Source organism: Marinactinospora thermotolerans DSM 45154, assembly GCF_900167435.1.
GTDB classification, from domain to species: domain Bacteria; phylum Actinomycetota; class Actinomycetes; order Streptosporangiales; family Streptosporangiaceae; genus Marinactinospora; species Marinactinospora thermotolerans.
Genome location: NZ_FUWS01000007.1, coordinates 158,352 through 212,407, shown reverse-complemented (window position 1 = coordinate 212,407; position 54,056 = coordinate 158,352). Strand labels below are relative to the sequence as shown.

Annotated in this window: 56 protein-coding genes and 2 tRNA genes (1 of these 58 only partly in view); 34 read left to right on the top strand and 24 right to left on the bottom strand. The window is 71.2% G+C overall.

Translation table 11 applies throughout. The features are described from left to right. The first annotated feature begins 13 nt into the window (after nucleotides 1-13). From B5D66_RS14440 to B5D66_RS14420, 5 genes are all read left to right on the top strand, one after another. Nucleotides 14-1,669, top strand: a complete 1,656-nt coding sequence (locus B5D66_RS14440; protein ID WP_144390129.1) for an AfsR/SARP family transcriptional regulator — start codon at nucleotides 14-16, stop codon at nucleotides 1,667-1,669. 315 nt (nucleotides 1,670-1,984) lie between these two features. Further along, a complete protein-coding gene (locus B5D66_RS14435) occupies nucleotides 1,985-2,920 on the top strand; it encodes an N-acetylglucosamine kinase (protein WP_078762248.1) in 936 nt (311 codons plus the stop codon). 171 nt (nucleotides 2,921-3,091) lie between these two features. Beyond that, a complete protein-coding gene (locus B5D66_RS14430; RefSeq protein ID WP_078762247.1) occupies nucleotides 3,092-3,280 on the top strand; it encodes a hypothetical protein in 189 nt (62 codons plus the stop codon). 153 nt (nucleotides 3,281-3,433) lie between these two features. Next, a tRNA-Lys gene (locus tag B5D66_RS14425) sits at nucleotides 3,434-3,506 on the top strand. A 166-nt stretch (nucleotides 3,507-3,672) separates the two neighbouring features. Continuing rightward, nucleotides 3,673-3,745, top strand: a tRNA-Lys gene (locus B5D66_RS14420). Nucleotides 3,746-4,319: 574 nt separating this feature from the next. Here B5D66_RS14420 and B5D66_RS14415 read toward each other — a convergent pair. Then, the gene (locus B5D66_RS14415) at nucleotides 4,320-5,171 is read right to left on the bottom strand and encodes a helix-turn-helix transcriptional regulator (RefSeq protein WP_078762246.1); all 852 of its coding nucleotides are present in this window, start codon (nucleotides 5,169-5,171) and stop codon (nucleotides 4,320-4,322) included. Nucleotides 5,172-5,257: 86 nt separating this feature from the next. Between B5D66_RS14415 and B5D66_RS14410 the strand changes: the two genes are divergently transcribed. The 3 genes from B5D66_RS14410 (at nucleotide 5,258) to B5D66_RS14405 (ending at nucleotide 7,825) form a co-directional block, all read left to right on the top strand. Continuing rightward, nucleotides 5,258-6,040: an SDR family NAD(P)-dependent oxidoreductase gene (locus tag B5D66_RS14410; RefSeq protein ID WP_078762245.1), complete on the top strand. Its 783-nt coding sequence runs from the start codon at nucleotides 5,258-5,260 to the stop codon at nucleotides 6,038-6,040. 692 nt (nucleotides 6,041-6,732) lie between these two features. Further along, nucleotides 6,733-6,909: a hypothetical protein gene (locus tag B5D66_RS25500; protein ID WP_159457272.1), complete on the top strand. Its 177-nt coding sequence runs from the start codon at nucleotides 6,733-6,735 to the stop codon at nucleotides 6,907-6,909. Between the two features lie 166 nt (nucleotides 6,910-7,075). Next, the gene (locus tag B5D66_RS14405; RefSeq protein WP_078762244.1) at nucleotides 7,076-7,825 is read left to right on the top strand and encodes a DsbA family protein; all 750 of its coding nucleotides are present in this window, start codon (nucleotides 7,076-7,078) and stop codon (nucleotides 7,823-7,825) included. A 41-nt stretch (nucleotides 7,826-7,866) separates the two neighbouring features. On the opposite strand, the gene B5D66_RS14400 is transcribed toward B5D66_RS14405, so the two are convergent. After that, nucleotides 7,867-8,316 carry an MFS transporter gene (locus tag B5D66_RS14400; RefSeq protein ID WP_200813650.1) on the bottom strand — a complete coding sequence of 150 codons (450 nt, stop codon included), beginning with the start codon at nucleotides 8,314-8,316 and terminating at the stop codon, nucleotides 7,867-7,869. 34 nt (nucleotides 8,317-8,350) lie between these two features. On the opposite strand from B5D66_RS14400, the gene B5D66_RS26130 reads away from it, so the two are divergent. After that, nucleotides 8,351-8,521, top strand: coding sequence for a type 2 periplasmic-binding domain-containing protein (locus tag B5D66_RS26130; protein ID WP_235001000.1), 171 nt, complete (start codon nucleotides 8,351-8,353; stop codon nucleotides 8,519-8,521). Between the two features lie 405 nt (nucleotides 8,522-8,926). Here the strand turns inward: B5D66_RS26130 and B5D66_RS14395 are convergent, their stop codons facing one another. Together B5D66_RS14395 and B5D66_RS14390 are read right to left on the bottom strand one after the other, a co-directional pair. After that, nucleotides 8,927-9,769, bottom strand: a complete 843-nt coding sequence (locus tag B5D66_RS14395) for a glycosyltransferase family 2 protein (protein ID WP_078762242.1) — start codon at nucleotides 9,767-9,769, stop codon at nucleotides 8,927-8,929. Nucleotides 9,770-10,250: 481 nt separating this feature from the next. Then, nucleotides 10,251-11,339, bottom strand: a complete 1,089-nt coding sequence (locus tag B5D66_RS14390) for a serine/threonine-protein kinase (protein WP_078762241.1) — start codon at nucleotides 11,337-11,339, stop codon at nucleotides 10,251-10,253. A gap of 215 nt (nucleotides 11,340-11,554) precedes the next feature. On the opposite strand from B5D66_RS14390, the gene B5D66_RS14385 reads away from it, so the two are divergent. Both B5D66_RS14385 and B5D66_RS14380 read left to right on the top strand, forming a co-directional pair. Then, on the top strand, nucleotides 11,555-11,926 hold the full coding sequence (locus B5D66_RS14385) for an ArsR/SmtB family transcription factor (protein WP_200813649.1): 372 nt from the start codon (nucleotides 11,555-11,557) through the stop codon (nucleotides 11,924-11,926). Beyond that, nucleotides 11,923-12,552, top strand: coding sequence for an SRPBCC family protein (locus B5D66_RS14380; RefSeq protein ID WP_078762239.1), 630 nt, complete (start codon nucleotides 11,923-11,925; stop codon nucleotides 12,550-12,552). The genes B5D66_RS14385 and B5D66_RS14380 overlap by 4 nt, the downstream gene beginning before the upstream one ends. Before the next feature lie 42 nt (nucleotides 12,553-12,594). On the opposite strand, the gene B5D66_RS14375 is transcribed toward B5D66_RS14380, so the two are convergent. The 3 genes from B5D66_RS14375 to B5D66_RS14365 form a co-directional block, all read right to left on the bottom strand. Then, a complete protein-coding gene (locus B5D66_RS14375; RefSeq protein WP_078762238.1) occupies nucleotides 12,595-13,554 on the bottom strand; it encodes an MSMEG_6728 family protein in 960 nt (319 codons plus the stop codon). Nucleotides 13,555-13,614: 60 nt separating this feature from the next. Beyond that, nucleotides 13,615-13,980 carry a DUF3140 domain-containing protein gene (locus tag B5D66_RS25755; protein WP_235000999.1) on the bottom strand — a complete coding sequence of 122 codons (366 nt, stop codon included), beginning with the start codon at nucleotides 13,978-13,980 and terminating at the stop codon, nucleotides 13,615-13,617. Between the two features lie 372 nt (nucleotides 13,981-14,352). Further along, nucleotides 14,353-14,673: a hypothetical protein gene (locus B5D66_RS14365; RefSeq protein WP_078762236.1), complete on the bottom strand. Its 321-nt coding sequence runs from the start codon at nucleotides 14,671-14,673 to the stop codon at nucleotides 14,353-14,355. Between the two features lie 375 nt (nucleotides 14,674-15,048). Between B5D66_RS14365 and B5D66_RS14360 the strand changes: the two genes are divergently transcribed. Continuing rightward, nucleotides 15,049-15,963, top strand: coding sequence for a tetratricopeptide repeat protein (locus B5D66_RS14360; protein WP_078762235.1), 915 nt, complete (start codon nucleotides 15,049-15,051; stop codon nucleotides 15,961-15,963). A 249-nt stretch (nucleotides 15,964-16,212) separates the two neighbouring features. Here the strand turns inward: B5D66_RS14360 and B5D66_RS14355 are convergent, their stop codons facing one another. Beyond that, on the bottom strand, nucleotides 16,213-16,410 hold the full coding sequence (locus B5D66_RS14355) for a DUF397 domain-containing protein (RefSeq protein ID WP_078762234.1): 198 nt from the start codon (nucleotides 16,408-16,410) through the stop codon (nucleotides 16,213-16,215). A 22-nt stretch (nucleotides 16,411-16,432) separates the two neighbouring features. After that, nucleotides 16,433-17,290 (bottom strand): DUF5753 domain-containing protein, encoded by an 858-nt coding sequence (locus B5D66_RS14350; protein ID WP_078762233.1) that lies wholly within the window; start codon nucleotides 17,288-17,290, stop codon nucleotides 16,433-16,435. Between the two features lie 161 nt (nucleotides 17,291-17,451). On the opposite strand from B5D66_RS14350, the gene B5D66_RS25495 reads away from it, so the two are divergent. The 3 genes from B5D66_RS25495 (at nucleotide 17,452) to hrpA (ending at nucleotide 22,384) form a co-directional block, all read left to right on the top strand. After that, entirely contained in the window at nucleotides 17,452-17,808 is a 357-nt protein-coding gene (locus B5D66_RS25495) for a hypothetical protein (RefSeq protein ID WP_159457271.1), read from the top strand. Beyond that, nucleotides 17,805-18,308, top strand: coding sequence for an ATP-binding protein (locus tag B5D66_RS14345; protein ID WP_235000997.1), 504 nt, complete (start codon nucleotides 17,805-17,807; stop codon nucleotides 18,306-18,308). The genes B5D66_RS25495 and B5D66_RS14345 overlap by 4 nt, the downstream gene beginning before the upstream one ends. A 140-nt stretch (nucleotides 18,309-18,448) precedes the next feature. After that, complete coding sequence (gene hrpA, locus B5D66_RS14340; protein WP_078762231.1) at nucleotides 18,449-22,384, top strand: ATP-dependent RNA helicase HrpA; 3,936 nt, start codon at nucleotides 18,449-18,451, stop codon at nucleotides 22,382-22,384. Nucleotides 22,385-22,441: 57 nt separating this feature from the next. On the opposite strand, the gene B5D66_RS14335 is transcribed toward hrpA, so the two are convergent. From B5D66_RS14335 to B5D66_RS14320, 4 genes are all read right to left on the bottom strand, one after another. Further along, the gene (locus B5D66_RS14335) at nucleotides 22,442-22,705 is read right to left on the bottom strand and encodes a DUF2795 domain-containing protein (RefSeq protein WP_078762230.1); all 264 of its coding nucleotides are present in this window, start codon (nucleotides 22,703-22,705) and stop codon (nucleotides 22,442-22,444) included. Between the two features lie 31 nt (nucleotides 22,706-22,736). Continuing rightward, the gene (locus B5D66_RS14330) at nucleotides 22,737-25,256 is read right to left on the bottom strand and encodes an ATP-dependent Clp protease ATP-binding subunit (RefSeq protein ID WP_078762229.1); all 2,520 of its coding nucleotides are present in this window, start codon (nucleotides 25,254-25,256) and stop codon (nucleotides 22,737-22,739) included. 178 nt (nucleotides 25,257-25,434) lie between these two features. Further along, complete coding sequence (locus B5D66_RS14325; RefSeq protein WP_078762357.1) at nucleotides 25,435-25,920, bottom strand: C40 family peptidase; 486 nt, start codon at nucleotides 25,918-25,920, stop codon at nucleotides 25,435-25,437. Between the two features lie 364 nt (nucleotides 25,921-26,284). Further along, nucleotides 26,285-27,055, bottom strand: a complete 771-nt coding sequence (locus B5D66_RS14320; protein WP_078762228.1) for a TetR/AcrR family transcriptional regulator — start codon at nucleotides 27,053-27,055, stop codon at nucleotides 26,285-26,287. A 100-nt stretch (nucleotides 27,056-27,155) separates the two neighbouring features. Between B5D66_RS14320 and B5D66_RS14315 the strand changes: the two genes are divergently transcribed. The 3 genes from B5D66_RS14315 to B5D66_RS14305 all read left to right on the top strand — a co-directional run bounded on the left by B5D66_RS14315 (nucleotide 27,156) and on the right by B5D66_RS14305 (nucleotide 29,765). Then, a complete protein-coding gene (locus B5D66_RS14315) occupies nucleotides 27,156-28,112 on the top strand; it encodes an ATP-binding cassette domain-containing protein (protein ID WP_144390128.1) in 957 nt (318 codons plus the stop codon). Next, complete coding sequence (locus B5D66_RS14310; protein ID WP_078762227.1) at nucleotides 28,109-28,906, top strand: ABC transporter permease; 798 nt, start codon at nucleotides 28,109-28,111, stop codon at nucleotides 28,904-28,906. Before B5D66_RS14315 ends, B5D66_RS14310 begins: the two co-directional genes overlap by 4 nt. 364 nt (nucleotides 28,907-29,270) lie before the next feature. Continuing rightward, nucleotides 29,271-29,765, top strand: a complete 495-nt coding sequence (locus tag B5D66_RS14305) for a metallophosphoesterase family protein (RefSeq protein ID WP_078762226.1) — start codon at nucleotides 29,271-29,273, stop codon at nucleotides 29,763-29,765. 12 nt (nucleotides 29,766-29,777) lie between these two features. On the opposite strand, the gene B5D66_RS14300 is transcribed toward B5D66_RS14305, so the two are convergent. Continuing rightward, nucleotides 29,778-30,623 carry an SDR family oxidoreductase gene (locus tag B5D66_RS14300; RefSeq protein WP_235000996.1) on the bottom strand — a complete coding sequence of 282 codons (846 nt, stop codon included), beginning with the start codon at nucleotides 30,621-30,623 and terminating at the stop codon, nucleotides 29,778-29,780. 131 nt (nucleotides 30,624-30,754) lie between these two features. Between B5D66_RS14300 and B5D66_RS14295 the strand changes: the two genes are divergently transcribed. From B5D66_RS14295 to B5D66_RS14250, 10 genes are all read left to right on the top strand, one after another. Then, the gene (locus B5D66_RS14295; protein ID WP_078762224.1) at nucleotides 30,755-31,216 is read left to right on the top strand and encodes a DUF6098 family protein; all 462 of its coding nucleotides are present in this window, start codon (nucleotides 30,755-30,757) and stop codon (nucleotides 31,214-31,216) included. Nucleotides 31,217-32,021: 805 nt separating this feature from the next. After that, nucleotides 32,022-33,251: a sensor histidine kinase gene (locus B5D66_RS14290; RefSeq protein ID WP_078762223.1), complete on the top strand. Its 1,230-nt coding sequence runs from the start codon at nucleotides 32,022-32,024 to the stop codon at nucleotides 33,249-33,251. A 115-nt stretch (nucleotides 33,252-33,366) separates the two neighbouring features. Next, nucleotides 33,367-33,792, top strand: a complete 426-nt coding sequence (locus tag B5D66_RS14285) for a roadblock/LC7 domain-containing protein (protein WP_078762355.1) — start codon at nucleotides 33,367-33,369, stop codon at nucleotides 33,790-33,792. Between the two features lie 53 nt (nucleotides 33,793-33,845). Then, nucleotides 33,846-34,208 carry a DUF742 domain-containing protein gene (locus B5D66_RS14280; protein WP_078762222.1) on the top strand — a complete coding sequence of 121 codons (363 nt, stop codon included), beginning with the start codon at nucleotides 33,846-33,848 and terminating at the stop codon, nucleotides 34,206-34,208. Nucleotides 34,209-34,221: 13 nt separating this feature from the next. Next, nucleotides 34,222-34,782 carry a GTP-binding protein gene (locus B5D66_RS14275; RefSeq protein ID WP_078762221.1) on the top strand — a complete coding sequence of 187 codons (561 nt, stop codon included), beginning with the start codon at nucleotides 34,222-34,224 and terminating at the stop codon, nucleotides 34,780-34,782. Nucleotides 34,783-34,988: 206 nt separating this feature from the next. Continuing rightward, nucleotides 34,989-35,723 carry a thioesterase II family protein gene (locus tag B5D66_RS14270; protein WP_078762220.1) on the top strand — a complete coding sequence of 245 codons (735 nt, stop codon included), beginning with the start codon at nucleotides 34,989-34,991 and terminating at the stop codon, nucleotides 35,721-35,723. Between the two features lie 126 nt (nucleotides 35,724-35,849). Further along, nucleotides 35,850-36,911 (top strand): lactonase family protein, encoded by a 1,062-nt coding sequence (locus tag B5D66_RS14265; protein ID WP_078762219.1) that lies wholly within the window; start codon nucleotides 35,850-35,852, stop codon nucleotides 36,909-36,911. Nucleotides 36,912-37,065: 154 nt separating this feature from the next. Continuing rightward, the gene (locus B5D66_RS14260; RefSeq protein WP_235000995.1) at nucleotides 37,066-37,680 is read left to right on the top strand and encodes a biotin transporter BioY; all 615 of its coding nucleotides are present in this window, start codon (nucleotides 37,066-37,068) and stop codon (nucleotides 37,678-37,680) included. 61 nt (nucleotides 37,681-37,741) lie between these two features. Next, on the top strand, nucleotides 37,742-38,425 hold the full coding sequence (locus B5D66_RS14255) for an energy-coupling factor ABC transporter ATP-binding protein (RefSeq protein WP_078762218.1): 684 nt from the start codon (nucleotides 37,742-37,744) through the stop codon (nucleotides 38,423-38,425). Continuing rightward, a complete protein-coding gene (locus B5D66_RS14250) occupies nucleotides 38,422-39,018 on the top strand; it encodes a CbiQ family ECF transporter T component (protein WP_078762217.1) in 597 nt (198 codons plus the stop codon). Before B5D66_RS14255 ends, B5D66_RS14250 begins: the two co-directional genes overlap by 4 nt. A 14-nt stretch (nucleotides 39,019-39,032) precedes the next feature. Here the strand turns inward: B5D66_RS14250 and B5D66_RS14245 are convergent, their stop codons facing one another. Genes B5D66_RS14245 through B5D66_RS14230 form a run of 4 tightly spaced genes read right to left on the bottom strand, consistent with a single transcriptional unit; the run spans nucleotide 39,033 to nucleotide 43,412 of the window. Continuing rightward, nucleotides 39,033-40,364, bottom strand: a complete 1,332-nt coding sequence (locus tag B5D66_RS14245) for a Gfo/Idh/MocA family protein (RefSeq protein ID WP_078762216.1) — start codon at nucleotides 40,362-40,364, stop codon at nucleotides 39,033-39,035. A gap of 41 nt (nucleotides 40,365-40,405) precedes the next feature. Beyond that, on the bottom strand, nucleotides 40,406-41,269 hold the full coding sequence (locus tag B5D66_RS14240; RefSeq protein ID WP_078762215.1) for a carbohydrate ABC transporter permease: 864 nt from the start codon (nucleotides 41,267-41,269) through the stop codon (nucleotides 40,406-40,408). Next, on the bottom strand, nucleotides 41,266-42,156 hold the full coding sequence (locus B5D66_RS14235) for a carbohydrate ABC transporter permease (protein ID WP_078762214.1): 891 nt from the start codon (nucleotides 42,154-42,156) through the stop codon (nucleotides 41,266-41,268). Before B5D66_RS14235 ends, B5D66_RS14240 begins: the two co-directional genes overlap by 4 nt. Then, complete coding sequence (locus B5D66_RS14230) at nucleotides 42,153-43,412, bottom strand: ABC transporter substrate-binding protein (RefSeq protein ID WP_078762213.1); 1,260 nt, start codon at nucleotides 43,410-43,412, stop codon at nucleotides 42,153-42,155. Before B5D66_RS14230 ends, B5D66_RS14235 begins: the two co-directional genes overlap by 4 nt. Nucleotides 43,413-43,742: 330 nt before the next feature. Here B5D66_RS14230 and B5D66_RS14225 point away from each other — a divergent pair, with 330 nt between their 5' ends. Together B5D66_RS14225 and B5D66_RS14220 are read left to right on the top strand one after the other, a co-directional pair. Continuing rightward, nucleotides 43,743-44,756, top strand: coding sequence for a serine hydrolase (locus B5D66_RS14225; RefSeq protein ID WP_078762212.1), 1,014 nt, complete (start codon nucleotides 43,743-43,745; stop codon nucleotides 44,754-44,756). Nucleotides 44,757-44,807: 51 nt separating this feature from the next. Then, nucleotides 44,808-45,821, top strand: a complete 1,014-nt coding sequence (locus B5D66_RS14220; protein WP_078762211.1) for a threonine aldolase family protein — start codon at nucleotides 44,808-44,810, stop codon at nucleotides 45,819-45,821. Between the two features lie 64 nt (nucleotides 45,822-45,885). On the opposite strand, the gene B5D66_RS14215 is transcribed toward B5D66_RS14220, so the two are convergent. From B5D66_RS14215 to fabG, 3 genes are all read right to left on the bottom strand, one after another. Beyond that, a complete protein-coding gene (locus tag B5D66_RS14215; RefSeq protein ID WP_078762210.1) occupies nucleotides 45,886-47,010 on the bottom strand; it encodes an acyl-CoA dehydrogenase family protein in 1,125 nt (374 codons plus the stop codon). Continuing rightward, nucleotides 47,007-48,212 carry an acyl-CoA dehydrogenase family protein gene (locus tag B5D66_RS14210; RefSeq protein WP_078762209.1) on the bottom strand — a complete coding sequence of 402 codons (1,206 nt, stop codon included), beginning with the start codon at nucleotides 48,210-48,212 and terminating at the stop codon, nucleotides 47,007-47,009. The genes B5D66_RS14215 and B5D66_RS14210 overlap by 4 nt, the downstream gene beginning before the upstream one ends. Before the next feature lie 71 nt (nucleotides 48,213-48,283). After that, a complete protein-coding gene (gene fabG, locus B5D66_RS14205) occupies nucleotides 48,284-49,042 on the bottom strand; it encodes a 3-oxoacyl-ACP reductase FabG (protein WP_078762208.1) in 759 nt (252 codons plus the stop codon). Nucleotides 49,043-49,262: 220 nt separating this feature from the next. Here fabG and B5D66_RS14200 point away from each other — a divergent pair, with 220 nt between their 5' ends. Beyond that, nucleotides 49,263-50,015 (top strand): amidohydrolase family protein, encoded by a 753-nt coding sequence (locus B5D66_RS14200; protein WP_235000994.1) that lies wholly within the window; start codon nucleotides 49,263-49,265, stop codon nucleotides 50,013-50,015. A 60-nt stretch (nucleotides 50,016-50,075) separates the two neighbouring features. Here the strand turns inward: B5D66_RS14200 and B5D66_RS14195 are convergent, their stop codons facing one another. Next, nucleotides 50,076-50,405: a hypothetical protein gene (locus B5D66_RS14195; RefSeq protein ID WP_078762206.1), complete on the bottom strand. Its 330-nt coding sequence runs from the start codon at nucleotides 50,403-50,405 to the stop codon at nucleotides 50,076-50,078. 476 nt (nucleotides 50,406-50,881) lie between these two features. On the opposite strand from B5D66_RS14195, the gene B5D66_RS14190 reads away from it, so the two are divergent. After that, nucleotides 50,882-51,394 carry an ATP-binding protein gene (locus B5D66_RS14190; RefSeq protein ID WP_078762205.1) on the top strand — a complete coding sequence of 171 codons (513 nt, stop codon included), beginning with the start codon at nucleotides 50,882-50,884 and terminating at the stop codon, nucleotides 51,392-51,394. A 208-nt stretch (nucleotides 51,395-51,602) separates the two neighbouring features. Then, a complete protein-coding gene (locus B5D66_RS14185; RefSeq protein ID WP_078762204.1) occupies nucleotides 51,603-52,487 on the top strand; it encodes a helix-turn-helix domain-containing protein in 885 nt (294 codons plus the stop codon). A 102-nt stretch (nucleotides 52,488-52,589) separates the two neighbouring features. Here the strand turns inward: B5D66_RS14185 and B5D66_RS14180 are convergent, their stop codons facing one another. Beyond that, nucleotides 52,590-52,823 carry a DUF397 domain-containing protein gene (locus B5D66_RS14180; RefSeq protein ID WP_078762203.1) on the bottom strand — a complete coding sequence of 78 codons (234 nt, stop codon included), beginning with the start codon at nucleotides 52,821-52,823 and terminating at the stop codon, nucleotides 52,590-52,592. A gap of 225 nt (nucleotides 52,824-53,048) precedes the next feature. After that, nucleotides 53,049-53,951 (bottom strand): metal ABC transporter substrate-binding protein, encoded by a 903-nt coding sequence (locus tag B5D66_RS14175; protein ID WP_078762202.1) that lies wholly within the window; start codon nucleotides 53,949-53,951, stop codon nucleotides 53,049-53,051. 104 nt (nucleotides 53,952-54,055) lie between these two features. Here B5D66_RS14175 and B5D66_RS14170 point away from each other — a divergent pair, with 104 nt between their 5' ends. Further along, nucleotide 54,056 carries a 1-nt sliver of an NAD(P)/FAD-dependent oxidoreductase gene (locus tag B5D66_RS14170; RefSeq protein WP_078762201.1) on the top strand. It continues 1,130 nt past the right edge of the window, so just 1 of its 1,131 coding nucleotides falls inside the window; only part of the start codon is in view: it crosses the right edge, with 1 base visible at nucleotide 54,056; its stop codon lies beyond the right edge, outside the window.

Below are 54,056 nucleotides of genomic sequence, written 5' to 3'. Positions count from 1 at the left end.
GCACGCTCACAGCGTGCACACCGGGGGGAACGAGAAGAACGCCCAGCTCATGGGAGCCACATTGGCAGACGTCTCGTTCGAAGTACTCGGGCGGCTCGCCGTCCGGGTCGACGGCACACCGGTCCAGATCCAGGGAAGGAAACGGCGGATCCTGCTGGCGGCGCTGCTGCTGCGGGCCGACCACACGGTACCCGTCGCCGACCTGGTCCGGCGGATGTGGGGCGAGGTCCCGGTGGACGCCTACCGTCCCGCGCTCCAGGTCCACGTCGCCCGGCTGAGGTCGGTTCTCGACGACGCCGGCATGGCCCCGATCATCGCCGGCGGAAGCGACGGCTACCGTGCCGAACTCGCCGGCTACCGGCTCGACCTGGCGCGGATGCGCGCCCTGCTGGCCGCCGCGCGCGAGGCGAGACGGCAGGGCGACCTGCCGGGGGAGAGCGACGCCCTGGCCCAGGCGCTGGGGCTGTGGCGCGGCCCGGTCCTGGCCGAGATCGACTCGGCGGTCCTGCACGAGCACGACGTCACCCGGATCACCGACGAGCTGTTACGCGCCGCGGAGCGCCGGTTCGACGTCGAACTGCTGCTGGGACGCCACGACTCGGCGATCGCCCCCCTGCGCACGCTGGCCACGCTGCACCCCGACCGCGAGGCGGTGGCGCGTCTGTTGATGATCGCGCTGTACCGGAGCGGGCGCCAAAGCGACGCCCTCGACGTCTACGAGCGGACCCGCCGCCACCTCGCGGGCCGTCTCGGCGTCGACCCGGGGCCCGCGCTCCAACGGACCTTCCACGCCATCTTGCGCGGGGACCTGGAGGAACGGACCGTCGTGCCCCGCCCCCGCCCGGCCGATGCGGGCGACGGACGGGAAGGTCCCCCGCCCGCCCAGCTTCCGGCGGCACCTCCGGTCTTCGTCGGGCGACGCGAACAGCTCGCCGAGCTGGATCGCCTGGCCGACGAGGGGAGTGAGGCGAGCCGGGCGCTGGTCAGCGGACCGCCGGGGGCCGGTCGCACCGCGCTGGCCGTGCACTGGGCGCACCGCGTCGCACACCGCTTCCCCGACGGGCAGCTCTACGTCGACCTGCGCGGCCAGAACGGCACCCCGCTGGACCCCGCCGACGTGATGCGCCGCCTCGTGCGCCCGTTCGGTTTCCACGAGGGCCTGCCCGCGGCGGTCGACGAACGGGCCGCGCTGCTGCGGTCGGTGTTCGCGCGCCGGAGACTGCTCATCGTGTTGGACAACGCCTCCTCCGCGGCCCAGGTCCGTCCGCTGTTACCGGGGTCGCCTTCGTGCGCGACGGTCGTGACCAGCGACTTCTGGCTCGCCGACCTCATCGCGCGCGAAGGCGTGCTCACCGTCGCGGTCGGGGAGCTGGCGGGCGATGAGGCCCGAGCGCTCCTGGACCGTCTGGCCGGTGCGCAGCGGACAGCGGCCGAACCCGGGGCGACCGACCGGCTGCTCGACCTGACCGGCCGCCTGCCATTGCCCCTGCGAATGGCGGCGGCCTGGTTGGTCACCCATCCCTCGACGAGGATCGGCGCGCTGGCCGACGCGATCGCCGCCCACCGGGACGCCGACCCCGTCGCGCGGACGGTGGCCGCCCTCGACGGAGACCCCCGCTTCCTGCTGGACCACTCCAGCCGGGAGGGAGGGCGGATCCGGCGGGGCTGAACCCCCCGCCCCACCGGACGCGCCCTCCCGCGTGGGCCGCCCTTTCACCAACGCGGGCGACGACCCACCATGAAACCCCCGCCATGGCGGGCCGTCAGGACCGATGTTCCCGGCCACGCACACCACAGTGACGGATCGAGCTTTCGGGGCGCTGCTGTTTCGCTTACGTTCCGCTTTGTTCGGATCTGCGAAGCGAAGGAAGGGAGAAAGCGGGCCCACGCGGTTACGGCAACCCGAAAACCATGGCCTCGCGGTGGTGGCACCGTGTCGTGGCGGGGCGGTGTGCGGGAACCGATCCTGACCTAGGGTTCCCTCATGAGCGCCGAAGTCGTCATCGGGGTCGATGCGGGGGGCACCTCCACCCGCTGTGCCGTCGCCACCCGGGAGGGGCGGATCCTGGCGCGGGGAAGCGCGGGCGGGGCCAACCAGTACTCCAGTCCGGATCCCGCCGCCGCGCTCGTCGCCGCGCTGCGCGACGCGCTGGCCGGAGCCGGGCGGGTCACGGTCACCGGGGCGGTGTTCGGCATCGCGGGCGCGTCAGGCCCGGGCCGGGCCAGGGCCATGGAGTCGGTGCTCCGGGCCTGGGGCGAGCTGGGTCTCCCGGGAACCCCCCACGTCAGCGACGACATCGCGGTCGCCTTCGCCGCGGGAAGCACCGTTTCCGCGGGGACGGTGCTCATCGCGGGAACCGGCGCGGTTGCCGCGCGGGTCCGCGAGGGGACGGTGACGCGCCGCTGCGACGGACACGGCTGGCTGCTCGGGGACGAGGGGTCGGCGGTGTGGATCGGACTGGCCGGACTGCGCGCGGTGCTGGCGGCGGAGGACGGGAGGCAGGGGGCGACCGTGCTCGCGCAACGCCTGCCGGCGGCCTTGGGGATCGCGCCGGGCGATCCCCAGGCGTTGGTCCGGGCGGTGCACGACCGTCCTCCGGCCCGGTTGGGGGAACTGGCCCCCGAGGTCACCCGGGCCGCGGAGGAGGGCGACCCGCAGGCCCTGCGGATCACGGTGGAGGCGGCCGGACGGTTGCTGGCCGCCCTTGAGGCGGTCGCCCCCCGGCCCGCGGAGCCGTTGGTGCTGGCGGGGTCGGTGCTGGGAGAGGGACCGGTGGCCCGCGAGGTGCGGGCGGCCGTCGAGCGTCGCTTCGGCGTCACGCCGATCCACGCCGGCGAGGGGGTGCTCGGGGCGTTGGGACTCGCCCTGCGCCGTTGCGGCGCCGGCGAGGAGGCGCACGCGGCGCTGTTGGAGGCGTGAGGGTTCCCGCGGTAAATGTGATGTACCTCATTCCGCGAGGGTGGGTGTCGTCGTGACACCGTGGTGACGTCTGTGCTTCGTCCCCCGCGGGAAGCCTCCGGTCGGGCGCGGGTGGAAAAGAGGGCCGCCGAGGGCTTCGAGTGGTGCCGCCGAGTCGCTAATGTCGAGCCCATGTCACAGCACAATCAGGAACAGCCCAACGACCCCGCCGGCTCCACCACCATGTTCCGCCGCTTCGTCGCGGAGAACAACGAGCCGGAGGAGGCGCCGCGTCGCCCCATCACTCCCTACGTTCTCGCCGCCGTCGGCGCCATCGTCGCCATCGGCATCATCGTCGTGGTGGTCATGACGTGGTCGTGACCGCCCCGACCCGCGGTCGCGGCTGAGCGTCGGCTCCCGTTCGCGGGGGCTCTCAGCCGCGACCGGGTCGGACGGTTCGCGAGTACTCCGAGGTCCTGCTAGAGTTAACGACGTCGAAAGGGCCGACGGCCTGGACGGCGAGCCGCTAGGCGGGCGCCATTAGCTCAATTGGCAGAGCAGCTGACTCTTAATCAGCGGGTTTGGGGTTCGAGTCCCTGATGGCGCACAGACAACGCCCCACGATCATCCGGTCGCGGGGCGTTTCTTGTTTCCACTGGTCGCCGGGGCGGCGCTCCTGTGACCCAGGCTGCACCCGTTCGTGTCTCGGCGCCCTCCGACATCGGGTAGAGTTTTACCTGTCGCCGGGACGTCGGATCGGACCGGAACGACGGGCGCCATTAGCTCAATTGGCAGAGCAGCTGACTCTTAATCAGCGGGTTTGGGGTTCGAGTCCCTGATGGCGCACGCGAAAAGCGTAGATCAGACGCGATAAGGACGGTACAGGCGTTGTTGTTCGCCTGTTTCGTCCTTTTTCTTGTGCCTCGTGCCTGGCTCTGGTACGTCCGGACGCATCAGCCTCCGCCGGATCGGGTTCCCATGCCCCGCACCGGTGAGTGCCGGCGACGGTCATGTCCGTGTCGGCGGCCCGCGTGACGGCCCTGTCGAGGCCGTCCGAGGACCACGGGGTGCCGCGGAAGATCCGCCCTGGTGTGAGGTCGAGCAGGGGTCTGCCCCCGCGTCCGTGCACGGTCTCGTGGTGGCCGGCCGATCGCCCCAGGGCAACGGAGTTCGCCGGGGCGTCCGGTTCCCGACACGTGCCACATGGGAGGAACCCACGCCGAGAGGTTCCCCGCGTCCGTTCGGCGGACACGGGACCGGACACGCGGGTCTTCGGATCTGCGCCGTGATCTTGCTCGGGGCGTCGTCTGCCGCCCGGCCGCGCCTGTCGGCGAGGTCGGCCGGGGGAGGGCGGTGCCGGACCGGCGTGCCCTTCCGGCCTCCGTTTCGGCGATGGTGTTCGCGGTGGCCGAGCGCGGCGCTAGCGCAGGAAGTCACCGGCCTGGGCGCCGAGCACGTGCAGCAGAGCCAGCGCCTCGGCGTCAGGGGAGCCCGGTTGCGCGCTGTAGAGCACGAGGTGCTGGTCGCGGTCGGTGAGGGCGAGCGAGTCGCAGTCGACGGTGATCTCCCCGACCACCGGGTGGCGGAACGTCTTCGTGAGCGTTTGCGCGGCCTGTACGTCGTGCCGCTGCCAGAGCCGGGCGAAGTCGGGGCTGGCGTCGCGGAGTTCGTCGACGAGGCCGGTCACCATGGGGTCCGTGGGATAACGGGCGAGGGCGGACCGGAGCTCCATGACGACGTGATGCCGGAACTCCGTGGCGTCGGAGAGCCCGCCCAGCGCCGCGGCGGCGCGCTCCGGCCCGAGGAACGCCCGGCGCGCGAGATTGCGCTCCGGTGGGGCCGGCGAAGCGAAGTCCCCCATGAGCGCGGCCGCGAGGTCGTTCCAGGCCAGCACCTCGAACACGGCGGACATCACGAAAGCGGCCGTCTGCTCCAGCCGTTCGAGCAGCGTGAGGATGCTCGGTCGGACGTCGCGCCGGTGCAGCCGGGTACGGATCGGCGCGGTGCCCGCGAGGACGTGGAGGTGGTCGGACTCGGCACCGGTGAGCCGCAACGCGCCGGCGATCCCGGCGAGGACCTCGCCCGAGGGGCGTGGCGCCCTGCCCTGCTCGAGCCGGACGTAGTACTCGGTGGAGATGTGCGCGAGGACCGCGACCTCCTCGCGGCGCAGCCCCGGTGTCCGACGGCGCGGTCCCGAGGGGAGGCCCACGTCCTCGGGCCGGAGCCGCTCGCGGCGGCTGCGGAGGAACGCCCCGAGCTCTTGTCTGTTCATACCCCGAGTCTGCACGCTGTCCGGCGGCGGATCCTGGTACTGCCTGTGCCTGCATCCGGTCGGGGGACCGGCCGGATGCTGTCGTCATGACGAACACCACCGACATCGCACCCATCGGCCTGCTCACCGGCAAGGTCGTGTTCATCACCGGCGCCAGCCGCGGCATCGGGGCCGCCGCGGCCCGGCTCTTCGCCTCCGAGGGCGCGGCCGTCGTGCTGGCCGCCCGCAGCACTGACGCCCTCGACCGCATCGTCGCCGAGATCCGTGCCGACGGAGGTGTCGCCGACGCCGTCACCATGGACCTCGCCGACCGCGGGAGTATCCGCGCCGCCGTCGGCCGCGTCGAAGAGCTGCACGGACGGCTCGACGGCGCCTTCAACAACGGCGCGGCGGTCCAGCGGCCCGGCCCGCTCGATTCCACGACCGACGAGGACATCGACGAGCAGTTCGCCGTGAACTTCCGCTCGCACTGGACCGCCATGACCGCCGAGGCCGCACTCATGCAGCGCAACGGCGGCGGGGCGATCGTCAACACCTCGAGCATCGGCAGCCGTCGCGCGAACCCCGCCCTGCCCGCCTATGGCGCTATGAAGCGCGCGCTCAACAGCATCACCGAGACCGCGGCCGTGACCTGGGGCGGTCGGGGCATCCGCGTCAACGGCATCACCCCCGGCGGCACCGCCACGGAGATGATGGAGGCGTGGGAGGCGGTCTCCCCGGGCATCATCGAGCGCAACAGGGCGGCGACCCCACTCGGCCGCATGGCCGAGCCCCGCGAGGTGGCCGAGGTGGCCGCGTGGCTGCTCAGCGACCGCGCCTCGATGGTCACCGGCGCGATCGTGCCGGTCGACGGCGGCGCCGGCGCCTGAACGGGGAACCCGGCAGGCCGTGGCGGTGCGCCGCGTCTCAACAAGGGCGCACCGCCCGGTCCCGGCGACATTCCCCGCACCCGGTGTCGCCCGATCCCTGACGCCTTTGGCGGTGGCGACCGTCCCGGTGCAGGATGAGGGGCGGCCTTCTCCGGGGCACTGATGATGAGCGCTGCCGGTGCCCCGCCGTGGAGACGGTGCGCGCTTCACCGGCCCATGACCAGGTGGACCTTCCGGTGTCGACGTCTCCGGCCGCGCGCCCGGCGTCCTCTGGCAGAGCTCCGCGGGGGCCTCCGGTTCCCGGCGCGTGCCAGGAAGGAGCGGTCCCTTCGCGGCCGTCCAGCGGACAGGGGACCGGCCGTCGGGAACCGGTGCGGGGCCGTCGTGGTGGTAGGCCTCCTGGGACGGAGCGGCGGCGGGGGCTCTTGACCGGCGGTTCCGGGTTCGAGCCCCTGGTGGTGCGCGGGCGAGACCCGTGTTCACGGGTCTTTCCCGTTTCCGTGGGCTCCGGGACCCGCGCAGTGGGGACGCGACACTTTTATCACGCTTTGTCATTGATCTACTGCGTCTCGTTATATTGAGAGGCGGGGTGGCCCGTCACGTCCGCGCGGCGGTCGCCACCGCGCGGGAGCACGGTCGGGGGAGACGGGGCCGTCGCCGCGCACCGCGAGAGCCCACGGGGGGACCAGAAGATGACCAGGTACCGCATCGAGTACAGCGACGGTGAGAACTCGACCATCCAGACGCTGGACGCCGACCAGATCGTGCGCGAGGACGGTCTGCTCACCTTCTTCAAGGGGGACGAGGCCGTCATGCGGCTTCAGGAGAGCCACGTGCACAACCTCGACGAGCTGCCGATCGAGGGCTGATCCGGACCGGGCACCGTCGAGGTGCCGCAGGAAGACGTGTCGCGGCCGGTCCCGAGCGGGTCGGCCGTCTCGTTCGACCCCGGAGGTGTTCGAAGATGACCGCAGCAGCGCCGTGCGTCCTCCCAGAGGCCCCACGCCCTCGCCGACGCGGCCGGGAGGTCCCGTCATGACCGACTCGGATCCGCAGTGGCCGGTCGGTCCGGGACACCCCCCTCCCGCGACGCCGACCGCAGGCGCCGACACGGGACTCGGGGGGCCACGCCCCCCGCAGATCCTCCAGGAGGACGGCAGCGTCGTGCTGGCCCGGGCCGGCGAGTGGGCGCCGATCGTGGAGGTCTACCTCGACTTCCAGTGCCCGGTCTGCCGCCGTTTCGAGGAGGTCAACGCCCGGACCCTGAAGGAGGTCGCCGAGGACGGCGTGGCCATCGTCCACTACCGTCCGGTGTCGGTCTTCGCGGGAGCCCCCGGGCCGGCCGGCGTCAACTCGCTGAGAGCCGCCGCCGCGGCACGCGCCGCGGCCGACCACGGCAGGTTCGTGGAGTACAAGGATCTGCTGTTCGCCAACCAGCCGCCCGAGGACGCCGAGGGGTTCGTCCCGTTGGACCTGCGGGCGTGGGGGGAGCAGGTCGGGATCTCCAACGCGGCCTTCGCCGAACGGGTCGACGCCGAGAACACCGTCGCCCAGCGTTGGGCGAACGCCCGGCGCGTCTCCGTGAGCGGACCCGAAACCGACGAGAGCTTCCTGACGGGCACCTATGTCGGTGAGGTGCTCGACGCCACGGCCGCCGTCGCGGAACGTTACTCGGGGGAGAACGCCTTCCAGGGGACGCCGGCGGTCTACGTCGACGGGCGCCTCCAGGGCGAGGAGATCTTCACCGCCCAGGGACTGTCCCAGGCCATCGCGGCGGCGGGGTGAGCCGTCCCCGCCCCTTGCCGGGGCGGGGACACCGGGACCGGTCAGCGCACCGTCGTGCGCGTCAGCGACAGCGACCTCGTCTCCTTGAACAGCAGCGCCGCCACCAGGACGCCGATGACCGCGGCGCCGACCAGATAGTAGGCCGGGGCGACAGCGCTGCCCGAGGCGATCACCGGCCAGGTCGCCACGGAGGGCGCGGTCCCGCCGAACAGGACGTAGGCCGTGGTGTAGCCCAGGGCCGAACCGCCGGCCCGCAGCTGCGCGGGGAACATCTCCACCATCGCCGGGACGTGGGACGTCCCGATCACCGCGACCAGCATGGCCAACGTTGACGTGCGGACCAGCGCGCCGGCCAGACCGGTGCCCATCAGGTGGAAGGCCGCAGCGGTCAGCACGACGAACCCGCCACAGGCCGCCAGCGGCATCGGCCGGCGCCCGAACCGGTCGCCGGCCCTCGCCGCGAACGGGCACAGCGCCGGGGAGGCGAGCATCGCCACCACGCTGGTCAGCCATGTAGGAGATCGTGTGACTGCTCATGGCGAACAGACGGCGGCCCTACGCGAGGCGACGCCGGATGTCGGGGTCGTGCGGCACTCCTCCGGCACCTCCGGCCTGGAGTCGGGGCCGGTGGTGCGGCGCTCGCTGGGGGTGCTGCTCCCGGTCGGCCACCCCCGCGCGGGGGAGAGGTGCGGATGAGGGACCTCAACGGAGCGCCCCTGGTGATCTTCCCCCGAGCCATGGCGCCGATGCTCTACGACCGGATCCTGTCCGACTGCCGTTCCGAGGGGTCTCGGCCCGGAGCCGTCCGGCACGCGCGCAACCCGCTCTTCGTCAACGGCCTGGTTCTGGCGGACAGGGGATCCACTTCAACGAACGTCCGCTGGGCGGTCTGCCGGAGGGACTGGTCTGGCTTCCCCTGGAGGGAGCGCCCCTGGCCTGGCGCACCTCGGTGGTGTGGGCGCCCCGGCGCCGCCCCGCGTCGGTCGACGCCTTCGCCGAGGCGGCCCTGGCCGGCCTGGCCGCCGCCGGGCACACCGGCGAGGAGGAGACGCGGCCCCATGGTGGGACCGGGGAGCGGCGCCGCGCCGATGGGCCGACGGGTCAGGGCAGGGGGCGGGCCGCGCCGGAGGCGCGGGAGAAGAACCGCGTCACCGGCGTTCCACCGGTGTCCGGAGAGTAGGGGCGCACCAGCAGGACGTTGGTCGGATACATCAGCGCCTGGCCCACCGCCGCCACGGCCACGGCGCCCGCCGCGGCGCGGCGCTGCCCGTGCAGCCGGTAGGTGCGCGGCCACATGCGCAGGTAGCGGCGCAGGTCGCCGGCGGGGCCGCTGAGCCGGCGGATCGAGGTGGCGGCGCGCAGACGCTCGGCGTAGTGGACGCGCAGGCCCAGTCGGTGCAGGTGGATGGCGAGGTCGAGGTCCTCGAAGATGTCGGGGCCGGGGCAGGTGTGGCCGCGCAGCTTCTCCCACCCGACCCGGCTCAACGCCATGTTCGACCCCCACAGCATCGGGTGTCCCGACAGGACCCGGTTGACCCGATGGCACAGTAACCGCTGGGCGGCCAGGCCGGTGCGCCGCAGGGGAGCGTCGTGGAACCAGGAGGGACCGGTGGCGGCGGCCACGGTCGGGTCGGCGAACACCTCGCGCAGCCGGGCCGCCCAGTCGGCCTCGACCACGGTGTCGGCGTCGATGCGGCCGAGGACGTCACCGTCGGCGCTGTCGAAACCGTGGTCGCGCGCGGGGATCAGACCCTGGCGGGGTTCGGAGAGGAGCCGGACCCCGCGATGCCGGTATCCCCGGACGATGTCGGCGGTGCGGTCGGTGGAGTTGTTGTCGACGACGAGGATCTCGTCGATCGGCTCGGTCTGGGCGAGCAGCGCGTCCAGGCACCGCCCGATCACGGCCTCTTCGTTGTAGGCCGGGACGATCACCGAAATCCTCACGCTCTGTCCTCACTGTCGGGTCCGGCCGTGATGCGCACCCCGCCCCGCGGGACGGGTGAGTGGGGACCCCGTTCGCGTGTCGCCGTGGTGCCGGGCTCACGGACGGTGGCCGCTGCGCGTCCGCCTTCCGGCATGAGCGAGGGGAGGTGGACAATTCTCGCCGGAATTGTAGCCAAAGGGCTCTCTTCCGAGGAGAGGGCCGTGTCTATTTCCAGGGCCGGTGCGCTCGGTGCGGGCATTCTCTTCCGGGATTCCTGATGAGGAAAGCAAAGAAATGTGGAAATCTGGTCTTTTCCGGATTGTGCCCTGGGTGATGGCGCGGGACGCGAAATCACGGTGTCGCCGGGGTGAAGCCTCGGTGCCGGAGTGGCACGTCGGTGGAGGGGCCGCGACAAGGCGCCCGCGGCGACCCCTCCACGTACTCCGACGTCTCGTGGTGGAACGTGGTTCCCCGCTTCATCGGGGCAGACGAGGGGGCGGGTCACACCCGCCGCTCGACCCCGCGCCTGCCGAACACGTCGGACGGTCCCCGCCGCGGAGGTCCGGCCGGCCGTGCCGCGACCCCGGTCCACTCCCGGGCGAGCAGGGCGCGGACCCTGCGACGCTCGCCTTCCGCATCGGGGTCCGTCGGCGAAGGGGCGCGGCGTTCGGCCAGTGCCAGCGTCCGATGGAGCAGGGGGGCCGACTCCGGCCGCGCGGCCGGGTCCTTCGCCATCGCCGTGACGACCAGCTCCTCCAGCCCCGCCGGCAGGCCCGCCAGATCGGGCTCCTCCGTCAGGACGCGGCGAGCCAGCTCCCGGGGATGGCCGTGGCCGAACGGGTCGTGCCGGGCCGCGGCGAAGGCCACGAGGGCGCCCCACAGGAACACGTCGGAACGGGCGGTGACCGCCTCGCCCCGGTACTGCTCGGGACTGATCCAGCCGGGCGTGCCGACCGCGTCACGGCCGGTCCGCGGGCCCGGTCCCGGCGGGTCGAGCAGGCCGGGCGGGTCGGGTATGCGCAGTTCCCGGGTCCTGCGGCGTAGCCGGCGCAATCGCAGCCAGCGGGTCGCGTCCTCCACTGGGGCGTGGGCGATGCCGAAGTCCAGCACCTTGGGGCCGCCCGGGGCGAGGATGACGTTGCCGGGTTTGAGGTCGCGGTGCACCACCCCGGCGTCGTGGATCGAGCGCAGGGCGTCGGCGACCCCGACGGCCAGCCCCAGCAGCATGCCCCCGCGTAGCGCGCCCCGGCGCTCGACGTGGTGGCGCAGGGTCGGACCGGGCGCGTACTCCGTCGCCAGCCAGGGGCGTGGGGCCTCCACGTCGGCCTGGACGAAGCGCGCGACACAGGGACTGTCCACGCGGGCCAGGGCGCGGGCCTCGCGCGCGAAGCGGGCGCGGAAGTCGGGGGACGCGGCATGGACGTCGTGGACCACCTTGACGGCGAGGTATCCGCTCAGTCCCTCGGTCCGGCCGGCGTAGACGGTCCCCATTCCACCGGTGCCGATGCGACCGATCAGCTCATAGGGGCCGACCGAGCGGGGGTCCTCCGGCAGGAGCCGCCCCAGCCGTCGGGGGCCGCGCGCGATCACGCGCCACCCGCCCGAGGGGCCGGACGGCGCGTGGTCTCCTGGTGGCGGGAGAGGGGAGGTGGCGCGTGCACGGTCACGTGGCGGTCCCGAGACGGTCGGTGCTGGGGCGGTTCGAGCCTAACGCGCCCGGCCCGCCGGGTTTCCGGGGAGGAGACCACCCGTGGAACAGATAATAAGTTTTGACTTATATAAGCAGAGAGTGAAATAGTGTGGGTGTGCATGCGTTCGATGTCCTGGGGGATCCGGTGCGCCGTCGGATCCTGGAACTGCTGGCCGAAGGGGAGCGCTCCTCCGGAGCCGTGACCGAGGCCATCAGCGCCGAGTTCGGGATCTCCCAACCCGCGGTGTCGCAGCACCTGCGCGTGCTACGGGAGAACGGGTTCGCCTCGGTGCGCGTCGCGGGGACCCGGCGGCTGTACGCCGTCGAGGCCGCGCCGCTGCGCGAGGTGGACGTGTGGCTGGACCGGTTCCGCGGCTTCTGGGAGCAACGTCTGGACGCGCTCGGCACCGAACTCGCCCGAGGAAGACGGAGACGGCGACTCGACGGTGATGCCGTCGAGCGACCGAAACACGAGGAGAACCAATGAGCGACATCGTGGACCGGATCAACGAGGTGCACCGCGAGGTCGGTGAGCGTGCCCTCCCCGAGGGACAGGCCAAGACCGTGATGCTGCGCCGGGTCTACGACGCGGAGGTCGAGGACGTGTGGGACGCCTGCACCGACCCCGAACGGATCGGGCGCTGGTTCGCGCCGGTCACCGGTGACTTCCGTCTCGGCGGGCGCTACCAGGTCGAGGGCAACGCGGGCGGCGAGATCCTGCGTTGCGAACCCCCGCGCCTGCTGAGGGTGAGCTGGCTGTTCGGGGAGAACCCCGGGTTCAGCGAGGTCGAGGTCCGTCTGACCCCGCAGGAGGACGAGCGGACCCTCTTCGAACTGGAGCACATCGGCGTGATCCCGCCGGAGATGTGGGACCGCTACGGCCCCGGCGCCACGGGCGTCGGCTGGGACCTGGGCCTGCTGGGGCTCTTCCTGCACCTGCGCGGGGAGACGATCGAGGACCCCGGCGAGTGGGAGCAGAGCGAGGAGGCGCGCGAGTACACGCGCCGCCTCAGTGACGCCTGGGGCGAGGCCTACGCGGCGGCCGGAACGCCGGCCGACGTGGTCGCCTCGGCGGTCCGCGCCACCACGGAGTTCTACGTGCCCGAGAGGTGATCCGGCGCTGCCCGGGGACCTCGCCGGCCGCGGCCGGCGAGGTCACGCCCCGGTCCAGGCCGTCCCCTCGCCGGACAGGCGCAGCACGGGCGGACCGTCCGGCGGGGGGATGATCTCGGCGTCGGCGACCACGACGAGTCCCACCCGCTCGGGGATGTGCACCGCGCCGGCACCGGGCGGGATGCGGCGGAAGCGGAACTCCGGCGCCGCCTCCGCCTCGGCGCGCATCGCCGCCACGTCCTCAGGTCCGGGCCGGCGGGCCACCGACGCGCTCGCGGTGCCGATCACCCCCGCCGAACCGGTTCCCCCGGTCACCGTCACCTCGGCGGGCGGGGTCCCGGTCAACAGCCACAGGGTCTCGCCCGGCGTGCACAGTCCGGCCAGCAGCCCGGCCGTCGTGTCCCCGGGGGCGGTCGGATGGACCTCGGCGCCCTCTCCCCGGGACACCCGCTCCACCGCCTCCAAATACCCGGTGGGCGCCTCCTCCAGGCCCAGCAGGGCCAGCGCCTCGCGCGGGCTCAACGGTTCGGGACGGCCGCGACGCAGCGGCCAACGCGGGAACACCGGTTGCGGCCAGACGTAGGGCAGGTGCTCGGGAACCTCCGGGAAGTGGGCGAGGTAATGGGCGGCGTCCTTGCGCAGCAGCGAGGAGCGGTGGGAGTCGTGCAACGGCTCCGCGCCGAGCCACGGGGGCATCAGGTCGCCCGCGCACAGCTCGGGTTCCTCGGGGACACGGCCACCGGTGAACTCCAGCAGCGCCGGCAGGACCGCGTCGGAGTAGCCCCGTTCGCGCCACTCCCGGCAGATCGCCACCCCGTATCCGACCAGCGCGGGGACGAACCCCCGCCACATCGCCACGGCGGGGTGGTGTTTCCACCCGTACTCCGGCCAGACCAGGGCGCGCAGGATCTGTAGCGTCTCCACCCGTTGTTTGCCCAGACGGCGATCGTCCAGGACCTGGGCGGAGGCCGCGAAACCGGCATGGGGCAGGAACGTCTGCATCGGACCTCGTCCGGATCGGAAACGGGGAGGCGGTGCCGCCGGTCGCCCGGCGGCATCCGGTCACCTCTTCAACGGGTCGTGTCCCCAGTTCATCAGCGAGTAGCGCCAGGGAGTGTTGTGCACGTCCCCTTTCGGGCGCTGCGCGAGGTGGCGGTGGACGTAACCGATGACCTTGCGCATGTGCCGGTAGTCGGCGTCGTTCAGGTCGTCGACCCTCGTCCGCTTGATCCGCACGATCTCGCGTCCCGAGTGGTGGCCGGTGGACTCCTCGTGGCCCTTGGTGTCACCGACCTCCTGTGACTCCTCCGACTTCAGCCAGTTCTCCAACTCCGCCACCGTCATGTTGACGGCCTCGTCGAACTCGTCACGAAGGCTCTTGTGGTCTTGCTCGGCCAACGTCGGCTCTCCCCTTCCCAGTGTGCTCACCCGCGCCGATGAGAGCCCCGCTCGGGACGCGTGCTCCCGCTCCGGCGCGGAGGGCCGGTGCGCGGCCTCACGGCCGTCTTCCTCGCTGCGCACCCGGTACCGCGGGCCCTCTTCCGAGACGTCCACCGTCCGCCTGACGGCCGTGGTTCTTCCCGCCCACCTCGCCGCCCGGCTGGAGCCCGTCATCGGACATGAGGCGTCCTTCCTCCCAGGGTGCTGATGGCCGGGCGCTACCCACCGTCACCGGGCGCTACCCCAGGAAGCGGTAAAACGGTGCCGGAAGAAGGGCGGACACGGACGAGTCGCGCAGGAAGGGATCCCATCGTCCGACGCGGACACCTGGGAGGACAGGGAAGGTCCGGGAAAACGGGATCAGATGGGCAGGGGGGCGCGCTCGGAAATGGTGGAAAGGTCCTCCGCGATCGCGAGGGGATCCACCGGAAGCGAGGGGCGCCGCGCGGCGTGCGCCGGTTTGTGCGGGCGGGGAACGGCCAACCTGCGGGCGGCTTCGGCGAGGGCCTGCTCGAATTCCTCGAAGGTGTTCCCCTCGACGAGGAGATCGAGTCGTGGGTGACTCGCCCAGAATGACCGAGTCCACTCGCCGTACCACAGGCACCAGCCGAGCGGACCGAAGTGCTGGCGGAGTCTGTCCAGTTCGGCGGGGCGTTCCGGCGTCGCGTGCCTGGAGCGCATGGCATCGTTTCCTTCCTCGGAGGGTGGCCTGGTGGCGGCCCCGCGGGGGAAAGTCGGAGATCGGGAGAATGCCTGTTCGCATAGGGGTCACTCCGCGCCGGTGGAATTCCGATTCGGGAGCACCGAGGGCGGTGATGTGTCCGGAATGGGAGCGCACGGGATGAATGCGCTGTAGGGGTGTCGCGGTGTGACGAAAAATTAGTAGCGAAGTTCGGGAGCGCGTGTCAAAGAAATGTGAAACACGGGAGTGTCGTGACGCCTAATGCGTCTTTTTTCGCTAGCGCTTCCAGGGGAGTTCCGGCAAGCGTATGGGAAGTCCGATATCGGCCGTTTCTTGGGGCTCGTCGCTTACGTTCCGTCGCGCCACAATGACGTATGCCCCAGCGAGAAGACTTCTCCCACCTCTACGAGCGGTGCTCCGAACTGTTCCAGGAGAGCGTCCGCCTCGCCGACCACATGCGTTTCGCCGAGGCCGCCGACGCCTCGGGGGAGGCGCTCGACCTCATCCAGCGGATGAGGCGCCTGGACCCCGCCCACCCGGATCTCCTCCCCCAGGAGATGGCCCTGTTGTACAACCGCGCCCGCTTCCTCGCGAGTGACGGCCAGGTCCACGAGGGCATGGAGTCGGCGGCCCGCGCCGTCCGCGGCTACCGCGACCTGGCGACCCTCGACCCCGACAGGTTCACCCCCCTCTACGCCGACGCCCTCAGCCGCCTCGGCCAGTACCAGCGGGACGCGGGATCGGTGCCCGACGCCATCGCCTCCAGCGCGCGGTCCGTCGAGATCTACCGGGGCCTGGTCGCGGACCAGCCCGACCGCTACGGCTCCGATTACGCCCGTATCCTCACCCAGCACGGCCGCCTCCTGGTCAACACCGGCCGGATTCCCCGCGCCCACGAGGCGCTGGCCGAGGCCGCCGGCTACTACCGGTCGGTGCTGCGCTCCCTGTCGGCGGCCCAGGCGCCCTATTGCGCGGTCGCCTTCACCAAGCTCGCGGTGATCCTGCACAACCAGCAGCGCTACGACGAGGCGCTGAGCTATGCCGAGGACGCGGTACGGGTGTGGCGCAGGCTGATCGAGATCTTCCCCGACAACCTCTCCTATCAGGAGGGGCTGACCGAGGCGCTGGTTTACCACGCCACGGCCCTGGCGGTCCACCGCCGCTACCGGCAGGCTCTCACCGAGGCCGAGGAGGCCATCTCCGCCTACGCCCGCCGCTCCCACCCCGACACCAGCGGTCGCCTCGCCGCCATCCTCAACCTCCGCGACCAGCTCTTACAGGTGGTGTGACGGAGGGGAGTCCCCGGATGTCCTGCCCGCGTCGATTTCACCCGCTTGGGGCCGGGGAAGGTCCACCACGGCGGCCACCGCCCCTGTCGGGCCGGCGCGCCCGCGGTCCCGCCCGGACAAGACCTGGGCGGCTCCAGGGCGAGCAGGCCCGTGTCCCGCCACGCCCACGGGGCCGGGAGGGGGACGAGAGAGGCACGGCCGGGTGCCTGGACACCCGATGTCAGCGGGAACGGGCCGTTGCGCCGAAGGTCAGAGGCCGCCGTGTTTGAGGGTGGTGAGGAAGGCCGACCACTCGGTGGCGGTGAAGACGAGGTGTCCACCGTCGGGGTGCTTGGAGTCGCGGACGGCGGTGGCGTCGTGGAGGTCGGCCACCTCCACGCAGTTGCCTCCGTTGCCGTTGCTGTAGCTGCTCTTACGCCAGGGAGCGGACAGGGCGAGCGGGTCCATCCCGCACCTCCTCGAAGAATTGTCAGCTCTCATCGATGATCCCATGGAGCATGCCGATCGTACGGTCGGTGCCCAACGCGGTGGCCCTGAGGTGGTTGAACACCACGTTGTAGCGTTCCACCTCCTCGGGTTCTTCGATGTAGAGGCTGCTCGTCTGCATTTCGAGGTAGACGATGTCGGTGTCTGTAGCGGCGGGGAAGCCCAGGATGGTGAAGGCTCCGTCCATGCCGGGATGCGCGCCGAGGTCATAGGGCAGGATCTGCACGGTCACCCGAGGCGGCTCGATCACTTCGATCAGATGCTCCAGTTGCCTGCGCATCACCTCCGGGCCTCCGACGAGGCGTCGTATGACGGCCTCGTTCAGGATGAACCAGAGTTGCGGACTGTCGGGGCGTTGCAGCAGTTCCTGTCGTTTCATGCGTACGGCCACTCGACGCTCGATCTCCTCATCGCTGTGGGAGCGCACCGCTCCGTGATGGATCGCCCGAGAGTAGTCGGCGGTCTGCAAGAGGCCGGGGACAAACTCCGATTCATAGGAGCAGATGCTCGACGCTTCGGACTCCAGGCCGACGAATCCTTGGAACCAGTCCGGTACCGCGTCACCGTGCACGTGCCACCAGCCGCGTTGCCGGGCTTCACGCGCGAGGGAGAGCAGCACGTCGCGTTGCTCCCCCTCGACCTCGTAGACATCGAGAAGCAGGCGGAGATCGGCCGGCCGGGGCAGCCGTTCGCCGAGCTCCCAGCGTGAGACCGTGCTGCCCACCCAGGCGTTGCCCGAGAGGGCCACCACCCGCTCGATGCTCAACCCGCGCTCCTCCCGTAGGCGGCGTAGTTCACCACGCAAGCGCCGACCTCGAACAGTGGTGTTCTTGGCGACCATCCTCTTCTCCCTATGTCGGTGTCCGTGTCTAGAAGGACAGCTCAATGTATCTGGGGAAATTCCAATGGAAGATTGCCAATGGAATGAGACTCATCCAACATGTGAAGTGTCCCAGAGGGGGATCGTCCCTGTGGGGCTTCGTCGAAGGAGGGGGATTCATCATGCCTATCTTCGCTACTCTAAGTAGCTACAACAGTGCGAACGGAGACTGTCGACGCTCACACCTCACCCGGTTGCGCGGGCTGTTGCTGCGACTCGGTCGCCCGGTGGTGGTCGCCCTGGCCGATTCCGACCATCCGGTGCTCTACACCACCCGGCAGGGGAGGCGCGTCGCCGTCGTGGTCGCCGAGTACGGCGGCGACTGGTGGTTCCTGTGGGACGGCGGTGGGTACGCGCCTGTGGACGAGCCATGGCGGGTCACCGCGTCGCTCGCTCCGACCGCGCGCGGCGAGACCCCCGCCGGAATCGCCCGGGCGGTGCGGTCTCGTCCACGGTGCCTGGCGCGGGCCGCCGCGTGAGCGCCGGCCGCTCGGGCGGTCTATGCCTGCTCGCCGAGACGCGGATCTTCCCGGGCAGACCCGAACAGTGCCGCGAGGCGCGGCTGTGGATTCGCGGCCTGGTGCGCCCGTTCGGGACGGTCGCCGACGCCGTGGAGCTGGTCACCAGCGAGTTCTTCGGCAACGCGATCCGCCACACCGCCTCCGGCGACGTCGGGGGAGAGGTCACCGTCGTCCTGGCCGGCCTGGGGCGGGGGGTCGTTTACCTGGAGGTCGCCGACCAGGGGGCAGGGACCGGGCCGGTCCGCGCGCAACTGCCCTCGCCGGGCCGGACGGGAGGGCGGGGGCTGTACCTGGCCGAGGCGTTGAGTACGGCCTGGGGCCGGCACCCCGCCGATGGTTCTCCCGGGGATCCGGGCGGCACCGGCGTCACAGGGCCTTCCCGAGGCGACGCGCCGATGGCCACCTGGGCGCTGTTCCTCGGTGGCGGGCGGACGTCGGCCTGCGGGGAGCCGCGATGACGCCGTGACCGTGCTCGCGGGCCTCACGGACCGGACCGGCGTGACACTCCCAAAGTGCGGGAACAACGGGGATGGCCGTACCGTTGCCCTTCTGGGCAGCGAGGAAAACCCGTTGCACCCCCGCCTATCCTTGCGACTGTATGAGAACGCCGCCTGTGACACCCGCCTCCACCCAGCTCCGGGAGCGTCTGGCCGAGCTGATGCCCGCCGACCGGCATCGGTTCCGTCGCCGTATCGACGGCGCGCACAAGATCCGTGACGACAAGAAGCGCGCCGCCGTCCTCGACACCATCGGCGCCGAGATCGACGCCGCCGTCCAGCGACTGGAACGGCGGCGTTCGTCCGTGCCCGCGATCACCTACCCCGCGGCCCTCCCGGTCAGCCAGAAGAAGGACGAGATCGCCGAGGCGATCCGCGACCACCAGGTCGTCATCGTCGCCGGTGAGACCGGTTCGGGAAAGACCACCCAGCTCCCCAAGATCTGCATGGAGCTGGGACGCGGCGTGTACGGGACGATCGGCCACACCCAGCCGCGGCGGATCGCGGCGCGCACCGTCGCCGAACGCATCGCAGAGGAGCTCGGCACCTCCCTCGGCGAGACCGTCGGCTACAAGGTCCGCTTCACCGACCAGTCGAGCGACGACACGCTCGTCAAGATCATGACCGACGGCATCCTGCTGGCCGAGATCCAGCAGGACCGTCTGCTGCGCCGCTACGACACGATCATCATCGACGAGGCGCACGAACGCAGCCTCAACATCGACTTCCTCCTCGGCTACCTCAAGCAGCTCCTGCCGCGCCGCCCCGACCTGAAGGTCGTCATCACCTCGGCGACGATCGACCCCGAGCGCTTCTCCCGGCACTTCGGCGACGCGCCGATCGTCGAGGTGTCGGGCCGCACCTACCCGGTGGAGGTGCGCTACCGGCCGCTCGCCGGCGACGCGGTGCTCGACGAGGACGACAGGGTCACCACCGACTCCGACCGCGACCAGATCCAGGGCATCTGCGACGCCGTGGACGAGCTGTGCGCCGAGGGGCCGGGCGACATCCTGGTGTTCCTCAGCGGCGAGCGCGAGATCCGCGACACCGCCGAGGCGCTGGACAAGCACCTGCGCAACAGGCGCGAGGTCCCCGAGATCCTGCCGTTGTACGCCCGGCTGTCCTCGGCCGAACAGCACCGGGTGTTCCAGCCGCACCGGGGCCGCCGGATCGTGCTGGCCACCAACGTCGCCGAGACGTCGCTGACCGTCCCCGGCATCAAGTACGTGATCGACCCGGGCACCGCCCGCATCTCCCGCTACAGCCACCGCACCAAGGTGCAGCGCCTGCCGATCGAGCCGATCTCGCAGGCGTCGGCCAACCAGCGCAAGGGCCGTTGCGGTCGTGTCTCCGAGGGCGTGTGCATCCGGCTGTACTCCGAAGAGGACTTCCTCTCCCGCCCGGAGTTCACCGACCCGGAGATCCTGCGCACCAACCTCGCCTCGGTCATCCTCCAGATGGCGTCGCTGGGCCTCGGCGACATCGCGGCCTTCCCCTTCGTCGAGGGGCCGGACCGCCGCCAGATCAAGGACGGCGTGCAGCTCCTCCAGGAGCTGGGCGCGATCGACACCGAGGGGAGCGATCCGGAGAAGCGCCTCACCCCGCTCGGCCGCAAGCTCGCCCAGCTCCCCGTCGACCCCCGCCTGGGGCGCATGGTGCTGGCCGCCGAGGACAACGGTTGCGTCCGCGAGGTCATGATCATCACGGCGGCGCTGTCCATCCAGGACCCGCGCGAACGCCCGGTCGACAAGCAGCAGGCCGCCGCCGAGAAGCACGCCCGCTTCTCGGAGAAGGAGTCCGACTTCCTCGCCTACCTCAACCTGTGGAAGTACCTCCAGGAACAGCAGCGGGAGCTGTCGGGTAACCAGTTCCGCAAGCTGTGCAAGGCGGAGTTCCTCAACTACCTGCGCGTCCGCGAGTGGCAGGACATCTACGGCCAGCTCAAGCAGGTGGCCCGCACGATCGGGGTGACCGTCAACGGCGCCGACGCCGACCCCCAGCGGGTCCACGCCGCGCTGCTGGCCGGTCTGCTCTCCCACATCGGGCTGAAGGATCCGGAAAAGAACGAGTACCTGGGGGCGCGCGGCGCGAAGTTCGCGATCTTCCCGGGCTCGTCGCTGTTCAAACGGCAGCCGAGGTTCGTCATGTCGGCGGAGCTGGTCGAGACCTCGCGCCTGTGGGGTCGGGTCAACGCCCGCATCGAACCGGAGTGGGTCGAGTCGCTGGCCGGGCACCTGGTCAAGCGCACCTACAGCGAGCCGCACTGGGAGAAGAACCAGGGCGCGGTCATGGCCTACGAACGGGTCACCCTCTATGGCGTGCCCATCGTGGCGCAGCGCAAGGTCAACTACGGGCGTATCGACCCCGAGGTATCGCGGGAGCTGTTCATCCGCCACGCCCTGGTCGAGGGCGACTGGCAGACCCACCACAAGTTCTTCCACGCCAACCGGCGCCTGCTCGAAGAGGTCGAGGACCTCGAGCACCGCGCCCGCCGGCGCGACATCCTCGTCGACGACGAGACCCTGTTCGCCTTCTACGACGAGCGGGTGGGCGCCGAGGTCGTCTCCGCGCGCCACTTCGACACCTGGTGGAAGCAGGCCCGCCGCTCCGACCCCGAGCTGCTCAACTTCGAGAAGTCGATGTTGATCAACGAACGGGCCGACGAGGTGAGGGAGGCCGACTATCCCGACACCTGGCGGCAGGGCGAGCTGGTATTCCCGCTGTCCTACCAGTTCGAGCCGGGAACCGAGGCCGACGGCGTCACCGTGCACATCCCGCTGAAGGTCCTCAACCAGGTGGGGCCCGAGGGCTTCGACTGGCAGATCCCGGGCCTGCGCGAGGAACTGGTGACCGCGCTGATCCGGTCCCTGCCCAAACAGCTGCGGACCTCCTTCGTCCCCGTCCCCGACACCGCGCGGGCCGTGCTGGCCCGGCTCTCGCCCCACGCCGAGCCGCTGACCCGGGCGCTGGCGCGCGAGCTCGGCGAGATGAAGGGGCTGCGCATCCCCGAGGACGCCTGGAACCTCGAACGGGTCCCCGACCACCTGCGCGTCACCTTCCGCGCGGTCGACGACCGCGGGCGCGCCCTCGCCGAGGACAAGGACCTCGACGGCCTCAAACGCCGGCTCAAGCCGAAGTTGCAGAAGGCGATCTCGGCCGAGGCCCGCGGCATCGAGAAGAAGGGGCTCACCGACTGGGACTTCGGCCCGTTGCAGCGCACCTTCGAACGCAAGACCGCCGGGCACGCCGTCCGCGGCTATCCCGCCCTGGTCGACGAGGGCGCCAGCGTCGCCGTGCGCATCTTCGACAGCGAGGCCGAGCAGCGGCAGGCCATGTGGGCGGGGACCCGGCGCCTGCTCCTGCTCCAGATCCCCTCACCGGTGGCCGTGGTCCAGCGCGGGCTGTCCAACCAGGCCAAGCTCGCGCTCAGCCGCAACCCGCACGGCGGGGTGGCCGCGCTGTTCGAGGACTGCACGGCCTGCGCCGTGGACAAGCTCATGGCCGACGCCGGCGGACCGGTGTGGGACGCCGACGGGTTCGCCCGGCTACGCGACCACGTGCGGGCCGAACTGGCCGACACCCTCACCGACGTCGTCGGCCGGGTCGAGAAGGTCCTGACGCTGTGGCACCAGGCCGGCCGCGACCTCAAGGGCACCACCAGCATGGCGGTGCTGCCGTCGCTGGCCGACGCGCAAAAGCAGCTGGCGGGCCTGGTCCACCCGGGGTTCGTGACCGAGACCGGGTGGCGGCGCCTGCCCGACCTCGTGCGCTACCTGCGGGCGCTGCGCCACCGTGTCACCAAGCTGCCCGAGAACCCGCGCCGCGACCAGGTCAACATGGCCAAGGTCGAGCAGATGCGCCGCGCCTGCGAGGACGCGATCGCCGCGCTGCCGCCCGGGCGCGCCGCTGATGAGGATGTGCGCGAGCTCCGCTGGATGCTGGAGGAGCTGCGGGTGAGCCTGTTCGCGCAGGAGATCGGCACCGCCTACCCCGTCTCCGACAAGCGCATCCTCAAGGCGCTGGCGAAACTGGCGTGACGTCGGTGGGGCCGCCCCGTTCGACGGGACGGCCCCACGAGGGCACGGCGGCGCGGGTCAGCTTCCCCGGTTCTCGCCGAGTTCCTCCTCGATCGGGTTCACCGGTGTCGACCCGGTGTCGCGGTCGGGGTCCAGAGGCAGCGAACGCAGCACCTCGGCGGTGTTGGCGTACTCCCCCAGGGGCAGGGCGCGCAGCGCGCGCAGCACCTCCTGCGGGGCGTCACCCTGTTCGGCGTGGCGGACCACCTCGTCCTTGCCCGCCGGATAGTCCAGGTCCGACAGGGCCCGCTCCACGGCCTTGGTGTCACGCAGGTGGGTCATGGTGCCTCCTCGATCAGGCGGATCGGCGAACTCACGACGGGGACGGGACGACCGGCGTGGACTCCGTCCGGAAGGAGAGCCCGTCGTCGTCCACGCCGACGATCACGCGGTCGCCGGCGTCGATGTCCCCGTTGAGCAGCAACCGCGACAGCCGGTTGTCGACGTTGCGCTGGATGGTGCGGGCCAGCGGCCGGGCGCCGAAGTCCGGCTGGTAACCGTGCTCGGCGATCCAGCGGACCGCGCCGTCGGTGAACTCCACGTCGATGTCCTGGGCGCGCAGCCGCCGCTCGGTGTCGGCCAGCATCAGCCGGGTGATCTGGGCGATCTGCTCCTCGGCCAGCTGCGAGAACACGATGATCTCGTCGATGCGGTTGACGAACTCCGGCCGGAACTCCTCGCGCAGCCGCTTCATCACCCGATCCTCCAGCTGGGAGCCGCTGGTGCCGTCGCCGGCGGTGAAACCGATCGGGCCGCTGCTGGTGATCAGCTCCGAGCCGAGGTTGCTCGTCATGATGACGACGACGTTGCGGAAGTCGACCGTCCGCCCCTGGCCGTCGGTGAGCCGGCCGTCGTCGAGCAGCTGCAACAGCAGGTTGAACACGTCGGGGTGGGCCTTCTCGATCTCGTCCAGCAGGACGACCGCGTACGGACTGCGCCGCACCGCCTCGGTGAGCTGCCCGGCCTCCTCGTAGCCGACGTAGCCGGGCGGCGCCCCGATCAGCCGGCTGGCGGTGTGGCGTTCCTGGAACTCGCTCATGTCGAAGCGGATCATGCGCTCCTCAGAGCCGAACAGGGCCTCGGCCAGCGCACGCGCCAGCTCGGTCTTGCCCACCCCGGTGGGGCCGAGGAACAGGAAGCTGCCGATGGGGCGGTCGGGGTCGGCCAGGCCGGCGCGCGAGCGGCGGATCGCCTCGGCGACGGCCGTCACCGCCTCGTCCTGGCCGATCACCCGCGCGTGCAGGTGCTCCTCCAGGTTGACCAGCCGTTCGCGCTCCTCCTGGGTCAGCTGGGTGACGGGGATGGAGGTCAGCCGCGAGACCACCTCGGCGATGTCGACGACGCCGACCTCGGGCACGCCCCCGGTCCCGGTCGAGCGGGCCTGCGCGATGGACTCGCGGACCTCGTTGATCTCGTCGCGCAGCGCCGACGCCTGTTCGTAGTCCTCCTCGAAGACCGCGTGCTCCTTGCGCTCCTCCAACTGACGCAGCCGCTGTTCCAGCTCGCGCAGGTCCGTGCTGGGCGTCTTGACGCGCAGCCGCACCCGCGCGCCGGCCTGGTCCATCAGGTCGATGGCCTTGTCCGGCAGGAAGCGGTCGGTGAGGTAGCGGTCGGACAGCTCGGCGGCGGCGACCAGGCTCTCGTCGCTGAACCGCACCTGGTGGTGGGCCTCGTAGCGGTCGCGCAGGCCGCGCAGGATCTCGATGGTGTCCTCGACGCTCGGTTCGGGCACCAGGATCGGCTGGAAGCGGCGTTCCAACGCGGCGTCCTTCTCGATGTTCTGGCGGTACTCGTCGATGGTCGTGGCGCCGATGATGTGGAGCTCGCCGCGGGCCAGCGCCGGCTTGAGCATGTTGCCCGCGCTCATCGATCCCTCGGCCGCGCCGGCCCCGACGATCGTGTGGAGTTCGTCGATGAAGATGAGCAGCTGTCCGGCGTTCGCCCGGATCTCGTCCACGAGGTTCTTCAACCGCTCCTCGAAGTCGCCCCGGTAGCGGGTGCCGGCGACGACGCCGGCCAGGTCGAGCTGGACCAGCCGCCGTCCGCGCAGCGTCTCGGGGACATCGTCGTCGGTGATGCGGCGGGCGATCCCCTCGGCGATCGCGGTCTTGCCGACGCCCGGGTCGCCGATCAGCACCGGGTTGTTCTTGCGGCGCCGCGCCAGGACCTCGATGGCCTGTTCGATCTCCTCGTCGCGGCCCACCACCGGGTCCAGCCGGCCCTCGCGGGCCAACGCGGTCAGGTCGGTGCCGTGCTCGTCCAGGTTGGGCGTTGAACTCTTGGCCGTGCCGCCCTGCCCCGGCGGCCGTTCCCCGCCGGCGGCGGCCTGGAGGGTGTTCGGGGTGACGCCGGATTCGGCGAGCAGTCGGCCGATGGGACTCTCGTCGTTCACGGCGAGCGCGAACAGCAGGTGCGGTGGGCTGATGTAGGAGTGTCCGAGCGCGCGGGCGATCTGGTGGGCGTCCAGCAGGGTCCGCTTCGCCGCCGGGGTCAACGTCGGTGGACTCTGGGGGACGGGCTGATCGGTCGGTGTGTCCCCGAGTGCCTGCTCCAACCGGTCGGGGTCGCCGCCCGCCCGTGACACCAGGGCGCGGGTGCCCTCGTGCCGCAGCAGCGCCCACAGGATGTGCCCGGCGTCCAGATCGGAGCGGCCGGACTGGGCCGCGCGGGCGAACGCCTCGTTCACCACCTGCCGTGCCTCGTCGTCCATGAGCTGGGAGATGTCGACGCGCCGCACCGGCCGCCGCGGTCCCCCCGCTCCGAAGAAGCGGGCCAGGAACTCCTCGAAGGAGCCCGGGTCGTAACCGCCGTGGGACGGGAAATCGTGCGTCATCGGGTGATACCCCCATGCTCCTCTCGGCGTGGCCGTCCGGCCCGGCAGGCGCCCACGGCCCGGTTCCACCGCCGTCCAAGACCGTGGAAAGCCGTGGGCATGGCCCCCGACTAACCCCGCCGGGCGGGGTTGAAACCCCCGGCCGGTGTGAGGAGGGCCCACCCGGCCGGGGGCGAGGTCAGGCCACGCGGACGGCGCCGGTGAGGTTGGCCTCGAAGTGGCCCGACAGGCTCACCGTCTCCACCTCGTCCCCGGAACCGGGGGCGTGCACCATCCGTCCGTCGCCGATGTAGATCCCGGCGTGACCGGGCCCCTCGTAGAAGAACAGCAGGTCGCCGTAGCGCAGATCGTCCCGGTCCACCGGGGTGCCGGCCTCGTGCTGGTCGTAGGTGGTGCGGGGCAGGTCCACTCCGGCCTGGCGGTAGGACCACTGGATCAGCCCGGAGCAGTCGAAGGAGTCCGGTCCGCTCCCGCCGTACTCGTAGGGGAAACCGATCTTCTCCTGCGCGTGCCGCGCGGCCTCGTGCGCCGTGGTGGAGGCGGCCTGCGCCGGCGCGGCGCCGGTCAGGCCGGACACCGAGAACGCGGTGGCCGTCAGCGCGGTGGCCAGGAGGATTCCGGCGCAGCGGCGCCGGACGGAGGTGGTGATCGTGGTGGTGTGCATGGATTCCTCCCGTGAATCGGGACGCTCCGCCGTGAAGGCGCGGAGCGGTGTCGGGAAGCGGAGGAAAGGCCCGTGGGGGCCGGCCCGCCCACCCTGGAAGAGCGGGGCGAGGGCCCGGAGACGAACGCCGGGTCCCGTCACACGCGCGGCGTCCTCGCCGTCGTCATGCGCATCGGTGAAAGTGTCCACGCGCTCCGCGGGCGCGCCTTCGAGCGCGTGGGAAGCGGGAGCGGGGATCAGAAGGAGACCGGCCGCGGGCCTTCGCCCTGTCGCGAGGCCCACCGTGGAAACGGAGCGTCAGGCCGCCGTGTCGGAGCCTCCTCCGCGGGCACGGTGCAGCACCTTACCGGGGGGCCGTGTGGTGTCAACCCCCCGTGGGGAAGGCGGTGTCGCGTGAGCGGACGAGCTGTTCGACCCCGTCGAGCAGCAGGCGCAGGCCGAAGGCGACGTCGCTGGAGGTGTAGCCCTCCAGGTCGGCGCCGAAGACGCCGGAGTCGAGGGCGGCGCGCAGGGCCGGGAAGTCCTCGGGGGTGACCAGCCGGGCCAGCGTCCGCCCATAGGAGGCCGTCGCCGCCGCGCCGGTCTGCCACCCGCTCTGCTGGAGTTCCTGCACGGTCTTCGCCTCGCGGCGGACGTGCCCGTCCAGCAGCATCATCACGGCGATCTTCTCCGCCTCGTGCAGGCGGGTCTCCGCCAGGCAGGCCAGGCCCGCGTCCAGCCAGGCCAGCGCGTTCGGGGTCAGCGGTGGGCCGCTGAGCGGGACCTGGGGGATCCAGGGATGGCGCTGGAGCACCGCGAACTGGGCCCGCGCCCACTCCTCCAGGCCGCTACGCCAGCCGTCCCGGCCGGACAGGTCGGGGGGAGCGCCGATGGCGGAGTCGAGCATCGCGGCGAGGAGCTCGTCCTTGCCGCGGACGTGCCGGTACAGCGCCATGGTGGTGAAGCCCAGCCGTTCGGCGACGCGCCCCATGGAGACGGCGCCCAGGCCGTCGCCGTCGGCGATCTCGATGGCCGCCCCGACGATGCGCCCCAGGGAGAGGGCGGGACGGGACCGGCGCGAGGGGGCGCGCAGTCCCCAGAGGGTCTCCAGGAAAGGGGGCAGCGAATCGCCGTTCTCGCCGGTGTCGCCCTGCATGGCCACCGTCCACCCCCCATCCGTCCTTGACCCGCCATCCTAACGATGTGTATAAGATACACATTGCGTGTACGCCATACACATAGAAGGGGGTGGGCGCGTGACCGACGACGCGAGCATCCACGTGGCCGGACTGGAGAAGGCGTTCGGCCGAACCGCCGTACTCCGAGGCGTCGACCTGGACGTCACCGCAGGGACGGTCTACGCGCTGCTGGGACCCAACGGCGCGGGTAAGACCACCATGGTGCGGATCCTGTCGACCCTCATCCCGCCCGACGCCGGCCGGGCGAAGGTCGCCGGGTTCGACGTCGTGCGCGAAGCGGACCGGGTGCGCGGCGCGATCAGCCTGACCGGGCAGTACGCGGCCGTCGATGAGCTCCTCACCGGCGAGGAGAACCTGGTGATGATGGGGCGTCTGGGCGGATTGGGCCGCGCCGGCGCCCGGACCCGGGCTCACGAGCTGCTCGACCGGTTCGGACTGGGCGGCGCGGCGCGGCGCCGGGTCGCGACCTACTCCGGGGGGATGCGCCGCAGGCTCGACCTCGCGGCCGGCCTCGTCACCCGTCCCACCGTCCTCTTCCTCGACGAACCCACCACCGGACTGGACCCCCGCAGCAGGCAGGAGATGTGGGCGGCCGTCACCGAACTCACCCGCGAGGGGGTCACCGTGCTGCTGACCACGCAGTACCTGGAGGAGGCCGACCGACTCGCCGACCGGATCGCCGTCATCGACGGCGGCCGGGTCGTCGCCGAGGGGACCCCCGACGAACTCAAGCGCGGTGCCCCCGGAGAGTGCGTCGAGCTGCGCTTCGCCACCGAGGACGACTACCGCCAGGCCGCCGCCGTCCTGGCGGGGGCCGGGGTCCATCCCGCACCCGAGGAACTCCTGCTGACCGTCGACGCCGACGGCAGCGTCGGACAGATCAAGTCGCTCCTGGACCGCCTGGACCGCCATGACGCCGTCATCGACCGGCTGGTCCTGCGCAAACCGACCCTCGACGACGTGTTCCTCACCCTGACCGGTCACCAGACCCAGCCCGAGGAGATCCACCGATGACCGTCCAATCCCCTCCCCGGGCGCCCGCCCCGAGGATCGCGCGCGCCTTCGCCGACTCCGCCACGATGACCGGCCGTAGCCTGCGCCGCGTCCTGCGCGCCCCGGACTCCCTGCTCATCGGGGTGCTGCTTCCGATCCTGCTGCTCCTCCTGTTCGTCTACGTGTTCGGTGGCGCCATCCGGACCGATGGCGACTACATCGACTACGTCGTTCCCGGGGTGGTCCTGCTCTGCGCCGGATACGGTGCGGCCATCACCGCCGTCAGCGTCCACAACGACATGACCAATGGCGTCATCGACCGCTTCCGCTCGATGCCCATCACCCGATCGGCCGTCCTCGTCGGCCACGTTCTGGCCAGCCTGGCGCGCAACCTGTTCGCCACCTTCCTCGTCCTGCTCACCGCCCTGCTCGTGGGGTTCCGCCCCGAGGCCGGGCTCCTGGACTGGGGCGCGGTGATCGGTCTGGTCCTGCTCTACGTCCTCGCGGTCTCCTGGGTCTCGGTCTGCTTGGGCCTGGTGGCCCGCAGCGCCGATGGGGCCAGCGGATTCAGCTTCTTCGTCCTTTTCCTGCCCTACCTGAGCAGCGCGTTCGTGCCGCCCGAGACCATGCCCGCCGTGCTGCGGGCCTTCTCCGAGCATCAGCCGATCACCCCGATCACCGAGACCGTCCGCGCCCTGATGATGCAGGGGACCGCCGGAGACCAGGCGCTGGTCGCCCTCGCCTGGTGCGTCGGCATCCTCGTGGTCGCCATGGTCGTGGCACAACGGCTGTTCGAGCGCAGGACCGCCCGCTGACCCACGACGGCGGATTCGGGGGTTTGCGACACCGCTGATCGACCGGCCACGGCCAGGAGACCGGCAAGGCGCCAGGCCGGCGCCGCGGACCTCGATCCCCCGCTCCTCCTCGACGCCGCCCGGTGCGCGGGCGGCACCCGCCATCCGCCCGCCGCCTCGCCCGATGGAACAGGGCGGGGCGGCGTCCGCGTTCGGCCGGGAGCCTCCCGCGCCCCTATGGCCTCCGGCTCTGCGATCTCGACGTCGTCCACCGCGCCCCTTCGGAGCCGGAGCGGAGATAAGGGACGGAAACGACCCCGAGGACTCGACTCATCCGGCTGAGGGCCTTCGGGTCGTGGCCGGCCAGAGGGGAAGGGAGAGGGGTATGCGACTGCTGATCCTGTCCGACACCCACATCCCACGGCGCGCCCGTGACCTGCCCGCTCGCGTGTGGGAGGAGGTGGATCGCTGCGACGTCGTCATCCACGCCGGCGACTGGTGCGACCTGGCCTCGCTGGACGCCCTGGAAAGGCGGGCGCCCCGACTCCTCGCCGTCTACGGCAACAACGACGGCCCGCCCCTTCGCCACCGCCTTCCCGAGGTCGCCCGGGCCGAACTCGGCGGGGTGCGCTTCGCGGTGGTCCACGAGACCGGGCCGGCGCGTGGCCGGGAGAAGCGCTGCGCCGGGCGTTTCCCCGACACCGACGTGCTCGTGTTCGGCCACTCCCACATCCCGTGGGACTCCACCGCGCCCAATGGGCTGCGGTTGCTCAACCCCGGATCGCCCACGGACCGGCGCCGGCAGCCGCACCACACCTACCTCACCGCCCGGGCCGCCGACGGCGCGCTCACCGACGTCGAGCTGCACGCCCTGGACTGAGACGGGCCGCCCCTACCCGGCCCGCCACTCCCCGGTCTCCAGCGCTCCGGAGGCCTGCGGGCCCATCATGGTCATGCCCCCGTCGACGAACACGGTCGCACCGGTCACATAGGAGGATTCCGGGCCGGCCAGGAAGGCGATGACCGACGCCACCTCGCGAGCGTCGCCGGGGCGCCCCAACGGGTAGCCGCCCCGCGAACCGGACACCGGGGGCTGCTCGTGCTGCCCGGTCATCGGGGTGGCGATCTCGCCGGGGGCGACCGCGTTGGCGGTGATCCCGTGCGCGCTCAGCTCCAGCGCGAGGGTGCGCGTGAGCATCCGCAGCCCGCCCTTGGCCGCGCAGTAGGGGCCGGCGCCCACGCGCGGATAGGCCTCGTGCACGCTCGTCACGTTGACGATGCGCCCACCGCGCCCCTGGGCCACCATGTGGCGTCCGGCGGCGCGCGCGCACAGGAAGGGGCCGTCGAGGTCCACGGCGAGCGTGTCCCGCCATTGCGCGTAGTCGATGTCGAGGAGCGGCTGTTGCGTGCCGACGCCGGCGTTGTTGACGAGGACGCCCACGCCGCCGAGCTCCGCGATCAGTTCCTCCACGACGCCGGCCGCGGTCTGGGGATCCCTCAGGTCGTGCCGGCGCACGGCGGCCGTCCGCCCGGCCGCGCGCACCTCCTCAGCCGCGCCGCGGGCGCCCTCCTCGTCCTCGTGGTAGGTCAGTCCCACGTCGAAGCCGCGCTCGGCCAGGGCGACCACCGTCGCCCTGCCGATCCCGCTGTCACCGCCGGTGACGATCGCGACGCGGTCGTAGTCGCCGAAAGTCCCGCTCGCGCTCTCCGCCGCCTGGAGGGGTGTGTTCTCGGACAATTGGGTGTCCTCCTCGTCTGAGCCGGGATGGCCGGTCGTCCTGGGCGTCTGCCCGCCGCTCGGACGGCTACACCCCGTGTGTCCGGCTGCCGTTGGCATGCCCCGGCTCCCCGCGGGTAGCCGCGGCGGACATGGAACGGGACAGGGAACGCGCCTACGAGGACCTTCCGGTGGTGGAGGGGCTCGATGAGCTGACGTCACTGGTGGAACGCGACCACGGTCTCTACCTGCGCTACTCGCAGGGGCCCCAGCGTGATGGCGAGGGGCCGAGCAAGGACTACGAGAGCGGGCTGGAGTTGCCGGGGCTGTCGGTGACCGTGCTGAGCGCCGAGGACTGGTGGGAACGTCCGTTGGCCGACTGGGTGGCGCGCCAGGTCTGCAAGTACGTCGACCTCGCCGAACAGGGGGAGTCCCGTCGGGCCTGGGTGTTGCGCGGACGGGTCGTGGGGCACGGACCCGACCACGAGCCGCTGCTCGTCGATGTCACGCCGGTCGCCTGGGTCGGCGACGAGGCGGTGCGGCAGGCGCGCGCCCGCTACGAGGAGCGGTTCGACGTGGGCCGTGACTCCACAGGCCGAAGCGACGATGATTGACCCGAGCCCCGCGCGGCGGGAGCGACGGACGGGAAGGCGCAGGTGAAGTGGTGAATTCCGGCATGCCAGGTCCACCCCTTCCAGGAAAAGCCGTGGAGGGGGCTGCCGGGTTTTCGGCTTTCCCTTCCTGAGGCGTGACACGTGGAATTCGAAAAGGACAAAAAGGGGCATAAGTCCTCTCTTTTCGTTGCGTGTGTCACACTGCCTCCCGAGATGGGTGGGGAGGGGAAGGCGGGGAGTGAGCCCCGTGCCTGCACGGTTTCGCACGCCCCTCCCGCTCGGCGGAGTGGAAAACGAGAGGGAGTGAGGGAATTCGCCCTCTTGGTGGCGGGGAAAGGGCTAAGGTCGGTCGGTGATCCGGAAAACGGCACGGAAGAAGAGGGGAGTGGGTGAAGGGCGCTTTTCGGGTGTCTGCCGCGCACCTTCGGGCGAGCGTCCGGTTGGGTGCGCTGTGCTAATCTGCCTGACGATTCGGTGACGTTTTGGTGGTTTTGGTGGCGATCCGTTGGCTCTGCGCGAAGCTGTGCCATGTGATCGGTTGTGCCCTCCGGCCGCCCTGCGTCAGACCGGTCGGCGGTCGAAGCCGGACGCCCGCCACGAGCCCTGGAAACCTCGGCCATCCGCGAGCCCTGCTCGGCGTACACGTGTCACGGACACGGTCGCGCGCGGATGCCACGGCGTGTAGACCGGACGGTCGGACACGCCCGTCGGGCTCGTAGTCATTGGTCAATCCCGTCTACTGAGGAGATGTGCTGTGGCACAGGCGCCATCATCGGCCGATCGTGCTGACCACCCACTGGCGCACATGATGAGCACAGAGGAGACGTCGAGGCCGGTGGGGCGCGGAGTTCGGAGGGTGCTGGAGTGGTTCGGGCTGGCCCGACCGCGTCCTGTCCCCGCCCCCGCTCCCCAGCCGGCCGACAGGCCCGCCGCCTCCGAGGAGCCGGCCACATCCGGTGAGGAGTCCCTCCCGCCGGCGAGCCCCGCCCTCCAGGAGCCGACGGCGGCCGTCATCCAGGCAGACGCGGTCGACAGGGAGCGCGAGCTCCTCACGGTCACGCTGGCCAACATGGCCATCCGCGATCTCACACTGGTCGAGTCGCTGCTCGACATCGTCGAGGAGCTCGAGACCAAGACCGAGGACCCGGACCTGCTGGAACAGCTCTTCCGGATCGACAACCTCGCCACCCGCATGCGCCGCAACGGGGAGAACCTCCTCGTACTGGCCGGACAGGACACCGGCGACCCCCACATGGAGCCGGTTCCGCTGCTGGACGTGGCCCGCGCGGCCATCTCCGAGATCAGCGACTACGAGCGGGTCCGCATCGGCAAGTTCCCCGAGCGCGCCCTGTCCGGCACCGCCGCCGACGACATCAGCCACCTGCTCGCCGAGCTGCTGGACAACGCCACCGCGAAGTCCCCCGACCACGCCCAGGTCGTCATCAGCGCCCAGGAGATGGCCGACGAGCGTCTGCTCATCACCGTCGAGGACGAGGGCATCGGCATCCCCGAGAGCCAGCTCGCCGACCTCAACGACCGCCTGAGCGGCGCCCCGGTCATGGACGAGCGCGTCATCAAGCACATGGGCCTGTACGTGGTCAGTCGCATCGCCCAGCGTCACGACCTGCGCGTGCAACTGGAGGCGCGCTCCTTCCGCGGTGTCAGCGCCCACGTGATCGTGCCCGACACGCTCCTGCGTCACTCTTCGACGCCCAAGGCGGCCGCCGAGCCCCCGCGCTCCGTCGTCCAGAGCCCCCCCGCCCCCCGACCCACCCCCGCAACCGTGCCCACCTCTGCATCCCCGGCTTCCGGCCCGGCGGCGGGATCGTCGTCCGGGCTCACCGCGGCAGGTCTGCCCCGGCGCAGCGCCAATCGCACCACCACGCCGATGCCCACTCTCGCCCAGACGGATGACGCCTCTTCCGGGGAGACCCCGCCGGAGGACGCCGCCAGCAGGGCCGAGCGTATTCGCGCCGACCTCGACGGCTTCCTCGAGGGCGAACGCGCGGCCACGAAGGACGAGAAGGACGAATAGCCGGACGTGCTCCAAGGAGTGACCGGGTGGCGGTCGGCCCCGCACCACCGATCGCCACCCGTCCCTGGAGCGCGCCATCGCGACCCCCGACGAACTAACGAGAAGCTGGATGCACATGACTAACGGGTTGAGTGAGAACGCGGAGAACTTCACCTGGCTCATCTCCAACTTCGTGAAGGACGTTCCCGGAGTCGAGCACGCCGTCGTGGTCTCCTCTGACGGACTGCTGCTGACTTCCTCGCGTGACTTCCCGGAGGAGCACGCCGAACAGCTCAGCGCGATCGCCAGCGGCCTGCAGAGCCTCGCCGAGGGTGGTGCCCGACTGTTCGGCAAGGGCGAGTGCGAACAGCTCATCGTGCGCATGCGGCGCGGTCATCTGTTCGTCATGTCGATCAGTGACGGTTCCTGCCTGGCCGTCTTGACCTCGGCCGACGCGGAGATGAAGATCGTCGCCTACCAGATGACCCTTCTCGTGGAGAATGCAGGTCACGTGCTGACGCCGCAGCTGCGTTCCGAGCTCCGCGAAGTCATCGCCCGCTGACCCGGGTAGCTCTGGCCCGCCGGAGCGTAACTCACGAAGAGGTTGCCACAGCAATGAGCTACCGCAGGAGAAGAAGGGGCTCCCGCATCCGTCCCTACACCTTCACGGGTGGACGGACGCGATCGCGGCATCCCCTCATGGTTCAGACGCTGATCTCCACCGCAGATCCGTCGATCGACCCGCCGCGGAACCTGATGCCGGAGTCGGAACGGATACTGCTGCTCTGCCGCGAGACACGCTCGGTCGCCGAGATCTCGGCGGAGCTGAAGATCCCGTTGGGCGTCACCCAGGTTCTGCTGAGCGATCTGGCGGATCAGGGCCTCGTCTACATCCATCCCACCATCACCGGACACAGTCCGTCGGAAAACCAGGTTCTCGAGAGGGCGCTCCGTGGTCTCGAACGACTCTTCCAGTGACACCTTCTCCAAGATGTCGACCAAGATCGTCATCGCGGGAGGATTCGGCGCGGGTAAGACGACCCTGGTCGGCTCGGTCTCCGAGATCGAGCCGGTGACCACCGAGGCGGTCATGACCGAGGCCAGTGTCGTCCACGACGACACCACCGCGGTTCCGCAGAAGGTCACCACCACCGTCGCCATGGACTTCGGCCGGATCACCCTCGATGAGGAACTGATCCTGTACATGTTCGGCACGCCAGGCCAGGCCCGTTTCTGGTTCATGTGGGACGACCTGGTGCGTGGTGCCGTCGGCGCCGTCGTCGTGGTCGACCCTCGTCGTCTGGCCGACTGCTTCGACGCGATCGACTACTTCGAACAGCAGCAGCGCATCCCCTACATCGTCGCCCTGAACAAGTTCGACGGCCAGTTGAACTACACGGGCGAGGAGATCCGCGAGGCGCTGGAGATCAGCGACAACGTGCCGATCATCGACTTCGACGCGCGGGACCGCTCGTCGGCCGGGCACGTTCTCAAGGAGCTTCTGGTGCACGCGCTGGCCAACAGCGGCTCCCAGAGTGAACTCGTAGGCTGAGTCCGGCCCGCGCCCTCGGGCGCGGGCCGTCCTTCTCCGGGAACACGGGACCGCCGTGGCCGGGATCATATGTGCTGACGCTTTCCGGTCGGCGCAGCGTCCGAAAAACAGCGGCCTTTGCCAAGCGCGGTCCCGCGGGGCTAGCGTCGGGGCGATCTTCGACCGCGCCGCGGCGCGATGGTCCCTATGACGAGGAGAGGAAGCCGGTGAGAACGCACATCGAGGCCGAGGGCATGCTCCGCAGGTTCACCGGAGGGACTCCGCGGTCTCGGCACCTCGTCTGCTTCCCCCACGCGGGGGCCCCGGACTACGTCTACCGGTCCTGGGCCGCCCCGCTGGGCTCCCACTTCCAGGTATGGGGCGCCAGCATCCGCGGCCGCGAGCTCGACAACGAGCCCGAGCGGCGCTGGCGTGTGCTGGTGGAGCGGTTCGCCGACGCCCTGATGGGCTTCGAGGGCGACATCACGGTCTACGGGCACAGCCTGGGCACGCTCATGGCCTATGAGACGGCGCGCGAACTCGACCGGCGCGGGCGCGAGGTCACGCGCCTCGTCGTGAGCGGCCGGGTCGCCCCCCACGTCAGGCTCCACTACGAGCTTCCCACCGATCCGGTCGAACTGGCCCGGGCGGTGGCCGCGCGCTATGGGGGCGTGCCCGCGGAGGTGCTCGCCGAGCCGGAGATGCTCGAACTCGTCGGCCGCACCATGAGCGAGGACTTCACCCTGCACACCCACTACCGCTGGGAGCCGGGGAGCAGGCTGAGCGTTCCGCTGACCGCGATCGGAGGCGTCGACGATCCCGTCATCACGGAGGAGGGGCTGCGCGCCTGGGGTGAGCACACCAGCGGCCCGTTCACGGAGCTGACCATCCCCGGTGGGCACTTCCCCGGTCCGGACGAACTGCCCCTGCTGTTCGATGCCGTCAGGACCGGCACCGGCTGAGACGGACCCGACGCGGACGCCACGCCGATCGCGGCGCGGTTCCGCTTCCGCGCCCGGAGCCCTAGGGTGGCCTGGCGGCCGGGCGGTCCGGCCACCAGGCGATCACCCCGATCAGAACGGACGGTCATGGCCGAGCGTCGACTCCTGTGGATCGGTACCTACACCCCCGGTTGCGACCCGGCCGGGGACGGTTCGGGTGTCCACCGCGTGTGGCTGGACCCCCGGACCGGAGAGCTGTCGGGCGGACAGGCCGCGGGGCGGACCGACAACCCCTCCTTCCTGGCCGCCCATCCCACACTGCCGTATCTGTACGCGGTGAACGAGCGTCCCGACGGGGGTGTCTGCGGCTTCGCCGTCGAGGGGGAGGAACTCCGCCTTCTGGGAGAGGCCCCCACGGGGGGCGGCTCGCCCTGTCACCTCCTCGTCCACCCCGCCGGCCGGCACGTCATCACGGCCAACTACGCCGACGGGGTGGTCTCGGTGCACCCGATCGGCCCGGACGGCGCGCCACAGCCGGCCGTCGAGGTCGTCACGGCGGTCGGATCGGGCCCGGACGCGGACCGCCAGGAGGGGCCGCACGCCCACAGCGTCGTGCTCGCGCCGGACGGCCGGCACCTGCTCGTGGCCGACCTCGGCACCGACGAACTGCGCGCCCTGCCCTTCGACCCCGATGCCGCCGACCCGTTGGGGGAGCCCACGGTCGCAGCCCGGCTCGCGCCCGGGACGGGGCCGCGCCACGTCGCGGTCGGCTCCTCCGGTCACCTCTACGTCGCCGGCGAGCTCGACTCCCGTGTCCACGTGCTCCGCTGGAACGGCGCCACGGCCACCGCGGAACGGATCGCCGACCTCCCGGCGACCTCGGTCGAGGGGGAGCGCAACTATCCCGCCGAGATCGCGCTGACGCACGATGGAGCTCTCCTCCACGTCTCCAACCGGGGAGCCGACACGATCGCGACGTTTCGGATCGACCCCGACACCGGGGTGCCGCATCCGCTGGCCGAGACCCCGGTGGGGGTGCGCTGGCCCCGCCACTTCGCCCAGGCCGACGGGTACCTCGTGGTGGGCGGTCAGCAGTCCGGGGAACTGTCGGTGCTGCGGGTGGACCCCGAGACGGGGATTCCCACCGACACCGGCCACCGATTCGGTCTGCCCGACCCGGTCTGCGTCCTTCCCGCGACGCCGCGCTAGCCGGGACCGCCTCGGAACGCGGACGGCCATTAGCCACTTTCAACAAATTCCGGTTGAAAATGCTGTGGCTGTCCGCATCCGCGCACGGTGACGGAAGTGGACGACAATGAGCGCGTCACCCCATCACCGACCAGGCGCGAAGACGAGGACGGACATGAGCCAGACCCCTGTGAGCCGACCCCGATACCGGGGCTTCACCGCGCGTGACGCGGCCCTCGTCGCCCTGTTCGCCGCGCTGCTCGCCGTGTTGAGCATGCCGATCGCCATACCGGTCGGCCCGGTGCCGATCACCCTCCAGACGCTCGGCGTCATGCTGGCCCCCAGTCTGCTCGGCGCCAAGAGGGGCACGCTCGCCGTCGTGACATTCCTCGTCCTCGTCGTGGCGGGGCTGCCCCTCCTGCCCGGCGGGCGGGGAGGCATCGCCCCGTTCTACGGCCCCACCGGGGGCTACATGATCGGCTGGATCCTCGGCGCCCTGGTCATCGGGCTGCTGGTGGGCCGCACCCTGCCCCGCTACCGGCTGTGGTGGGGGATCCTCGCCAACATCGTCGGCGGTATCGGCGTGGTCTACCTGGTCGGGGTGCCCTGGAGCGCGATGGTCCTGGGCGACGGGCTGCTCGCCGTCATGACCGGGGTGGTGTGGTTCCTGCCCGGCGACCTCGCCAAGGCGGTCGTCGCGTCACTCATCGCGGCCGGGGTGTACCGTTCCTACCCGATCCCGCCGGCGGGCCGGCGGGTCGAGGAGCCGGCACCGACGCGCCCCCGGTGACCCGCCGCGCCGGCACGACGCCCTTCACCCCACGGGCCGCAAGGAACGGAAGAGACATCCCATGATCCGCCTGGAGAACGTGACGCACGCCTATGAGGGCCGTCGCGTGCTGTGCGACATCTCGGTCGAGTTGTCCGAGCACCGGATCGGGCTGATCGGCGCGAACGGTTCCGGGAAGTCCACGCTGGCGCGCACGCTCAACGGGCTCGTCGTCCCCGACTCGGGACGGGTCAGCGTCGACGGCCTCGACACCCGGACCGACGCGCGGGCGATCCGACGCAGGGTCGGGTTCGTGTTCTCCGACGCCGACACCCAGATCATCATGCCCACGGTCGCCGAGGACGTGGAGATCGGCCTGCGGGGCAGCGGGCTGGACCGGGCCGAGATCCGAAAGCGCGTCGACGCCGTGCTGGCCCGCCACGGGCTGGCCGACCACCGCGACCACCCCGCGCACCTGCTCTCCGGCGGCCAAAAGCAGATGCTGGCGTTGGCCTCGGTGCTGGTCACCGAGCCCGACGTCCTCGTCTGCGACGAGCCCACCACACTGCTGGACCTGCGCAACGTGCGCGTCGTCGAGCAGATCCTGCGCGGGTTGCCGCAGCAGGTCATCCTGCTCACCCACCACCTCGACGTCCTCGACGGGTTCGACCGGGTGCTGGTCATGGACGAGGGGCGGATCGTGTTCGACGGCGATCCCGGCGAGGCCGTCGACTTCTACGTCGGCCTCATGGACCGGCGGTCGTGACCTCGCTCGGTCTCTACGTCCCCGGCCGGACCCCGCTCCATCGCGCGCCGGCCGGGGTGAAGCTGGCCCTGCTGCTCGCGGTGGTGACCGTGGTGGTGCTCCTGCCACCGGTGGGCGCGGCGGTCGCGGCGCTCGTCGCGGCCGCGCTCTACCCACTGTGCGGCCTGCCCTCGCACCACCTGTGGGGGGTGCTGCGTCCGCTGCTCCCCTTCCTCGCGCTGATCGCCCTCTTCCAGGCGGTGACCGCCGGCCCGCAGGTCGCGCTGGGGGTGTGCGCCCGGCTGGCGGCCGCCGTGCTGGCCGCCGGCCTCGTCACCCTCACCACCCGGGTCGCCGAGATGCTGGCGCTGTTCGAACGGCTCGCCCGTCCCCTGCGCCTCGTCGGGGTCCGGCCCGACTGGGCGGCCCTGGTGCTCGCGCTCACCGTCCGCTGCGTCCCGATGGTGGCCGCGGCCTGGCGGGGCGCCCGAGAGGCGTGTCTGGCCCGAGGCATCCGGCCGCGACCACACCGCCTGGTGGTGCCGGTCGTGGTCGGCATGGTCCGCTCGGCCGAGGCCCTGGGGGAGGCGATGAGCGCGCGGGGCCTCGACTGAGCGGAGCCCGCCCGCTACCTCGGCGGGGCGAGGCCGGCGGAGGGACCCGGGGCGGGGGACCGCTCGCCGTCGAGGACGGGAGAGGACCATTCGGGGGTGTCCAGGCGGACCACGCGCCCCTCCAGACGGGCCTGCTCCGCCGCGAACACCAGCAGGTGGGAACGGAGCGCGTCCTCCCCGCTGGTGGCGACCAGCGCGGGGTCGCCCGCGGCGACCGCGGGCAGGAAGGAGGCCAGCAGACCGCCGTCGCCGCCGCCGTGCCCGGAGTCGATCAGGCCGTCGTTGGCCGCGGCCACCTCGATCGTCTCGGCGGAGTCGCTGAGGAAGTCGTACACGGTGATGCGCTCGCCGTCGCAGAACAGCTCGCCGTGGGTGCCGAACAGGGTCGTCTCGCGCGGACGGGCCCGGTTGAAGGCGGTCATGGTGAACGTCGCGGTCACGCCCCCGGTGAACTCCAGCGCCACCACCTGGTGGTCGACCACATCGTTGTCGCAGTGGTAGACGCAGCGCCCGTAGGGACCGGTGCGCAGCGCCTCGGTGACACTCTCCACGGTCGGTCGCGGCGTGAGGACGTCCAGAGGCCAGCCCGTCCGTCCCTCGGCCAGGAACCGCCCATAGATGCGCGGGGCCGAGTAGGGGCAGGTGGCCTCCACCGCGCAGTCCAGGCAGCGTTCCCCGGCACCAGGGGGCGCCTGGTCGGGACGGAAGTGGCGCAGGCGCCCGAAGGAGGACACGGCCACGGCGTCACGGCCGATGACGTGGCGCAGCCAGTCGAGGTCGTGGCAGGACTTAGCCATCAGCATCGGCGCGGTGTCGGCGGCGCGCCGCCAGTTACCGCGCACGTAGGAGTGGGCCTGGTGCCAGAACCCGACCGGTTCGACGTGGTCGACGCTGACGATCTCGCCGATGCGCCCCGACTCCACGATCTGCTTGACCATCCGGGTGTAGGGTGCGTAGCGCAGCACGTGACACACTCCGAGCAGGACCCCGTTGCGCCGCGCCGCGGTGACGATCGCCTCACAGTCGGCCCTGGTCTGCGCGAGCGGCTTCTCCACCAACAGGTGGTATCCGCGGTCGGCCAGCGCCACCGCGGGCTCCACGTGCGCGTCGTCGAGCGTGCACACCAGCGCGACGTCGGCCAGGCGGGGCAGGGCGGCCACCTCGCGCCAATCGGTGAAGCGCAGGCCGGCGGCGACGCCGTGCGCGTCGGCGAGCGGTTCGCGGTAGGCCGCCCGCGGTTCGGCGACCGCCACGACCCGCGCGACCTCGGGGTGGCGCCGGATCCACTCGGCGTAGCCGCCGCCCCGTGAACCCGCGCCGACGATGAGCACCCGAACCGGCGACATGGTCTCCTCTCCTTCCGACCCGACTCCCCGGCGTTCCGCGATCAGCGGAATCCGCCCGCGGACAGGCCCTTGACGATGCGTCGTTGAAACAGCAGCACCAGCACGACCAGCGGGAGCGTCACGATGACGCCGGCCGCCATCTGCGAGCCGAAGGGCTGTTGGAACTCACTGTCCCCCGCGAACTTGGCGATCGCGACCGTCACCGGGTTGGAGGCGAGCGTGATCGACACGACGCTGGAGATCAGGTACTCGTTCCAGGCGGCGAAGAACACCAGCAGCCCGGTCGTCACCACACCCGGCGCCGCCAACGGCAGGATGATCCTGCCGAACGCCCCGAACGGCCCGCACCCGTCCACCCGCGCGGCCTCCTCCAGCTCCCAGGGCATCTCGCGGAAGAAGGTGGTCAGCACGAAGATGGCCAGGGGCAGGGCGAAGCTGATGTTCGGCACGATCATGGCCTGGTACTCGTCGATCCAGCCCCAATCGGCGAACAACTGGTACAGGGGGGTCACGATCGCCACGCCGGGGAACATCGAACAGGCGAGGATGAGCGCGAGCACGAGATTGCGGCCGCGAAAGCGCAGCCGGGCGAGCGCGTAGCCGGAGAACACCGCGATGACCATCGCCAGCAGGGTCGTCGTCACCGCGATGACGACGCTGTTGCGCACGGCGTAGCCGAAGTGGTCGCGCCCCCCGAGCACCCCCCGGTAGTTGACGAGGGTGGGGTCGCGCGGCCACAGCGAGTTCGACGCGATCTCGCCGGGACCCTTCAGGCTGGAGACCACCATCCAGTAGAACGGGGCGAGACAGTAGAGCAGGAGCAGCGCGATGCCCGCGCCGATCACCCAGTTCTCCCACCCCCATCGGCGCCGCTGCCGCGGCCGTCCCGTCGTTGCCGTCCTCATCTGGCCGCCTCCTTGACGCCGGCGAACACGTTCGTCCCCAGGAGCCGGATGAGGAGGAACGCGCACAGGAAGACGAACAGGAACGTCAGCGTGGACAGCGCGCCGCCGTACCCCTGCTTCAGCTCACCGGTCGCGGTACGCACGACCAGGGTCGACAGCGTCTCGGTGTTGTTCGCGCCCCCGGTGAGGATCTGGGGGAGGTCGTACATCCGCAGCGCGTCCAGCACCCGGAACAGCACCGCCACCACGATGGCGGGTTTGACCAGGGGCAGCGTCACCGAGGTGAAGCGCCGCCAGGCCGAGGCCCCGTCGAGCGCCGCGGCCTCGTACAGGTGCGGTGGGATGGTCTGCAGACCGGCCAGGATGAGCAGGGCGACGAACGGCGCGGTCTTCCACACCTCGGCGAAGATGATCGACCACTTCGCCGGCCACTCGCTGCCACCCCACACGATCTCGGTGCCCAGCACCGCGTTCACGACACCGTCGGGCTGGAGCATCCACCCCCACATGACCGCGCTGACCGCCGTCGGCAGGGCCCAGGGCAGCAGCACGGAGGCGCGCACGATGCCGCGCCCGCGAAACGCCCGGTGCATCACCAGGGCCATGAGCAGCCCGAGCAGCGTCTCGATGGCCACGCTCACCACGGTGAAGAACAGGGTGTTGCCCACCGCGGCCCAGAAGTCCTCGCGGTCGTAGCCGAAGAGCGCCTGGGCGTAGTTGTCGAACCCGACGAACGTGGGGGAGCGACCGATGGGGTCGTCGAAGAACGAGCGCGCGATCGCCGAGAGGATCGGGTAGACGACGACGAGGCTGAGCGCGATGAGGGTCGGGATCAGCAGCAGGGTCGCCAGCCGGCGCTCGTCGCGCCGCTCCGTGTCACCGATCATGTGCCACGCACCGCCCTCTCCAGTTCTTCCTGCATGGTGGTGACGGCCTCGTCCACCGTCATCTCACCGGTCATCGCGGCGTAGGCGGACTTCTGGATCGCGTTGGTCACGTCGTTGTAGCGGGCCGTCACCGGGCGGGGGCTGACGTTGTCCATGCCCTCGCGCACCGCCGCGAGGTAGGGGGCCTCCTCGAGGAGGGCGGGGTCCTCGAACAGCGCGTCGCGGGCCATGGGGGTGCTGGTGTCGGCGAGCCAGTCGCGCATGACCTCCTCGCTCTGCATGAACTCGATGAAGCGCAACGCCTCGTCCTTGTGGTCGCTATGGACCGACAGGGCCAGGTTGTTGCCGCCGAGCGTGCCGGTGCCCGGCCCGTCGGGGCCCGGCAGGGGCGCGGCGTCGAAACGGCCCTGGACGACCGACTCCTCCCCGGGGGAGTTCATCAGGGGGTAGGCGAACGCCCAGTTGCGCATGAACAGCAGGTCGCCGCGTTGGAAGGCCAGGCGGGTCATGTCCTCGTTGTAGGTGAGCGCGGCCTGGGGGATGTGACCGTCGGCCATGGCCTCGACGAGGAAGCCCAGTCCCTCGCGGCCCTCGGGGGAGTCCACGACGACCTCGCCCTGTGGGGTGATGACCTCGCCCCCGGCGGAGGCCACCGCCTCGACCAGGGCGACGGTGATGCCCTCGTAGCGCATGTACTGGCCGGCGTAGCAGTCCATGTCGTTGCGCTCGGCGATCGCGCAGGCGTCGATGAGCTCCGCCCAGGTGCGCGGGGGCGAGTCGAGCAGGTCGGTCCGGTAGAACAGCAGGCCGGTGCCGGTCGCGAACGGCGCGGCGTACAGCCGTCCGTTCCAGCGGCCGGTCTCGGTCGCCGCGGCGAGGATCCCCGGCCCGGCGAACCGTTCCTCCTCCAGGGGCTCCAGCCAGCCACGGGCCGCGAACTCCGCCGTCCACACCGCGTCCAGGTACAAGACGTCGTACAGGCCGGTGCGGGCCTGGAGGTCCTGGACCATCGCGGTCCGCTGTTCGTCGGCCTCGGCCGACAGCGGGACGTAGCGTACCGGCGCGTCCGGGTTCTCCTGGTTGTAGCGCTCGACCAGCGCGCCGAGGTCGCCGCCGCTGGCACGGGTGGCCGCGAAGGTGACCACCGCTTCGTCCTGGTCGCCGGGGAGGCTACCCGAGCAGGCGGTGGAACCAAGGACCAGACACACCGCGAGGGCGATCGCTCGGGAGAACGGGCCGGGACCAGGTCTGCGCATGCGGACCCCCACATTCGCTCGACGGCTCCTGCCTAGGCGTTGCGCTCATGGAACAGTGCGGATCAGGCGATGTCAATCACGATCCGCGCCCGCGTCGTGGCCGTCCGGGGTGGGGGCGGATCGTCCCCATCCGTCTCACCAGCATCGACGTCTCAAGGGCACGGGGCGGGCAACGGCGGAGGAAACGGCCGATGTCGGCCGAGTGGCTCGTGGGGCAATGCAGGGAATTCCGTGACTTTTCTGGGTGATCCGCCCTGTTAGGGTCCGTCTGCCGGCCACGTTGGTGGCCCATGCCCCGAGTTCGGTTCCCGGCCGGAGGGAGTGGCCGACATGCGCGCACGCTCGACGTCTTCGCCCCCGCCGCGCCGTGCCCGAGACGGCGGCCCGCGGTGGCCCGTCTGCGTTGCCGCGCTGGCCGCGCTCCTCCTCAGCGTCCCCGCGTTGCTCGGCACCGCCCCGGCCACCCCACGGCAGTCCGGGCGGGACGCGGCCGCCTCCCCTCCTCCCGCGGCCGCGCCCCCACTCGTGGCCTCCCCGTCGCCCGTCCCGGGGCTGAGCCCCGAGGAGGGGCAACGGATCACCGCCCGGATCGAGGACTACCTCGCCGGTCAGGAGGGCCGGCTCGCCATCTCCGTCCACGACCTCGCCACCGGGACGACCTATGGTTACGGCGGCGACCAGACGTTTCCCACGGGCAGCCTGGTCAAGCTGAACATCCTCGTCCTGCTGCTCCTCCAGGCCGACGACGAGGAACGCGAACTCACCGCGGAGGAACGCGACCTCGCCGAGCAGATGATCCGCTACAGCGACAACGACGTCACCGACCTGCTCTACCAGCGCATCGGATTCGACGCGGGCTTCGCCCGGGGCAACGCCCGCCTCGGCCTGCGCGCCACCGTCGCCGGAGGAGGACAGCCGGGGGTGTGGGGGGCCACCACCACGACAACGGCCGACCAGATCCGCCTCCTGCGCGCGGTGTTCACCGACTCCGGCCCCCTCAGCCGGCACAGCCGCTCCTACGCCCGCCGTCTCCTCGGCTCCGTCGCCCCGGAACAGGCCTGGGGGGTGTCCGCCGCCGCGGGGGAGGGCGACAGGGTCGAGCTCAAGAACGGCTGGGTACCACGCGACGTCGACGGAGGCCGCTGGGCGATCAGCAGCGCCGGCCACGTCCACGGCGAGCGGCGCTCCTACCTGATCGCCGTGCTGTCAGACCGCCATCTCGGCTACGGGGAGGGGGTCGCCTGCGTCGAGCACGTCGTCACCGAGGTGGTCGACGCGCTGGAGGAGAACGCGGCGAGACAGCGGGGAACCGACCACGCCGGCCTCGCCCCCAGGGCGTCCTAGGCTGGGGGCGCCCGCGCGAAAGCCCGACCCCGTGCAGAGTGGAGCGAGTCGATGATCGACCTGCGTTCGGACACCGTCACCCGACCGACGGCGCAGATGCGCCGCGCCATGGCCGAAGCCGAGGTCGGCGACGACGTTTTCGGCGAAGACCCCACGGTCCGCGAACTGGAGGAGGAGACCGCGGCCCTCCTGGGCAAGGAGGCCGCCCTCTACGTTCCCTCAGGGCACATGTCCAACCAGTTGGCACTCTACGCGACGGTCGCGAGCGGCGAGGAGGTCTGGGCGCACGAGCGCTGCCACATCCTCTCCAACGAACAGGGCGCCTCGTCGATCCTGACCCGCGCGCTGCCGCGGGTCTTCTCCGACCCCCAGGGATATCCGGACGCCGGGCTGCTGGAGGAGTGGGCCGTGGGCGCGGAGGACATCCACCGCGCCCGGCCGCGACTGATCTGCCTGGAGAACACCTTCGGGGGGCTGGCGATCCCGCTCGCCGAACAGCGGAGGGTGGCCGACTTCGCGCACGGCCACGGCATGCGCATGCACCTGGACGGGGCACGGCTGTGGAACGCGGCCGTCGAACTGGGGGCCTCGCCGGCCGAGGTGGCCGAGGGCGCCGACACGGTCTCGGTGTGCTTCTCCAAGGGGCTGGGCGCCCCCGTGGGCTCGGCGCTCGCCGGTGACGCCGAGACGGTCCTGCGGGCCCGCCGCGCGCGCAAGATGCTGGGCGGCGGCATGCGGCAGGCCGGCATCATCGCCGCCGGCGCGTTGTACGCGCTACGGCACCACCGGGAGCGGATCGTCGAGGACCACGCCCGGGCCGAACGCCTGGCCACCGGACTGTCCGGGCTGCCGGGCCTGTCCGCCGCCGCGCGCACGAACATGGTCCTGGTCGAGACGCCGCGCGGCGAGGCCGCCCGCTACGCCGCGGCGTTCACCGAGCACGGCGTGCGCTGCCTGGCCACCGGTTCCGGCCGGGTCCGCCTCGTCGTCCACCTGGAGATCGACGACGCGGCGATCACGGAGGCGGTCGAACGCATCGCCAAGGCCGTCGCGGCCCTCGCCTGACCCGTCCCGAGCGCGCCGCTCATCGGCCCGGGGAGGGCGGCTCCGCCCTCCCCGGGCCCGAAGATCACCGCGCCGCCGGCAGGTCCACCAGCCTGGCGATGGTCAGCCGGTGCCGGTCGGCCGTCCCCAGGGCGATCGAACAGCTCTTGGCCCGCTTCAGGTACAGGTGCGCGGGGTGCTCCCAGGTGAAGCCGATCCCCCCGTGGAGCTGTACCGCCTCCTCGGCGGCCGTGACCGCCACCCCCGAGACGAACGCCTGGGCCAGCGCGGCGGCCAGCGGGGCCTCCGGGTCGTCGGAGGCGACCGCGCTCGCCGCGTTGCGGACCACGGCCCGGGCCTGCGAGATCGACACCCACAGGTCGGCGAGGCGGTGCTTGAGCGCCTGGAAGGAACCGAGCGGACGGCCGAACTGGTGCCGGGTCTTCAGGTACTCCACGGTGGTGGACAAGGCCCACTCCGCGCATCCCAGCTGCTCGGCGGCCAGCAGCGCGGCGCCCGTCACCAGTCCTCGGCGCACGGCCGATTCGGCCTGTTCGCCGGTCGCCAGCAGACGTCCGGAGGCGCCGGCCAGCTCCACGTCGGCCAGGGGACGGGTCAGGTCGAGGGAGACCACCGTGGTGACCGTCGCCTCGCCCGCCTCGACGAGGTACAGCGCCGGCCCCTCGGAGCCGGCCGCCGGCACGACGAGCAGGTCGGCGGTCGAGGCGTCGACGACGCCGCCCACGCGGCCGCTCAGCCGTCCCTCTTCGACGCGCACCCCCTCCGGGAACCCCGCGTCGGGCGCGGTCGCCAGGGGGATCAGCAGGGTCGCCGTGCGCTCGCCGGAGGCCAGCGAGGCCAGCGCCTCCCCGAGGGGGGAGTCGGCCCGCCCGTCCAGGGCCAGCAGGGTTCCCGTCGCGAGCACCGCGCTGCCCAGGAAGGGGAGCGGCGCCACGGCGCGGCCGAGCTCCTCGGCGACCACCGCGCTCTCCCGCAACGTCGCCCCCGCGCCGCCCGCCTCCTCGGGGATCGCCAGGCCGGCCACGCCCAGGTCGGCGAGGGAACGCCACAGGGCGAGGTCGGTGACCTCGTCGGACTCCACGCGGGCCAGGACCCTGTCCCAGCCGCACCTGTCGGCGAGCAGGGAGCGCACGCTGGCGCGCAGCTCCTCCTCGACGTCGCTGTAGAGCAGGTCCGGGTCGTTGCTCACTTCGGCAGGTCCTTCCACGCGACGTCCTTGTCCACCCTGATCTCCCCGGGTAGGCCCAGCACCCGTTCGGCGATGATGTTGCGCAGGATCTCGGAGGTGCCGCCCTCGATCGAGTTCCCCTTCGAGCGCAGATAGTGGAAGCCGGGGACACGTTTGGCGAGGTCGACCCCGTCGGGACGGCGGAACGTCCAGTCGTCGTAGGTCAGCCCCTCGCCACCCAGCAGCTCCAGCTCCAGCCCGGAGATCTCCTGGTTGAGCCGGGCGAAGGACAGCTTCGCCGCCGACCCCTCGGGGCCGGGCTGTCCCACGGCGAGCTGCTGGCGCAGCCGCTCCTTGGTCAGCCGGGCGGCCTCGGCCTCGACCCACAGGCGCAGCAGCGCGTCGTGCAGGCCCGGAGTGCGCAGTTCGGGACGGTCCCGCCAGATCCCGGCGACCAGGCCGATGAGTCCGCCCTCGCGGGGTTCGGCCCCGCCCCCGATGGACACCCGCTCGTTCATCAGCGTGGTCTGGGCGACCCGCCAGCCGTCACCGACCTCGCCCAGCCGATGGGAGTCGGGGATGCGCACGTCGGTGAGGTAGACCTCGTTGAACTCCGCCTCGCCGGTGATCTGGCGCAGGGGCCGCACCTCCACGCCCGGAGCGGTCATGTCGCAGACGAAGTAGGTCATGCCGCGGTGCTTGGGCACGTCGGGATCGGTCCGGGTGACCAGGATCGCCCAGCGGGCGCGGTGGGCGAGCGAGGTCCACACCTTCTGCCCGTTGACCACCCACGTGTCGCCGTCGCGGACGGCGCGGGTGCCCAGGGCGGCCAGATCGGAGCCGGCCCCCGGTTCGCTGAAGAGCTGGCACCAGATCTCCTCGCCGGTGTACAGCGGCTTGAGGAAGCGCTCCTGCTGCTCCGGGGTGCCGAAGGCGAGGATCGTGGGCGCCGCCATGCCCAACCCGATGACCAGGGCCTCACGGCCACTCGGAGCCGCGCCCAGCCGGGCGAACTCCTCGTCGACGACCGCCTGGAGGGCGCGGGGCGCGCCGAGCCCGCCGAGCCCTTCGGGGAAGTGCACCCAGGCCAGACCGGCGTCGAAGCGGGCGGCCAGGAACTCGATCGGGTCGGTGGTGGCGGGATCGTGGGCGGCGACGAAGTCGGCGACCCGTGCCCGCAGGGCGGCGGCGTCGGGGACGCCGCCGGTTGGAGCCGTTGTCATGGAGCCTCCGTGAAGCGGTGGACAGGAAGTGGGGACACGAGGCGGTCCGCGGCGCTCCCGCCGCCCGCGGGTCAGTCGAGCGGTCCGCCGGCCACGTAGATGACCTGGCCGGACACGAACCCGGCCTCCTCACTGGTGAGGAAGGCGATGGTGGCGGCGATGTCCTCGGGCTGCCCCACCCGGCGGACCGGGATTCCGGCCGCCGCGGCCTTGGTGAACTCCTCGAAGTCCATGCCGACACGTTGCGCGGTCGCCCGCGTCATGTCGGTGGCGATGAAGCCCGGGGCGACCGCGTTGGCGGTGACACCGAACTTGCCGAGCTCGATGGCGAGGGTCTTGGTGAAGCCCTGGAGGCCGGCCTTCGCGGCGGAGTAGTTGGCCTGGCCGCGGTTGCCCAGCGCGGAGCTGCTGGACAGGTTGACGATGCGGCCCCAGCCCTGCCGGGTCATGTGGGCCTGGGCGGCCCGGCTCATGAGGAAGGAGCCGCGCAGGTGCACGCCCATGACGGTGTCCCAGTCGTCGTCGGACATCTTGAACAGCAGGTTGTCGCGGATGACCCCGGCGTTGTTGACGAGGATCGCGGGCGGGCCGAGACGCTCGGCGATCTGCGCGACCGCCGCCGACACCTGGTCGGAGTCGCTGACATCGGCGCCCACCGCGATCGCGGTGCCGCCCTCGGAGGTGATCGCCGTCGCCGTGGCCTCGGCGTCGCCCTCCTTGAGGTCGACGACGGCGACGGAGTGGCCCTCGGCGGCGAGGCGGCGGGCGGTCGCGGCGCCGATGCCGCGGGCCGCCCCGGTGACGATCGCGACGCGGGGAGTCTGGGCCATGGGGTTTCCTCCAGTCGGTGTGGTCTGGAACACGCTGGACCGATCCTATCCACTTCATACCGACCGGGTGGTATGTGGGGTGTGGTGGTGGCGGCCGGGCGCGTCCGAGATCGGCGCGCCGCCCCCGGCGCGGGGCTGGACGCTAACGTGGAGGGGCGGGTTCGCGTCGGCGTGGCCGCCGTTCTCGCGCGCTCCCCGTCCCTTCGGAGAGGCGAAGGCGTTGTTCGACGCCCACCTGCACATCATCGACCCGAAGTCCCCACCGTGGCCCGGGGACGACGAGGATCCCCCACGGCCGTTCACGGTCGCCGACTACCGCTCGCGTGTCGCGGCGCTGGGGGTCGTGGGCGGCGCGGTCGTCGCCGGATCCTCCCATCCCCGGGCCCGCGCCGGCCTCGTCAACGCTCTGCGTGAACTCGGCGGCGGGTTCGTCGGGGTGGCCATGCTGGAACCCGACACCCCCGATTCGGAGTTGCGCGACCTGCACTCGGCGGGGGTCCGCGCGCTCCGTCTCGACCTGCGCAGGCGGGGCGCCGTCGATGTGGACGGCCTCGTCCAACTCGCGTTGCGGGCCGCGGACCTCCTCGGCTGGCCCGCGGAGCTGCGCGTCGACTCCCGCGAGCTCGGCGGCCTGTCCACTCACCTGGCGCCGCTGCGCAGGATCAGCGTGGACCACCTCGGACTGGCCGAGGAGGGGCTGCCGGCGCTGTTCGACCTCGTCGCCTCGGGAGCCCGGGTCAAGGCGACCGGGTTCGGCCGCGGCGACCTCGACGTTCCCGCCGTCGTGCGGACCATCGCCGGGATCAACCCCAGCGCGTTGATGTTCGGCACCGACCTTCCCTCGACCGGGGCGGCCTGGCCCTTCGTCGACAGCGACGTGTCGCTGCTCACCGCCGCGCTCACCGAACACGAGGCCGAATGCGCGCTCTCGCGTAACGCCGTCGACTTCTACGGCGTCGATTCCCTGGGGTGAGCCTGGGGGAGAGGTCGAACGGTCCCACCGCGGGCGGTCGGCCCCGCGCGCGGGGCGGGCTCATCCCGTCCCGCTCCACAGCAGCAGCGAGCCGCCGAGCAGGACGGCTCCGGTGACCGCGACGATGACGAACAGGAGCTGGACGCCGAAGCAGGCGATGTACCCCCAGCCGGCCGCGGTGACCCCGGGAGCGGGGCGCACGATCACCAGGGTGATCGCCGCGCACAACAGGATCACGCCCAGGAGCGGGGCCGCCCTGCTCCAGGAGGCGGGGAGCGTGGCCAGGAGGACGGCGGGTGTCAGGGCCAGTACGACCCCACTGGCGGCTCCCGCCACCACCGTGACGCCGAGGGGGCCACGGGAGGGAGCCGGCGGTCGCCGGTGGTCCATCGTCGTCTCCTTGGGAAGGGTGGGCCGTGGGGGAGGCGGGTGGGCGCCGAGGGGCCGAAACCGCCGTGGCGGCGTCTTCTCGGCGGCCTACCCGGGTGACGGCGAAGGTAATCGGCGCGCGGTCTGTCGCCGGAGCCGGGCGAGCGCGGGCGCCCCGGGATGGGTCCCGCCTCGGAGGCGAACATGAGGCGGGAAAGCCCAGGTTCAGAATCGCCGATTAAGCACCTTAAATCCCATATGAGTGCTTAATCCTCTCGGTTTTGTCCAGGCTTCAACTGTTCTCCCGGGGACGATGTCCTAGGATGGGGTGCAAGAGGCGCCTGCACGTGCATCTGGACCTTGCATCTGCATAAGCCTCGGGAAATACTGGCGTTCGCGCGCCAAGGCATACGTGCGATCGAGTCGACTCCAAGGGGATCGCGGTGACCGGACATTCACCCCAGCAACCGACAGGACGGGCGGCGGGATGGGACCGGATGCACCCAGTCGTCCTTGAGGCCGTCCTCGAAGCCGACTCTCCGCAGCCTTGGTGGCTTCCGTCCCTGCGTAACGGAACGTTTCGATGGGACACCCGTCCCGGTCACGCCAGCCACGACAGCGCCTCCTGGACCCTCAGCCGCGGTTCGGGCTCGGTGCACGCCGCGCGTGAGCTCGCCATGGCCGTCCTTCGCGAGTGGAGCATGGCCCGGCTCTCCGGCGACGTGGAACTGGTCGTCTCCGAACTCGTCACCAACGCCCTGCGCCACGCCCAGGCGATGACGCCCGCCGCCCCCGGTTATGAGAACGTGATCCAGTTGGCGATGTTGCGCCGGGGAGGCGAACTGGTCTGCGCCGTCCGTGACGGCAGCGACCGTCTCCCGGCCCAGCGCGAGCCCGATTTCCTGGCGGAGACCGGGCGGGGACTCCACCTCGTCTCCTGCTTCAGCCGCAGTTGGGGTAGTGTTCCCGTCGCCTCAGGAGGCAAGTTCGTCTGGGCGTTGTTCACCTGACACACCCGCTCGAAGGTCCTCGGTGCCCAGCCGGGACATGGGATGCGGCGGATGACCCTCTTCGTCCCAGTGTGTGGTGTCTCGGCACCGCCTGCCGAGTGAGCTGTGCTGCCCGCTATATCGTGTAAACCGTTGCACGGCGCGAACGAGACGATCCTCAGGGGAGGGGACGCGCCGGTGCGGAACCGTAGGTGGGGAGGCAGTAGCGGTGAGCGTGGCCCAACCGGAGCCGGATAGTGGCCCGACCGTACGCCGGATCCTGCTCGGCTACCAGTTGCGCAAACTGCGCGAGGCCAAGGGCATCACGCGCGCCGACGCGGGCTACAAGATCCGTGGCTCCGAGTCCAAGATCAGCCGTCTGGAGCTGGGACGGGTCGGTTTCAAGCTCCGCGACGTCGAAGACCTGCTGACCCTCTACGGGATCACCGAGGACAGGGACCGCGAGCCGCTCCTCAAACTGGCCAAGGAGTCCAACAAGCCCGGCTGGTGGCAGCGTTACGGTGACGCCCTGCCGACCTGGTTCCAGTCCTACGTCGGCCTTGAGGAGGCGGCGACCCGGATCCGGACCTATGAGGCCCAGTTCCTGCCGGGTCTGCTCCAGACCGAGGACTACGCCCGCGCCATCATCGCCGGCGGCAAGAAGAAGCCCGATCCCGAGGACGAGAACCGGATCGCGGTCCGGATGCGCCGGCAGCGGCGCATCATTGAGAACGAGAACGTCAAACTGTGGGCGATCGTGGACGAGGCCGCGGTCCGTCGGCCGGTCGGTAACAGCGAGGTCATGCGCGGCCAGCTCCGCCGGCTGATCGAGCTGTGCGGCTATCCCAACATCACGCTCCAGATCATCCCCTTCAGCGTGGGGGCGCACGCGGCCGAGGCCGGCTCGTTCACGATCCTGCGTTATCCCGAGTACGACCTGGCCGACGTCGTCTACATCGAGCAGCTCACCGGGGCGCTCTATCTGGACAAGCGCGATGACGTGGACGCCTACACGATGGCCATGGAGCGGCTGAGCGTGGCGGCGGAGCCGCCGAACCACACCCCCAGAATGCTGGAGCGGATGATCGACGACCTTCCCTCCGGCACGGCCTGACAGTCTGGTAGGCGGCGGGCCCGGACAGCAGAAGAGCCCCACTCGGAAGGGGTGGGGCTCTCACGGCCGCGGTGCCGTTGGCGATGTCTGTCGGGGTGGGACCTAGCTGAGCAGGTTGTCGAAGTCGCCGTCCTTGGCGCCCAGGATCAGCGCGTCGATCTCGGCCTGGGTGTAGACCAGCGCGGGCCCGTCAGGGAAGCGGGAGTTGCGCACGGCGATCGATCCGTTGGACAGCCGGGCCATCTCCACGCAGTTGCCGCGGGAGTTGCTGCGCCGGCTCTTCTGCCACGTCACGTCCTGGAGTTCGGTCGCGGGGATGCCGTTGTAGGCGCTCATGGAGATCCCTCGTTTCGCTTGTGCGGGCCGATTCCGTGCCGTGTGCTTATGCACTCTCTGATGCACGTGCATTAGCACCGTACTTTGAACAGGATAGCGCACGTGCATGAGAAGAACCCGAGAGGACGGTCTCGTGTAGGCGACGTGTAAGGCTGTGCAATCTCGCTCAGGAAATTGCATGAAAAAGTCCCGCCGGATGTTCCGACGGGACAGGACCGATACAGGTCAGGAGCAGGACAGGGCTTCGGCCAGCGTGTCGAGGTTGGCGCGCATCACCGAGGGGTAGTCGTCGCCGGGCGAGGCGTCGGTGATCCCTTCGAGCGGGTCCAGCACCGCGGTCCGCGCGCCGGTCTCCTCGGCCACGGTCTCGGCCACCGCCGGGCTGACCAGGGTCTCGGTGAAGATCGTGGTGACCCCCTGCTCACGGACGGTCTCGGCGACCTCGGCCATGCGGGCGGGGGAGGGCTCGCTGTCGGGCTCGATGCCGGTGATGCCGATCTGGTTCAGGTCGTACTTGTCGGCGAGGTAGCCGAAGGCGGCGTGACTGACCACGAAGTTGCGCGTCTCGCAGTCGTCCAGGCGCTCGGTGTACTCCGCCTCAAGGGTGCCGAGCTCGTCGGCGACCCGCTGCGCGTTGGCGCGGTAGGCCGCGGCCCCGTCGGGGTCGATCTCGGCCAGGCGTTCGCCGAGGCTGCCGGCGACCTCGGCCATGCGCTGGGGGTCCAGCCACATGTGCGGGTCCGTCCCGCCGCCGTCCGCGGACGGGACCTCGCGCAGTTCGACGACCTGTGCGACGTCCAGGGCGGAGTCCGCGGCCTGCTGGGCGACGGCGTCGTCCACCGCGGGCTGCATGCCCTGGATGTAGAGGGCGACATCGGCGTCGCTGATGACACCGATCTGGCGTGGGCTGAGTTCCAGGTCGTGCGGTTCCGCGCCGGGTTCGGTGAGGTTGGTGACGGTGACCGCCTCGCCCCCGACCTGGGAGGCCAGCCACTCCAGGGGGTAGACGCCGGTGACGACGCTCACGCCGTCGGCCTCTTCGGTGGCCCCGCCGCATCCCGCCGCGGCCACGGCCACCAGCCCGGCCGCCCCCGCGGCCGCCACCTTGGTCATCATCCCCGATCGCATGCGTCCATCATGCGGAGAATGAAAATGGTTGTCAATTTGGGAGTATTGTGCTACCCCGTGGGGCGCCGGGAAGGGAGCGGCGCCCATGTGCGAGGCTGACGGCCA

Excerpts from the sequence above, each read along its gene's own strand:
- B5D66_RS14435 (WP_078762248.1), top strand. The coding sequence starts at position 1,985 with ATGAGCGCCGAAGTCGTCATCGGGGTCGATGCGGGGGGCACCTCCACC.
- B5D66_RS14430 (WP_078762247.1), top strand. The coding sequence starts at position 3,092 with ATGTCACAGCACAATCAGGAACAGCCCAACGACCCCGCCGGCTCCACC.
- B5D66_RS14415 (WP_078762246.1), bottom strand. The coding sequence starts at position 5,171 with ATGAACAGACAAGAGCTCGGGGCGTTCCTCCGCAGCCGCCGCGAGCGG.
- B5D66_RS14410 (WP_078762245.1), top strand. The coding sequence starts at position 5,258 with ATGACGAACACCACCGACATCGCACCCATCGGCCTGCTCACCGGCAAG.
- B5D66_RS25500 (WP_159457272.1), top strand. The coding sequence starts at position 6,733 with ATGACCAGGTACCGCATCGAGTACAGCGACGGTGAGAACTCGACCATC.
- B5D66_RS14405 (WP_078762244.1), top strand. The coding sequence starts at position 7,076 with ATGACCGACTCGGATCCGCAGTGGCCGGTCGGTCCGGGACACCCCCCT.
- B5D66_RS14400 (WP_200813650.1), bottom strand. The coding sequence starts at position 8,316 with ATGCTCGCCTCCCCGGCGCTGTGCCCGTTCGCGGCGAGGGCCGGCGAC.
- B5D66_RS14380 (WP_078762239.1), top strand. The coding sequence starts at position 11,923 with ATGAGCGACATCGTGGACCGGATCAACGAGGTGCACCGCGAGGTCGGT.
- B5D66_RS14375 (WP_078762238.1), bottom strand. The coding sequence starts at position 13,554 with ATGCAGACGTTCCTGCCCCATGCCGGTTTCGCGGCCTCCGCCCAGGTC.
- B5D66_RS14365 (WP_078762236.1), bottom strand. The coding sequence starts at position 14,673 with ATGCGCTCCAGGCACGCGACGCCGGAACGCCCCGCCGAACTGGACAGA.
- B5D66_RS14360 (WP_078762235.1), top strand. The coding sequence starts at position 15,049 with ATGCCCCAGCGAGAAGACTTCTCCCACCTCTACGAGCGGTGCTCCGAA.
- B5D66_RS14355 (WP_078762234.1), bottom strand. The coding sequence starts at position 16,410 with ATGGACCCGCTCGCCCTGTCCGCTCCCTGGCGTAAGAGCAGCTACAGC.
- B5D66_RS14350 (WP_078762233.1), bottom strand. The coding sequence starts at position 17,290 with ATGGTCGCCAAGAACACCACTGTTCGAGGTCGGCGCTTGCGTGGTGAA.
- B5D66_RS25495 (WP_159457271.1), top strand. The coding sequence starts at position 17,452 with ATGCCTATCTTCGCTACTCTAAGTAGCTACAACAGTGCGAACGGAGAC.
- hrpA (WP_078762231.1), top strand. The coding sequence starts at position 18,449 with ATGAGAACGCCGCCTGTGACACCCGCCTCCACCCAGCTCCGGGAGCGT.
- B5D66_RS14335 (WP_078762230.1), bottom strand. The coding sequence starts at position 22,705 with ATGACCCACCTGCGTGACACCAAGGCCGTGGAGCGGGCCCTGTCGGAC.
- B5D66_RS14330 (WP_078762229.1), bottom strand. The coding sequence starts at position 25,256 with ATGACGCACGATTTCCCGTCCCACGGCGGTTACGACCCGGGCTCCTTC.
- B5D66_RS14325 (WP_078762357.1), bottom strand. The coding sequence starts at position 25,920 with ATGCACACCACCACGATCACCACCTCCGTCCGGCGCCGCTGCGCCGGA.
- B5D66_RS14320 (WP_078762228.1), bottom strand. The coding sequence starts at position 27,055 with ATGCAGGGCGACACCGGCGAGAACGGCGATTCGCTGCCCCCTTTCCTG.
- B5D66_RS14310 (WP_078762227.1), top strand. The coding sequence starts at position 28,109 with ATGACCGTCCAATCCCCTCCCCGGGCGCCCGCCCCGAGGATCGCGCGC.
- B5D66_RS14305 (WP_078762226.1), top strand. The coding sequence starts at position 29,271 with ATGCGACTGCTGATCCTGTCCGACACCCACATCCCACGGCGCGCCCGT.
- B5D66_RS14295 (WP_078762224.1), top strand. The coding sequence starts at position 30,755 with ATGGAACGGGACAGGGAACGCGCCTACGAGGACCTTCCGGTGGTGGAG.
- B5D66_RS14290 (WP_078762223.1), top strand. The coding sequence starts at position 32,022 with ATGATGAGCACAGAGGAGACGTCGAGGCCGGTGGGGCGCGGAGTTCGG.
- B5D66_RS14285 (WP_078762355.1), top strand. The coding sequence starts at position 33,367 with ATGACTAACGGGTTGAGTGAGAACGCGGAGAACTTCACCTGGCTCATC.
- B5D66_RS14280 (WP_078762222.1), top strand. The coding sequence starts at position 33,846 with ATGAGCTACCGCAGGAGAAGAAGGGGCTCCCGCATCCGTCCCTACACC.
- B5D66_RS14275 (WP_078762221.1), top strand. The coding sequence starts at position 34,222 with ATGTCGACCAAGATCGTCATCGCGGGAGGATTCGGCGCGGGTAAGACG.
- B5D66_RS14265 (WP_078762219.1), top strand. The coding sequence starts at position 35,850 with ATGGCCGAGCGTCGACTCCTGTGGATCGGTACCTACACCCCCGGTTGC.
- B5D66_RS14260 (WP_235000995.1), top strand. The coding sequence starts at position 37,066 with ATGAGCCAGACCCCTGTGAGCCGACCCCGATACCGGGGCTTCACCGCG.
- B5D66_RS14255 (WP_078762218.1), top strand. The coding sequence starts at position 37,742 with ATGATCCGCCTGGAGAACGTGACGCACGCCTATGAGGGCCGTCGCGTG.
- B5D66_RS14245 (WP_078762216.1), bottom strand. The coding sequence starts at position 40,364 with ATGTCGCCGGTTCGGGTGCTCATCGTCGGCGCGGGTTCACGGGGCGGC.
- B5D66_RS14240 (WP_078762215.1), bottom strand. The coding sequence starts at position 41,269 with ATGAGGACGGCAACGACGGGACGGCCGCGGCAGCGGCGCCGATGGGGG.
- B5D66_RS14235 (WP_078762214.1), bottom strand. The coding sequence starts at position 42,156 with ATGATCGGTGACACGGAGCGGCGCGACGAGCGCCGGCTGGCGACCCTG.
- B5D66_RS14230 (WP_078762213.1), bottom strand. The coding sequence starts at position 43,412 with ATGCGCAGACCTGGTCCCGGCCCGTTCTCCCGAGCGATCGCCCTCGCG.
- B5D66_RS14225 (WP_078762212.1), top strand. The coding sequence starts at position 43,743 with ATGCGCGCACGCTCGACGTCTTCGCCCCCGCCGCGCCGTGCCCGAGAC.
- B5D66_RS14220 (WP_078762211.1), top strand. The coding sequence starts at position 44,808 with ATGATCGACCTGCGTTCGGACACCGTCACCCGACCGACGGCGCAGATG.
- B5D66_RS14210 (WP_078762209.1), bottom strand. The coding sequence starts at position 48,212 with ATGACAACGGCTCCAACCGGCGGCGTCCCCGACGCCGCCGCCCTGCGG.
- fabG (WP_078762208.1), bottom strand. The coding sequence starts at position 49,042 with ATGGCCCAGACTCCCCGCGTCGCGATCGTCACCGGGGCGGCCCGCGGC.
- B5D66_RS14195 (WP_078762206.1), bottom strand. The coding sequence starts at position 50,405 with ATGGACCACCGGCGACCGCCGGCTCCCTCCCGTGGCCCCCTCGGCGTC.
- B5D66_RS14190 (WP_078762205.1), top strand. The coding sequence starts at position 50,882 with ATGCACCCAGTCGTCCTTGAGGCCGTCCTCGAAGCCGACTCTCCGCAG.
- B5D66_RS14180 (WP_078762203.1), bottom strand. The coding sequence starts at position 52,823 with ATGAGCGCCTACAACGGCATCCCCGCGACCGAACTCCAGGACGTGACG.
- B5D66_RS14175 (WP_078762202.1), bottom strand. The coding sequence starts at position 53,951 with ATGCGATCGGGGATGATGACCAAGGTGGCGGCCGCGGGGGCGGCCGGG.